Origin of the sequence: Aquibaculum arenosum (genome assembly GCF_029222965.1) — a bacterium.
Taxonomy (GTDB): domain Bacteria; phylum Pseudomonadota; class Alphaproteobacteria; order Kiloniellales; family DSM-21159; genus Aquibaculum; species Aquibaculum arenosum.
The window spans coordinates 115,344-171,100 of the sequence record NZ_JARHUD010000005.1 but is presented as its reverse complement, the minus strand read 5'-3'; the positions used below and the strand labels follow the sequence as shown (position 1 = coordinate 171,100).

The following is a 55,757-nucleotide window of genomic DNA, read 5'->3' as shown; positions in this document are numbered from 1 at the left end:
GGTCGCGATCGCGCGTGCACTGGTGCGCCAGCCCTCGGTTCTGCTGCTGGACGAGCCCTTTTCCGCGCTGGACAGTTTCACCCGATTGAAGCTCCAGGATCACCTCGTGGAACTGTGGGAACGGGAAGGCTTTACCCTTATTCTGGTCACACATGATGTCGAGGAGGCGGTGGTGCTGTCGGATCGCGTCGTGGTGCTGCGCGGTCACCCCGGGCGAATTCACCGCGAGGTGGATGTCGATCAGCCTCGGCCGCGCTCGCGCACCGCGGTCGAGGTGCAGCGACTGAAAGAAGAAATTATCGCCAGCCTCGATCTTTCCTGAGTTCCGATCTTTGAGAAGGTGCGTAATGACATGAACGCTGAAGACCTGAAGTCCCTGCAGGCTCCGTTGAAGAGCCGCTACAAGGAGGAGCCTCAGGCCGCGGTGGTGACGCTCTCGGCTGAAGGCAACATTGCGGAAGGCATCGCCTGCAAGGTCGACACCGGCCGCGCCCTCGTTGAAGCCGGTCTGCACCCCGCAACAGGTGGCAGCGGCAGCCAGGCTTGCTCCGGCGACATGCTACTGGAAGCCCTGGTGGCCTGCGCGGGTGTAACGCTGAAGGCTGTGGCTACGGCGCTGGAATTCGACCTGCGCGGCGGCAAGGTCACCGCGGAAGGCGACCTAGATTTCCGCGGCACCCTGGGTGTTGCCAAGGACGCGCCGGTGGGCTTCTCCGCCATCCGTCTGACGTTTGATCTCGACACGCCCGAGTCGGCTGAGCGCATCGCGACCCTGACCAAGCTGACCGAGCGCTATTGCGTCGTCTTTCAGACACTGAATCAACCGCCGCCGCTGTCCCTGAAGGTGGACGCCGCCACGGCACAGGCCTGAAGCACGGCAAGGGAAAGGCTTTCGTCAGCGCGCCGCGCAGGTATATCGTGAGGCATGGATCGTCTGACGAGTATTGAAGTCTTCCTGCGCGTGGCGGCCCAGGGCAGCTTTGCAGCCGCGGCCAGGGATCTCGGCATGTCCCGCGCCATGGTCAGCAAGCATGTGCAGGCCTTGGAAACCCGTCTCGGCAGTCGCCTGCTGCACCGCACAACGCGCAAGCTGAGCCTCACTGAAGCAGGGCGCTCCTACTTTGAGCAGGCAGGCACGTTGCTGGAGGCCCTGCGTGAGGCGGAAGAGACCGTCAGCGCATTGCAGTCGGCGCCGCGCGGGATTCTGCGCATCAACGCGCCGGTCAGCTTCGGGTTGCTGCATCTGGGCTCGGCGCTCGAAAGCTTCATGCGCCGCTATCCGGAAATTTCGGCCGAAATCACACTGGAGGATCGCCAGGCGGACCTGGTGAAGGAGGGCTACGATCTGGCGGTGCGCATCGGCCGGCTAACCGATTCAAGCCTGATCGCGCGGCGTATCGCCCCTTGCCGCATGCTGCTGGTGGCTGCGCCCGAGTACCTGGAGCGCCGCGGGCGACCGGCGCTGCTGTCCGATCTCGCCCAGCACGAATGCCTCAGCTACAGCTATTCCGCCAGCGGGGACGAGTGGCGCTTTGACGGGCCGGATGGGCCGGCCTCGGTGCGTATCGGCGGCCGGTTGCGCGCAAACAACGGTGACCTATTGCGCGCGGCTTGTGTGGCAGGGCAGGGCATCGCACTGGTGCCCAGTTTCATTGCCGGACCGGATGTGGTGGGCGGTCGTCTCGAGCCATTGCTGCCCGACTATCGGCCAGCCCTTCTGGGCGTGCACGCTGTCTATCCTCATGCCCGCCATCTGGCGCCAAAGGTGCGGGCCTTCATTGATTTCCTGGTGGAGTATTTCGGGCCAGAGCCGGCCTGGGACGCCGGGCTCGAGCCGCTGCAGGAAGTGGGTCGCTAATGAGCAATTTGCTGGAAGGACTGCGCGTCATCGACTTGTCGCAGTGGTTGCCTGGCCCGGCTGCCGGGCAGATGCTGGCCGATCTCGGCGCAAGCGTGGTGAAAGTGGAGCCGCCCGCCGGCGATCCCATGCGAAGGCTGGGGCCGCAGGATCCAGATGGGGTCTCGGCCTGGTATAAGCTGGTGAACGCCGGGAAGACCGTATTGCGCCTCGACCTCAAGAGCGAAGAGGGCAAGGACCGCTTTGCAGAGCTATTGGCCGCTGCGGATGTGTTGCTTGAAAGCTATCGCCCGGGGACCTTGAACAAGCTGGGGTTTGGCGCTGAGCGCCGGCAGGCGCTGCGGCCCGATCTGATCCACTGCGCGCTCTCCGGATTCGGACAGACCGGACCGCTGGCCAAGCGTGGCGGCCATGACATTAATTATCTGGCTTTAGGCGGCGGTCTGATCGCCAGCGGCACGGCCGAGCGGCCGGTCGCGGCGTTTCCGCCGGTCGCCGATCACGCCTCGGCGTTGCAAGCCGTGAGCGCCATTCTGGCCGCGCTTTTTCGCCGGACACGCAGCGGGCAGGGCGCCAGCCTGGACATCAGCCTGACCGAGACGGTCCTGGCCTGGCAGGCCATCCCCATGACCAGCGCGCTGCGCGGCGAGGCCCCGCAAAGGGAAGGCGACGTCCTGAACGGCGGCGCCGCGTTCTATCGCATCTATCGCTGCGCCGACGGTGGGTTTGTATCCCTGGGCGCCATCGAGCCCAAGTTCTGGGCCAACTTCTGTTCTGCGGTCGGTCGCGAGAGCTGGATTGTCCGACAGGGCGAGGCACCGCCGCAGAATGGCTTGATCGAAGAGGTCTCGACCCTGTTCGCGAGCCGGCCGCGCAGCCACTGGGAGACGCTGCTCAACGAGGTGGACTGCTGCTTCCAGGCGCTTCTGACCCCGGAGGAAGTGCTGGCGCACCCTCAGGTGCAGGCCAGGGGACAGGTCAACGTCAGCGGGGCAGAGGGAGGTGCGCCGCTGGTGGAGATCGGATTTGGTGGCTGGGTCAATGGCCAGCCGCCGGCGCGGCGCACGCCACTGCAGGAGGCAGCGCCCGCGGAGGTTCTGGCGCAGTGGTGGCGGGTCGAACTGCAGTAGCCCGCTAGTATGGGAGGCGTTCTAAGACGTGGGTCGAGTCCAGGGATGCGTGGACAAGATAAGGGAGCTTGCCTACTCTCCGCCGCAGTACGGAATCCACCCTTCAACTGCGTCCATCCGAGGCATCCATGCGCCGTTCCGCGTTCTTCCTGCCGACCCTGAAAGAGACTCCCAAGGAGGCGGAGATCGTCTCCCACCGCTTGATGCTGCGCGCCGGGATGGTGCGCCAGGCGTCGGCTGGCATCTATTCCTGGCTCCCGCTGGGCTTTCGCGTTCTGAAGAAGATCGAGCAGGTCGTGCGTGAGGAGCAGGATCGCATGGGCTGTCAGGAAGTGCTGATGCCCACCATCCAGTCGGCGGATCTCTGGCGCGAGTCGGGCCGCTACGACGCCTACGGGCCGGAGATGCTGCGGATCAAGGATCGGCACGAGCGCGACATGCTCTACGGGCCGACCAACGAGGAACTGATCACCAACATCTTTGCCCACTCAGTGCGCAGCTATCGCGATCTGCCGAAGCTGCTCTATCACATCCAGTGGAAGTTCCGTGATGAGGTGCGGCCGCGCTTTGGTGTCATGCGTGGCCGAGAGTTCCTCATGAAGGATGCCTATTCCTTTGACCTGGATTTCGAGGCGGCGCGGCTCTCCTACAACAAGTTCTTCGTCGCCTATCTCAGGACCTTTGCGCGCCTGGGTCTGCAGGCCATTCCCATGGAGGCTGACACCGGACCCATCGGCGGCAACCTCAGCCACGAGTTCATCATCTTGGCTGATACGGGCGAAAGCCAAGTCTTCTGCGATCGGGATTTCCTGGACGTCGACGTATTGGGCCGGGAGATCGACTACGCCGATCCGGATGAAGTGGGTTCGGTCGTCGACTACTTCACCAAGCTCTATGCCCGCACCGACGAGAAGCACGAGCAAGCCGTCTTCGAGAAGGAGGTGCCGGACGTCCGGCGCTACGAAGGGCGCGGCATCGAGGTGGGACACATTTTCTACTTCGGCAGCAAGTACTCGGAACCTCTGGGCGCGCGCGTGGCGACGCCCGAGGGCGATGAGGTTGCGGTGCACATGGGCTCCTACGGCATCGGCGTGTCACGGCTGGCCGGCGGCATCATCGAAGCGAGCCACGATGACGCGGGCATCATCTGGCCGGATGCGGTGGCGCCCTTCGACGTGGGGCTGATCAACCTCAAGCCGGGTGACAGCGACTGCGCGAGGGCGGGCGAAGACGCCTATGCCGCTTTGGCGCGCAGCGGTCTCGACGTGCTCTATGATGAGCGCGATGAGCGTGCGGGCGCCAAGTTCGCGGAGATGGACCTGATTGGACTGCCATGGCAGCTCACCATCGGCCCGCGCGGCGTCAAAGCCGGCAGCGTAGAACTGAAGCGCCGTGCCTCGGGTGAGAAGGAAGAACTGAGCCTCGAAGCTGCGATCAACAAGATTGCGGCCAACAACACAACGGTGTCCCGCGGATGATCTTTGGCGCCGTCGAGCGTCTGCTGGCACTGCGCTACCTGCGCTCGCGCCGGCAGGAAGGCTTCATCTCGGTCATCGCGGTCTTCTCGCTGCTTGGCATCGCGCTGGGGGTGGCCACTCTCATCATCGTCATGGCGGTGATGAACGGCTTTCGCATCGAGCTCATGAGCCGGATTCTCGGCGTGAACGGCCATCTGACGGCCTACTACGATTCCCAGTCCATCAGTGATTATCGCGACGTCGCTCAGCGCCTGGAAGATATTGAGGGTGTCAGGCTGGCCACGCCGCTCATCCAGTCGCAGGTCATCGTGACCTCCGGCGACCGGGCCATGGGTGCCCAAGTCCGAGGCATGGCGCCGGAAGACCTGGAGCGGCGCCAGCAGCTCGTCAGTAAAGTGGTGGGCGGGCGCGTGTCGGACTTCGGCCGTGACGGTGGGCTGCTCGCCGGCAGCCGCCTGGCCCAGCAACTGGGTGTCGGGGCAGGGGGAGACATAACCCTGCTGAGCCCGCAGGGATCGGAGACGGCCATCGGAACCGTCCCGCGGATGAAGGCCTACCCCATTGCCGGGCTCTTCGAGATCGGCATGTACGAATTCGATCTCTCGACCATCTACATGCCGCTGGATCAGGCGCAGATCTTCTTCCGCTACCCGGAAGCCGCCAACGCCATCGAGATCTTCGTGAACGATCCCCAACGTGTCTGGGAGTTGCGCGGGGTGATCGATGACGAACTCGGCCCCGGTTGGCGCACCGTCGACTGGCAGCAGGCACACTCCTCAATCGTCAATGCGCTCGCCGTCGAGCGCAATGTGATGTTCGTCATACTCTCCCTGATCATCCTCGTTGCCGCCTTCAACATCCTTTCGGGCCAGTACATGCTGGTGAAGGGCAAGGGCCGCGACATTGCCATTCTGCGGACCATGGGGGCCACGCGTGGGACGATCCTGCGCGTCTTCTTCATGAGCGGCGCCGCCGTCGGGCTCTTCGGCACCCTGCTGGGCGTGGCGCTGGGTATCGTCTTTACCGACAACATCCAGACCATCCAGGGCTGGGTAGAAGCGGTAGTCGGCACGCAGGTCTTCAATCCGGAGGTCTACTTCCTGACTCGCATGCCGGCGCAGCGCGACCCGCGGGAAGTGCTCGAGGTGGTGGCGATGGCGCTGTTTATCTCCTTCCTCGCGCCCCTGCTGCCGGCCTGGCGGGCGGCGCGCCTCGATCCGGTGGAGGCACTGCGCTATGAGTAGGGCAGAGGTGCGCCTGCGCTTGGTTGAGGTGTCCAAGGTTTACTCTCAGGGCGACCAACGCCTGGAGATACTGAAGGGCATCAATCTCAGCCTTTACAGCGGCGAGCTGGCCGCCCTGGTCGGTCCCTCGGGATCGGGGAAATCAACCCTGCTGCACATTGCCGGCCTGCTGGAAACGCCCGACAGCGGTGAGGTCGAGATTGCCGGTCAAGCCGTGGCCGGATTGCGCGATCGTGAGCGCACAGCCATCCGGCGTCGGCGCATCGGCTTCGTCTATCAGTATCATCACCTCCTGCCCGAGTTTTCTGCGCTGGAGAACCTGGTGGTGCCGCAGATGATCGCCGGGCGCAAACGCCGCGAGGCGACCAACGATGCCAAGGAACTGCTGCATCTGGTCGGCCTGGGGGAGCGCATAGAGCACCGGCCGGGTCGCCTTTCCGGGGGCGAGCAGCAGCGCGTCGCGCTGGCGCGCGCGATCATCAACCGACCCTCCCTGGTCCTGGCGGACGAACCGACGGGCAACCTCGACCCGGAAACGGCGGACGAGGTGTTCGATCTGCTGACCAAGCTGGTAAAGGGATCCGGCGTGGCCGCCCTGATCGCCACGCACAATCTCGAACTCGCCGGCCGCATGGATCGAACGCTGCAGCTGCGCGACGGACAGGTTTTCGGTTGAGCGATACCCTGGCCCGACTGAACATCTGCGCCTGACCAGGGCACAACGGCACAGTATAGTTCCGCTCTCATGTCCCTGGAGCCCACGCCCCCCTCTGCCGCTCCGCCGCCGGTGCTGATTGCCGGCGTGAGTGCGGCTGTCTGGTTGACGCCGCAGGGCGTGCTGGAATCCCTCTCGCTGTCTGAGGCGGCGCGCCGGGCGGTGGCAGAACCGGTGCTGCTGGTTCACGCTCGAGCCACGGCCCGACGGCTCAATCTTGACGGGCTGCACGCCTACGATCTGCTTGAGCTCTTTGCTTTCACGCGGCCGGCTGTTTTCTGCGCGCCCACCCCGCGCGGGCTCGCCCTGGCCCTGGGGCTGCCGCTGCCCAAGGACGAGGAGGCCCAGGCGCTTGCCCTGCGACAGGCGGCCGGCCTGCTGCTGCGTGAACTGCAGGCACGCGGACCTTCCGGAGACCCCCAGGCAGCCGGCATCGCCTTTACCATGACCCGGGCCGGCTGGCTTTGGGGGCCCTGGGTCATGCGCATGCTGGGCATTAGCAGCAGTGCAGAAGCGCCACGCATCGGCGCCGGCTTCCGCGTCTGGGAGAAGCTTGGCGAGTGGTCGGAACATGCTCCCGAACAACCAGGAGGGCACTTCCCCGTGGAGCCGACCGCCGCGCGCCAGCGCTTGGCAGAACTCCTGGGTGACGAATCGGAAGCGCGCCCGCAGCAGGCCGACTATGCCTCTTCCGCCTGTGCCGCCTTTGCGCCGCGAGAAGCAGAGGGCGAGCCGCGCTTGGTCCTCGCCGAAGCAGGCACCGGTGTGGGCAAGACGCTTGGCTATATCGCCCCGGCCAGCCTCTGGGCCGAGCGCAACGAAGCGCCGGTGTGGCTGTCGACCTACACGCGCAATCTGCAACAGCAGATCGACGGCGAACTGGATCGCCTCTTCCCTCAGGCGAGCGAGAAACGTCGCAAGGTGGTGATCCGCAAAGGCCGGGAAAACTACCTCTGCCTGCTCAACTATGCAGAACGCGTGCCTCAAGTCAGCGGGGCGCAAGCTGGCGAGGCAGCGATTCCCCTGGGCCTCGTTGCCCGCTGGGCCTTGCGCACCCGCGATGGCGACATTGCCGGAGGAGACTTCCCCGGCTGGCTGGTTGAAATCATCGGACGCGGTCGGTTGGCCGGATTGGTGGATCGACGCGGCGAGTGCATCCATTCCGCCTGCGAATTCTGGCGTAAGTGCTTCATTGAAAAGTCGATCCGCCGGGCCCGCACGGCCGAATTGGTGGTGGCCAATCATGCCCTGGTGATGGTGCAGGCCGCGCTCGGTGGGGGCGAGGAGGGCGGCATTCCGGCGCGTTATGTCTTCGACGAAGGCCACCACCTCTTCGATGCCGCCGACAATGCCTTTGCTGCACACCTCTCCGGCCAGGAAACGGCTGAGCTGCGGCGATGGCTGCTGGGAGCCGACTCGCGGCGTGGCGGGGGTGCGAGCCGTATGCGCGGGCTCCGTCGGCGCATGGAAGAGATGCTGGACAACGGGGGGCCGTTGGAGGAGTCACTCGACGGCCTGCTGCGCGCTGCCCGGTGCCTGCCCCAGGAGGGGTGGCACGGCCGTCTGGCGGAGGGTGCGGCCGATGGTGCCTGCGAGCGTTTCCTTCTCGCCGTGCGCAGCCAGGTCTTTGCGCGCGCAGAGAAGGCGGGGGAAGGCTATTCCCTGGAGTGCGAACTTCACCCGGTGGCGGAAGACCTTCTCACGGCTGCCCATGAGTTGCTGACGGACCTCCAGGCCATCCTGGACCCCGCGAAGCGCATCGCCGGTCGGCTGCAACGGCGTCTGGACGAAGAAGCCGAGACGCTGGAGGCCGATCAGCGACGGCGGATCGAGGGGCTGGTGCGCTCCCTGGAGCGGCGCCTGCTGCTGCCGGTCGAGGCTTGGTGCGCTATGCTGGAAGCCCTCGAGCAGCCGCCGTCCGAGACCTTCGTCGACTGGCTTGCCGTCGACCGGATCGAAGGCAATGAGGTCGACCTTGGCTTGCATCGCCACTGGATCGACCCGACGCTGCCTCTGGCCCGCAGCGTGCTGTCCCGCGCCCACGGGGCGCTGATCACCTCCGCCACCTTGACCGATCGCAGCGGAGAGCCCGAAGCAGACTGGCATGCGGCCGAGATGCGTGTCGGCGCGGTGCATCTGCCCAATCCCTCGGTGCGCGCCGGTGTGCCATCACCCTTCGACTATGCCTCCCAGACCCGCGTCTTCATCGTCACCGATGTGCGCAAGGACGATCTGGACCAGGTTTCGGCCGCCTTGCGCGAACTTTTTCTGGCGGCTGGAGGCGGAGGACTCGGACTCTTCACCGCGATTTCCCGCCTGCGCGCCGTCCATCGGCGCATCGCGGCGCCCCTGGAACAGGCAGGACTCTCGCTCCTGGCCCAGCACGTGGACGGCATGGATGTCTCCACCCTCGTGGAGATCTTTCGCGCCGAGCCCGACTCCTGCCTGCTGGGCACCGATGCAGTGAGGGACGGCGTAGACGTTCCCGGGCGCGCGCTGCGGCTCATTGTGTTCGATCGTGTGCCCTGGCCGCGCCCGGATCTGCGGCACAAGGCCCGGCGCAAACAATTCGACGGCCGGCGCTACGAAGATCGGCTGACCCGCCTGAAACTGCGCCAGGCCTTCGGGCGACTGGTCCGCCGGGCGGATGATCATGGGGTCTTCGTTTTGCTCGACCCCATGATGCCTTCGCGACTCTTCGGCGCCTTTCCCGAAGGGGTGACGCCGCAACGCGTCGGCCTGGCCGAAGCCATTGCCGAAAGCCGGGCCTTCCTTGCCCCCGATGCCAAGCGACAAGAGTAACCTAGGCTATAGCGGCGGGTATGTGCGTGCTGACAGCGGCAGGCTGGTAATCCTTTGCCGCAGGCTTTGCAGGAAAAGCGACTCGGCCCGGCTGTGATGCATGCGCGGGTTCGTCACAAGATAGATGTCGATGGCCGGTGGTTCCTCGTAGGGCGGCAGGCGCCAGAGCAGTCCGTCACGCACGTCCTTCTCCACCACGTGGATGGGAAGCGGGCCGATGCCCAGCCCGGCCACGATCATGCGGCGCACTTCCTCGAGGTGAGAAGAAGTTGCGACGATGCGCCCGCCAAGCCCCGCCCGTTCGCGCAGGAGAGCGACTGGCCGCAAGGCATCGGAAAGCTGGTCCGTCTTGAAGGACACAAAGGCCTCGCCCCTCAGAGCCGTAAGCGAGAGACCGCGGCGCCCGAAGAGCCGATGGCTGGGGCCGCAGAAGAAGCCGAAGTGCTCGCGAAAAAAATGCTCGTAGTTGAGCCGTGGGCTGGGATCGCTGACCAGGCAGAAGCCGAGCGCCGCGCTCTTCTGCAGGACAGCGTGCTGAACCAGGGAGGAGGTCGAAATCTCGACCGAAAAGCTCGTCTGCGGATGCGCCGCCTGGAATCCGCTCAGCACCTGATCGTAAAAGGGGCAAACCACGTGGCTCGCCGCCGCAATGGAGATCTCCCCCGCCACGGTTTCGCGGGAATCGCGCAGCATCACCGCGAGGCGCGACACGCTGCCGTATATCTCCACACACTCACCGTAGAGCAGTCGCCCTGACTCGGTCAGCTGAAACCGCCCGCGGCTGCGATTGATTAGCCGCCGTTCAAGCTGGGCCTCCAGGCGCTTCAGAGCGTTGCTCACACTCGGCTGGCGCAGCAGCAAACGGTCGGCTGCTCGGGTGATGCTGCCTTCCTGAACGATCACCATGAAAGTATGGAGGAGGTTCCAATCCAACTCCCGGCTCAGCCGTTCGGGAATGGATTCCCCTGACGTTTCCTGTCCCTGCACACCACCCTCATAGCCCAGTGCTATGTCTGGCATTCTTGCTATCTATTTGCGGAATGTCGAGGCTCAGGTCTGTAATGGCGTTGCGGCCCGTAAGAGGCCGTTAAAAGGAATGGGGAGCGCAATGGCGAGAGCCTTGGCGCAGGATGAGGGGGTTGACGCGCGGCCGTGGGTGCTTTTGGCCCCGGCACTGCTGGCGTTGTTCCTGCTGATGGTCGTGCCTATGGCCATCATCTTCGTCTTCACTTTCTACGAGTACATCGACGTAGCCGTCGACCGACCGGCCTTCCAGTTTGAGAACTGGCGCTGGTTTTTCGAGGACAGCTTCTACCACTACGCCATCTGGCAGACCCTGCGCATCTCGGCCATCACGACCCTGGTCTGTGCACTGCTGGGCTTTGTGCCAGCCTACTTCATTGCCAACACCACCTACCGCCACAAGTGGCTGCTGATGCTGCTTCTGATCCTGCCTTTCTGGGTCAGCTTCATTATCCGCCAGCTATCCTGGGTCCACGTCCTGGGCTCGCAGGGGATCGTGAACGCGGCACTGCTCTGGCTGGGCGTCATCGATGAGCCGCTGCGCCTGCTATACAACGAGGCCACTGTGGTGATGGGCCTGGTGCACTTCCTGCTGCCCTTCATGATCCTCAATATTTACGTCAGCCTCGAAGGCATTGATCGGAATCTCGTTTCCGCAGCGCGCACCCTTGGCTGCACTGAGTGGCAGGCCTTTCGTGAGGTCACCTTGCCACTCTCGCTGCCGGGATTGGCAGCCGGCTCGCTGCTCTGCTTTGTCTTGGCTGGCGGCAGTTACGTAACGCCGCTCATCCTCGGCGGACCCGACAACTTCCTCTTCGGCAACCTGATCTACGATACCATCATGATGGAGCTGAACTGGCCGATGGGGGCGACGCTGAGCGTGGTGCTGCTGGTCCTGCTCGGATCGCTGGTGGTGATCTACGGCCGTTTCATGGGCCTCAGCCGGCTCTACAAGAGCCTGAACTGAGGAGGCAGAACGATGCGCAGCTGGAGTCTCATTCGCTTCTACACCCTGCTGGTGTATCTCTTCATGTTCACGCCGATCGCCATCGTCGTGGTGCTTTCCTTCAATGATGCGCAGTTTGGCGGCTTTCCCATCCAGGGTTTCTCCCTGCGCTGGTTCGAGGCGCTGGCGAACAACGAGCCGGTGGTGCGCGCGTTTCGCACCTCGCTGTTGATGGGGATTGCGGCTGCCGTCATCGCGACAACCCTCGGCATTCTCGCGTCGCTGGCACTGATGCGCTACAACGTGCCTGGCACCAACTTCCTGAATACGCTGCTGATCGCCCCGGTGCTCGTACCGGAGACCGTGCTGGCGGTGGGCCTGCTGCTTTTCATGCGCTGGTTGGATCAGCCACGCAGCCTGGTGCTGCTGCTGGCCGGACATGTGTTGATCGCGCTCCCCTTTGTGGTGCTCGTCGTGCAGGCGCGGCTGGTGGGGATCCGCAAGGTCTATGAGGATGCCGCGCGCTCCTTGGGCGCCAATCCCGTCCAGACCTTCTTTCAGATCACCTTCCCCTTACTGATGCCGGCGGTTTTCGCCGGCCTGCTCTTCGCCTTCACCATTTCCTTCGACAACATCACCGGCACCTTGTTTTGGCGCCCGCCGGGCGTGGAGACGGTGCCGACCCAGATTTTCGGCATGCTGCGTCACTCGATCAGTCCGGAGATCAATGCGTTGGGAACGGTGATGATCGTAATAACCGTCGGACTGCCGCTGCTTGCCGGGGCGGTGGCCCGTGCTTTTGCCCGGGGTCGGCTGTGACGCTGTACCGCGGGCGATACTGATCCGGTCCAATAACAGGAGGCTGAAATGGATAGTAGAAAGCGTCTGGAAAGACTGCGTGAGCGTTACCTGAATGGCGATCTTGAGCGTCGCAGCTTCATGCGGATGCTGGGCTTGGCCGGCGTTGCCGCAGGGGTCTCCGGTGGCGTGCTCGGCGGCGTGAGCCGCCAGGCCTTCGCCGAAGGCGTGGAGATTCGCTTCGATGGCTGGGGCGGTGTCGTCTCCGAAGCGCTTCGGCAGCATGCCTTCAATCCCTTCGAGGAGGCCACCGGCAACACCGTTCTCGATCGCACCTTCGGCGGAGAGGAAGAAGTGCTCACCGGCGTGCGCGCCGGGCAGGTCGGCGACTACCACCTGGTCCACTCCTCCGGTGTGGCTTGGTACAAGCGCTGGATCGACGCCGACATGGGCGTGGACCTGAACATCGACAACATCCCCAACATGGAACTGGTGATGGACGCGCTGGTCGCCCCCTTCCGCAAGGTGTCGCCGGACTTCCTCTCGGCCGTGCCTTACGATTATGGCACCACCGGAATCGCCTACAATCGCGACCACATCTCCGACGAGGAAGCCCAGGAGATGGGCGCAAATCTACTGCTGCACCCGGACCACCAGGGCAAGATCGGCGGTTGGACCGATTGGCAGACCCGTATCTGGTATGCGGCGCTGCAGACCGACCAGGATCCCAACAACATCGAGGACATGGATGCAGTTTGGGAGAAGCTGCGTGAGCACCGTGGGGGTCTGCTAAAGTACTGGGGCTCGGGCGCGGAGCTCATGGACCTGCTGGCCAAGGAAGAAATCGTGGTCACTGAGGCCTGGTCTGGCCGCGTGGCCGCGCTGCAGCAGCAGGGCCACAACATCGGCTACATCGACCCGCCGAACAGCTATGCCTGGATGGAGTCCATGCTGGTGCTCAAGGGTTCGCCGGTTGAAGAGGCCGAGGTGCTGCTGAACTTCATGCTGGAGCCTGAAACCGCCATTGCCGTCGCGGAAGGGCAGAACTATCCGCCCTCCCTTGACCCGAACAAGGTCGAGATGACGGAGAAGGTTGAGGCACTTCCCGCCTACGACGCCAGTGGCACGCTGGATAATCTCACCTTCGCCGATCCCGAGTACTGGACGTCGAACGAGGCCGACTGGAAGCGGACCTGGGGCCGCATCGAACGCGGCGCCTGAGGAAGCAGAACTGCTCGCCCTGGACCGACAATTCCGACGGTTCAGGGCGAGCGCCTTCCCCTGTGAACAACATCGACCTGAGTTGAGGACCTGGCATGGCCGAGAGCAGCGCTGGCGCCGTCGAGTTGAAGCGCGTCATCAAGAACTTCGGCGAAGTACAAGCCGTTAAAGGTGTCGACCTGACGGTGGAAGCCGGTTCCTTTCTCACACTTCTCGGCCCGTCGGGCTGCGGCAAGACCACCATCCTGCGCATGGTGGCCGGCCTGGGGCAGCCCAGCAGCGGCGAGATATGGATCAAGGGGCGGCGCATCGATTCCGTGCCGATCCACAAGCGCAACCTGGGCCTTGTTTTCCAGAACTACGCTTTGTTTCCCCATAAGACCATTTTCGACAACATCGCCTTCGGCCTGCGGTACCGCAATGTGCCGAAGGCCGAGATTCGCGAGCGCGTTGCCCGGGCTCTGGAGATCGTGCGGTTGCCGGGCGTGGAGAAGCGCTTCCCTGCGCAGCTTTCCGGGGGCCAGCAGCAGCGCATTGCACTTGCGCGTGCGGTGGTCATCGAGCCGGACGTGCTGCTCCTCGATGAGCCGCTCAGCGCCCTGGACGCCAACCTGCGCGAGGAGATGCGCGTTGAGTTGAAGCGCATTCAGCGCGAGCTGGGCATCACCACGATATTCGTCACCCACGATCAGGCAGAGGCCCTGGCCCTGTCCGACAAGGTCGTGGTCATGAGCAACGGACTGAAGGAGCAGGAGGGGCATCCGGAGGAAATCTACAATCATCCCGCCTCGCGCTTCGTCGCCGAGTTCCTGGGCAACGCCAATCTGCTGCAGGGAACCGTTGAGGCGGAGGGCGTTCGGCTTCCGGATGGAACGCTGCTGCCGGTCGAAGAGCGAAACGGCTTTGCACCCGGAACCCCGTGTGACGTGGTCATCCGCGCGGAACGGATCCTACTGGCTGAGCAGCATAGGCCTGAAGCCGGTACGGCCGTCGTTGACGGCAGGGTGCGAGCCTTGGACTATCAGGGTGTGGCGGCACGCTATTTTGTCGACGCGCTGGGCACCAGTTTGCAGGTCATCAACCCGATCGATGAGCAGCCCCTGCGCGACGGCGCGGCCGTGCAACTGCGCATCCGCGCACGCGATTGCGTGCTGCTGTCAAAAGACTCCTGAGGAAACGAAAGGTCGCCCATGTCCACCACCGCCGAAACCGCCAAGCCTGCCGGCCGCAAGGTTATCATCACCTGCGCCGTAACGGGCTCTATCCATACGCCAACCATGACTCCGCATCTGCCCATCACGCCGGACGAGATTGCGACGGAGGCCGTGGCCGCGGCGGAGGCCGGCGCATCGATCCTGCATCTGCATGCCCGCGACCCGAAGGACGGCAAGCCGACTCCGGATCCGGCGGTCTTCATGGAGTTCCTGCCGCGCATCAAGCAGTCTACCGATGCGGTGGTGAACATCACCACCGGCGGCGGCCACGGCATGTCCCTGGAAGAGCGCCTGGCGGCGCCGCTCAAAGCCAGCCCGGAGATGTGCTCGCTCAATATGGGCTCGATGAACTTCGGGCTCTTCCCGCTGCTGGACAAGTACCCCTCCTTCCAGCACGAGTGGGAGCGCAAGCACCTGGAAAACAGCCGGGATTTCATCTTCCGGAACACTTTCAAGGACATCGAGCAGGTTCTTGCGCGCCTGGGCGAGGGCTGCGGCACCCGATTCGAGTTTGAGTGCTATGATGTCGGCCACCTCTACAACCTGGCCCACTTCCTTGACCGCAAGCTGGTGAAGCCGCCGCTTTTTGTGCAGACGATCTTCGGCATTCTGGGTGGAATCGGCCCGGACCCGGAGAACCTCATGCACATGCGCCGAATCGCCGACAAGCTCTTCGGCAATGACTATCAGTGGTCGATCCTGGCGGCGGGCCGCCATCAGATGCCGCTCTGCACCATGGGCGCGGTGATGGGTGCCAACGTGCGCGTCGGCCTCGAGGACTCGATCTACGTGGGCAAGGGCGAACTGGCGAAATCCAACGCCGATCAAGTGGCGAAGATCCGCCGCATTGTCGAAGACCTGTCCCTCGAGGTGGCCACACCGGCCGAAGCGCGTGCCCTGCTCGATCTCAAGGGCGGCGATCAGGTCGCATTCTGAGGACGTTATGAGCGAAAGCTATGACATCATCGTCGTAGGCGCCGGCATTGCCGGCGCCTCCGCCGCCGCACGCCTGGCCGCGGATGCGCGGGTCCTGCTGCTCGAGCGCGAGGAGCAACCCGGCTATCACTCCACCGGGCGTTCGGCGGCCATGTACATCGTGAACTATGGGCCGCCGGATGTGCGCGCGCTGTCCATTGCGGGGCGAGAGTTTTTCCTCGGTCCGCCCGAAGGTTTCGCGGACACGCCTCTGGTCAGCCCGCGCGGTGTGCTCATGCTCGCCCATCCGGGGCAGGAAGCCATCCTGGACAAGGAACTGGCCGCTTCGGTCGGCATGGAGGCAATCAGTCCGGAGACCGCCCGCGAACTCGTTCCCCTGCTGCGCCCGGAGGCCGTTGCGGCGGCCGGCTACGAGTCGGACGCTCAGGACATCGACGTTGCGGCCCTGCACCAGGGCTTCCTGCGCCTCTTCCGAGCGCGCGGCGGCCAGATGCAGCTCCGCGCCCCTCTGGACTCGGCCAAGCGGAAGAGTGGCGTCTGGGAAGTGACCACGCCTGCCGGCACATTCGAGGCGCCGATCCTGATCAACGCCGCCGGTGCCTGGGCCGACCTCACCGCCGAGGCAGCGGGTGTGCGGCCGCTGGGCATCCAGCCGAAGCGTCGGACCGCGCTGATCATCGATGGAGCGCCGGGAGAGCCGGGTTCGGCGCGCTGGCCGCTGATGGCTGACTGCGGAGAGACCTGGTATTGCCGCCCGGAAGCGACGCGCAAGCTCTTGGTCTCGCCGGCAGATGCAACCCCGACCGAGCCTTGCGATGCCCGGCCTGAGGAGCTGGACGTCGCGCTCGCCGTGGACCGCTTTCAGCAAGCAGTCGACCTTCCGGTGCAACGCATCGAGCACTCCTGGGCCGGGCTGCGCAGCTTTTCGCCCGATGGCTCCTTGGTCATCGGTTTCGATGCCGAAGCCGAGGGGTTCTTCTGGATGGCAGGGCAAGGCGGTTATGGCATTCAGACCTCGCCTGGCGCTTCGGCGCTCGCAGCCGCACTGGTGCGCAAAGAAAGCCTGCCGAGCTATCTGACCGCCGCTGGTGTCGATCCCCAGGCCCTATCGCCGGCTCGCTTCCGCCGTTAAGAGGCCATTGCGATGCGCATCTGGCTGTTTCTGGCGGCAATCAGCGGCTTCCTCGCAGTGGGCCTGGGCGCCTTTGCAGCCCATGGACTGCAAGGGCGCCTCGACGCCAAGGCGCTCGGTTGGATCGATACCGGTCTGCGCTACCAGATGTTTCACGCTCTGGCCTTCATAGGCGTTGCGCTCTTGAGCCGGGACGGCACGCAGTTGGCTTTGCAGATTGCCGGGTGGAGTTTTGCCGTTGGAACCCTGCTGTTCTGCGGCCTGCTCTACGCCATGGCCCTGGGCGCACCGCGCTGGCTGGGCGCCGTCGTGCCGCTAGGCGGGCTTGCCTTCCTCGGCGGCTGGGTCGCCCTGGCTTGGTTCGCGATGCGCCTGCGTTGAACCGAGGGCAGGGGGCGATCAGGCTCCGTTCCAACTCCGGAAGTGCTTGGACAGGGTGAGCCCCTGGCTGTGGTAGGAGGAGCCGATGCCGGCGCCGTATAGCTGGTCCGGCTCCGCTGCGAGGCGTTCGTACACCAGTCGGCCCACCGCCTGGCCGTGCTCCAAGACGAAGGGCACCTCGTGGGAGCGGACTTCCAATACAGCCCGGGTGCCCGCCCGTTCGGCCTTCCAGCCGAAACCAGGGTCGAAGAAGCCGGCATAGTGCACCCGGAACTCTCCGATCTGGGTGTCGTAGGGGATCATCTCCGCGGCATAGGCCGGCGGGATGCGCACCGATTCCCGTGATGCCAAAATGTAGAACTCGTCGGGATCCAGAACCAGGTCGCCACGGCGGCTGCCGGGCAGGGCCTCCCAGAAGTCGCGCGGGTCATAGTGGCCGATTCGATCCAGGTCGATGACGCCGGTGTGGCTTTTGGCGCGATAGCCCACAGGCGCACCCTCAGTCGCCTGAAGATCCACGGTGAAGACGAGGCCTCTACGGATCTGCGCGGCGGCCTCGTCGCCCAGCAACCCCACCTCCTCATGCAACTTCTCCAGTGCCCGGTCACCAACGTTTGGTGAACCTCGACGCAGGCGAAGCTGGTTCAAGCGAGCGCCTTCGCGCACCAGGATGGGGAAGGCGTTGGGCGCGATCTCGGCATAGAGCGGCCCTTGGTAGCCGGCCGGTACCATGTCGAAGGCGCCGGCCTCATCGACGATGAGGCGCGTGAAGACGTTCAGCCGGCCCGTGGAGGACTTGGGATTGGCCATGCCGGCGATCCGCCCGTTCAGCGCCAGGCGTTCCTGCAGCGGCACGATGTAGACGCACCCGGTCTCCAGCACCGCACCGCGCCGCAGGTCGATCTCGTGCATTGCCAGTTCGTCGATCCGCTCGGCCACCTTGCGGCCGGGGCCCGGAAGAAAGGATGCGCGCACGCGGTAAGCCAGGGGACCCAGGCGCAGATCCAGGCTGGCCGGCTGCACCTGTTCAGTTAGACCAGGATGTGGCGAACCAATCTCGCCGCTTTCGATTAAGGCGCGGATCGCCTGGGAGGGGAGAATCCCGGCGCCCTTCACTGCTGTTCCTTCCGCCAACGGCCTGTTCCCGATCCTAACTGCGCTGTGACAAGAAAGCGCATCGTGGTAGCAGGTGACACAAGGCGGCGCCAGCAGCGTAAACTGCACCGGTCGTGGCAGGTAACTCCAGCGAGGCAACAGTGAGCACAGTGTTATTCACCCACGAGGCCTGTTTCGGGCATGATATGGGGCGCTTCCATCCTGAAAGCCCGGCACGGCTCAAGGCCGTTCTGAGTGCGCTCGAAGGCCCGGCGTTCTCCTCCCTGCAGCGACGCGAAGCCCCCCGGGCCACTCGCGAGCAACTCGAACGTGTGCACCCAGCGGACTACGTCGAGCGACTCCTGGACCTTATTCCAAGCGACGGCGTGGTCGAACTGGACGATGACACCTCCGTATCTCCCGGATCCGGCGAGGCGGCACTGCGTGCAGCGGGGGCCGTTTGCGCTGCCGTCGATGCGGTGATCGCTGGCGAGGCCGACAACGCCTTTTGTGCTGTGCGCCCACCCGGTCACCACGCCGAACCGAGCAAGGCGATGGGCTTCTGCCTCTTTTCCAACGTCGCGATCGGCGCCCAGCAGGCGCGCGCCGTGCACAATCTGCATCGCATTGCCGTCATCGACTTCGATGTCCATCACGGTAATGGGACCCAGGCGGCCTTTTGGGACGACCCGGACCTGCTGCTGATCTCTTTGCACCAGTCACCCCTCTATCCGGGAACCGGGCTGCGAAGCGAACGCGGCTGCGCCGAGAACATCCTCAACATTCCCATGGCCCCAATGGCGAACTCAGAAGCCTTCCACAGTGCCTTCTCCCAGGAGGCGATCCCGCGGCTGGTGTCGTTTGATCCTGATCTGATCATGATCTCCGCCGGATTCGACGCGCATGAAGACGATCCCTTGGCCAGCCTGCGCTATCTAGAGGAGGATTTCGCCTGGGCCACCTCGGAGTTGCTCGCTGTCGCCAACCACGCGTGCCGGGGGCGCCTTGTGTCCTCGCTGGAGGGGGGCTACGACTTGGACGCATTGGGGCGCAGCGCCGCGGCACACGTTGGTGCGCTGCTTGCCGCCTGAGCCCTGACAGACACAGCAACAAATTCGGGAGTGCCGAGTGATGGCTGACACCCCTGCAACGGCCGCGCCCGTGGCGAAGGAAGACGTTACCAAGCTGAGCTTCGAAGAGGCTTTGGAAGAACTGAAGGATATTGTGAAGCGGCTGGAAAGTGGTGAAGGCCGCCTGGATGAGGCCATCGAGGCCTATGAACGAGGCGCGAACCTGAAGCAGCAATGTGAAAAGAAGTTGCAGGAAGCCCAGGCCAAAATCGAACGCATCGGGCTCGGGTCTGACGGTACGCCGACCACCTCGCCCTTCGAAAGCCAGTAGTGGGAAAGGCGACCGCGTATGTTGGAATGCCTGAGGCACGACGCGGCGCTGGTCGAGGCGGAGCTGGATCGGCTGTTGCCGCTGCCGGAGCGCGGGCCGAGGCGCCGCTTGCAGGAGGCCGTGCGCTACGCAGCGCTGGGTGGTGGCAAGCGCCTGCGGCCGTTTTTGCTCCTACAGTCAGCGCGGCTTTTTGAAGTCCCGGATGCCCGCGCCTTGCGGACGGCCGCAGCCCTCGAGATGCTGCACTGCTATTCGCTGGTGCATGACGACCTGCCTGCCATGGACGATTCCGACCTGCGTCGCGGGCGGCCGACGGTGCATCGCGCGTATGACGAGTCCACCGCCGTGCTGGTGGGTGACAACCTGCTGACTGAAGCCTTTGCGGTGCTGGCCGACCCCGCCACCCACCCTGACCCTGCCTTACGTTGCCGCCTGGTCGCGGGGCTTGCGAGGGCCGGTGGCTTAGGGGGAATGATCGGCGGACAGGCCATCGATCTGGCAGCCGAGCGCGCCGAACTGGAACTGCCGGGCATCGAGGAGTTGCAGGCCTTCAAGACTGGGGCTTTGATCGTGGAGGCCTGTCGCGCCGGCGCCATTCTCGGCGCAGCGGAGGAGGCGGACACGAAGGCTCTCGAACGCTATGCGCAGGCGCTGGGGCTGGCCTTCCAGATCGTGGACGATCTGTTGGATGCTGAGGGCGACGCTACCGCACTGGGCAAGCCGGTGGGCCAGGATGCTGCTGCCGGCAAGGCCACCTTTGTCGGGCATCTGGGAGTGGAGGGCGCGCGTCGCCGTGCCGAAGAGCTCGTGGACCGGGCCAAGGAGGCGCTGACGCCTTTCGGTCCACCGGCGGAAACGCTCCGCCAGACCGCAGACTTTGTTCTTACGCGACGAGCCTGAATGCTGCACAACCGAGTGCGCGTGGAAACCCGAGCCGCGTCCGCGCACTTCTTTGCATGAGCGGCCAAGAGGTGCGATTGTGCGCCCTTCGGGCCCCTGAGACACGAACCGATACGAGAGCATGAGCAAGACAGCGTTACTCGATACCGTCCGCCTGCCCCAGGATCTCCGCGCGCTGGAGGAAGGCGAGCTGCCGCGTCTGGCGGACGAATTGCGCAGCGAGTTGATCGATGCCGTGTCGGTGACGGGCGGGCATCTCGGCGCCGGCTTGGGCGTGGTCGAACTGACTGTCGCGCTCCACTACGTTTTCGACACGCCCCGCGACAAGCTTATCTGGGACGTGGGACATCAGTGCTATCCGCACAAGATTCTCACCGGCCGGCGTGATCGCATTCGCAGTCTGCGCCAGGCTGATGGTCTCTCCGGTTTCACGAGCCGTGCTGAGAGCGAATACGATCCTTTCGGCGCCGCCCACTCCTCCACCTCGATCTCGGCTGGCCTAGGCTATGCCGTGGCCCGGGATATGGCCGGCGAGGATTGGCGGGTGGTGTCCGTCATCGGCGACGGTGCCATGTCAGCCGGCATGGCGTATGAGGCGATGAACAACGCCGGGGCCAGCGGCTCGAAGCTGATTGTCGTGCTCAACGACAACGACATGTCCATCGCACCTCCGGTCGGCGCCATGAGCGGCCACCTCTCGCGCATCATCTCATCCAAGTCCTTCCACTCGGTCCGCTCTGTGGGCAAGCAGCTTTCGCGGCGTTTTCCCGGTCGGCTGAAGAGTGCGGCAGAGCGCTTCGACGAGTACGCGCGTGGCCTGATCACCGGCGGAACGCTCTTCGAGGAGCTGGGCTTCTTCTATGTCGGTCCGGTGGATGGGCACGATCTATCACAGCTTGTGCCGGTCTTGCGCAATGTCCGTGATCTGGAGCGCCAGGGACCGGTGTTGGTGCACGTCGTGACGCAGAAGGGCAAGGGTTACACCCCGGCCGAAGAGTCAGCCGACAAGTACCATGGTGTCGTGAAGTTCGACGTGGTCACCGGCAAGCAAGCCAAGCCCAAGCCCCAGGCGCCCTCCTACACCGGCGTCTTCGCGCAGGCGCTGATCGGCGAGGCGGAGCGGGACGAGAAGATTGTGGCTGTGACCGCAGCGATGCCATCGGGCACCGGCCTGGATAAGTTCGGCAGCCGCTTTCCCGAACGCTGCTTCGATGTCGGCATCGCCGAGCAGCATGCGGTGACCTTCTGTGCCGGTCTGGCCTGCGAGGGCTACAGGCCCTTTGCGACCATCTATTCCACCTTCCTGCAGCGGGCCTACGATCAGGTGGTCCATGACGTGGCGATCCAGAAGCTGCCGGTTCGCTTTGCCATCGACCGCGCCGGCTTGGTCGGTGCGGACGGTGTGACCCACCAGGGCTCCTACGACATCTCCTACCTCGCGTGCCTGCCGGGATTCGTCCTCATGGCGGCGGCCGACGAGGCTGAGCTGATGCACATGGTGGCGACCCAGGCGGCGCTGGACGAGGGGCCGTCGGCGCTGCGCTTCCCACGTGGGGAGGGCAGGGGCGTGGACCTGCCGGAGCGCGGTCAGGTCTTGGAGATCGGCAAGGGTCGGGTGCTGCGCGAAGGCACGAAAATCGCCATTCTCTCCTATGGTGCGCGCCTGGGTGAGGCACTGGAGGCCGCGGAAACTCTGGCTTCCAAGGGCCTGTCGACCACGGTTGCCGATGCCCGCTTTGCCAAACCCCTCGATCACGACCTGCTGCGCCGCCTGGCCAGCGAGCATGAAGTCCTGATCACGCTGGAAGAAGGCGCTGTGGGCGGCTTTGCTACGCAGGTGATGCAGCAGCTCGCCACGGAGGGCCTGCTGGATAGCGGGCAGTTGAAGTTGCGGCCACTGTGCCTGCCCGATCGCTTCATCGATCACGGCAAGCCGGCTGAGCAGCTGGCCTGGGCGGGACTGACGGCGGATGATATTGCCGCCACCGCTCTGCGCGCCCTGGGCTACAACGACGCCCCCGGACGCGAACGCCCCGCTACGGCGTAAGCGCCCTTTGCTCGGTCATGTCAAAGACCAGTAGCAAGAACGCATACACCAGAGCCACCTCCTCCAGCTTGTCGAAACGACCGGCGGCCCCGGCATGTCCGGCGCTCATATAGGTCTTGAGTAGGAGCTGGCGCTCGGCCGGCATGCAACTCCGCAGCTTTGCCACCCACTTCGCCGGTTCCCAATAGGTCACCCGCGGATCGGTTAGCCCGGCCGTTACCAGGATGTGTGGATAGGGGCGCTTGGCGACGTTCTGGTAGGGGCAGTAGCCGCGGATGCGCTCAAAGGCCTGCGGCGACTCCAAGGGGTTGCCCCACTCGTTCCATTCGGGCGGTGTGAGCGGCAGGGAGGCGTCGAGCATGGTGTTGAGGACGTCGACGAAGGGAACCTCTGCCACGGCGGCGTGAAACAGCTCTGGCGCCCGGTTGAGCACAGTTCCCACCAGCATGCCGCCCGCACTTCCGCCCTGGATGGCGATCCGTCCCTGCTGCGTGTAGCCCTCTGCGATCAGATGCCGGGCCGCAGCCGTGAAGTCGGAGAAGCTGTTCTCCTTGTGCTCCAGCTTGCCCGAGCGGTACCAGGCCCAGCCCTTGTCGGTGCCGCCGCGGATGTGCGCGACGGCGTGGATAAAGCCGCGGTTGACCAGACTGAGCCGGTTGGGCTGGAAGGCGGCGGGAATCGAGAGTCCGTAAGAACCGTAGCCGTACAGCAGCAGCGGCGCCGCGCCGTCCAGCGCAGTGCTGCGATGACGCAGAAGGGTGATGGGAATCTTCTCCCCGTCCTCAGCCGGTGCTTCCAGCCGCTCCACCACATAATCAGCCGGATTGTGCCCGCTGGGGACTTCCTGCTCCTTGCGCAGAACGCGTGCTCGCGTGTTCAGGTCGTAGTCCCAGGTGCGCTGAGGTGTTGTGGGAGAGGAGTAGACGAAGCGCAGGCTCGCCGTGTCGTACTCATAACCCGGAACCAGTCCCAGGGCATAGGCGGCCTCATCGAAAGCCACCTCATGGCGCGCGCCGTCGGACAAGCGCATGACGAAGAGGCAGGGGAGCGCGTGACGGCGTTCGAGCAGGATTAGGTGGTCGCGTAGAAGCAGCAGATCGAGTCGCAAGCGCCCGGCTTCGTGGGGCAGGATCTCGCTCCAGGACTCCCGCCCAGGCCGGTCCTCCGGGGCTTCCATCAGCTTGAAGTCCTCAGCGCCCTCCCGGTTGGTCAGAATCAGAAAGCAGTTGCGCGGGGCGTCATGCTCCAGGCTGTAGCGTTCTTCCGCGACCCGGGGGGCGACCAGTTGGGGTGAGGACTCCGGCAGGTCGGCATCGATCAGATGCAGTTCGCTGGTCACGTGATCGTGAGCCGAGACGACGATGAAGCGCCGAGAACTGGTTGTGGAGAGGCCGAGGAAGAATCCGGCATCCGCTTCCTGATAGATCAGGACATCATCGGCCGGTTCGCTGCCAATGCGGTGGCGCAGCACCTTGCACGGCCGGTGCTGGGCGTCGAGCACGACGTAGAAGAGGAAACGACCGTCGTTGCTCCAGGCCAGATCGCCGCTGCCATCGACCAGCACCTCGGGAAGATCCCGATCGCTTGCCAGGTCGCGAATGCGAATGCGGCAGTATTCGGAGCCGGCCTCGTCGACCGCGTAGGCGAGCAGGCGGTGATCGGGCGAGTGGGCGGCTGCGTGCAGGTCGAAGAAGGCCTTTCCCTCGGCCAGGCGATCACAGTCGAGGAGCATTTCTTCTCCAGACTCCGAATCGCGCGGTTGACGGCAAAGCAGCGGGTGCTGCCCGCCCTGCCGAAAGCGGGAATAATATTGCCAGGGCCCGTCGGGGAGGGGCACGGAGGCGTCATCATCCTTCAGGCGGCCTTTGAGTTCCTGGAACAGCTGTTGGCGCAATCCGTCCGTTGGTGCCAGAACCGCATTGGTCCAGCGGTTCTCCCCTTCAAGGTACGCGCGAATCTCCGGGTCTAGCCGCTCCGGTTCACGCATAACCTCCTGCCACGACGGATCGCGCAGCCAGGCATAGTCGTCGACCAAGGTGATCCCGTGCACCACCGAAGTCTGGCGCCGGCGCGGCGCGAGCGGAGGCTCGGTTCGAGATGAAGGCTCCGTCATGTCTCTTGTCTCCTGAACGGCCGGACTGCTGCTACATAGGGGGTGTGAGGGATTGGAGGAAATGGCCGATGGTACAGAACACGTCCCGGGGCCGTGCACTGGCCCGCCGGCTCTGGTTAAGCTGTCCGCCGGGCCTGCGCCGCACGGCCGTGGCCGGATTGAACGACCGCTTCACCGTAGCGGTTCTGGGCGTCTTCTTCGATCCCCGCGGCCGGGTTCTGCTGCTGCGCCATCTCTGGCACGCCAGGGACGGCTGGGCGCTGCCATCCGGCTTCATCGAGGCGCGCGAAACGCCGGAAGCTGGACTGCTACGTGAACTGCGGGAAGAAACCGGTCTCGAGGGCGAGGACCTACATCTGCTGGAAGCCAGGACGATCGCCGCGCGCAAGCACCTCGAACTCTTCTTCTGGGGATCGGTCGCCACCCCGGAGCCAGTTATCCTGAACTACGAGATCCGCGAGGCGGGATGGTTTGCGCCCGACGCTTTGCCGGCTGGCCTAAGCGAAGCCCATCGGGGACCGATCGCCGAGGCCCGGACACGCGTTCAGGCTGAGGTCAGTCGGTGTTGAAGCGGCCGAGATTTCCCAGGAACTGCTGCACGATGGTGATGTCCTGGCCCTCAGTTGGGGTCTCCCGCTCGACGAGTTCGACCTCCTGGCCATCCTCAAGGCCGTAGAGATTCACCTGTGACACGCGGTCCGTTTCATCGAACAGCACTTCCACGACTTGCCGTTCCGTCACCTCTGGATCGAAAAAGGCCACCTTCTCGGTGCGCTGTCCGATGTAATACCAGACCGGTCCCTGAAAGCTCGAAACCGTGGAGGGGGTGCCGAGGATGTAGAGTACATCGTCGCGCGTCGACATGCCGGGTCTCACCTCGGACACGACAGCCGGATCAAAGCGCATGCCGCGGTTGTCCACTCTAGGGCTGCAGGCTGCCAGCGATGCCGCCAGGGCAAGGCCGACAAGGCCGGCGCGCAGCAAGCCTCGTGTGGAAGCTGGACCTCTCGAAGATGTCATGGACTCTACTCCGCCGCCACCGCGGCCGCAAAATGACTGTTACGCCGCTTGATTAACCCCGGCCGCTCGGCCATTTCAAGGTTCGGCAGGACTATAAGGGCCCAGACGTCATGATGCGATCACTGTTTCAGCGCGTGTTTCCCGGCAATCCGCTAGAGGAGCCGGCGCGTGCGCTGTACGAGAGCATCGTCCATCAGGCGCGCTGCCCTCAGTTCTATTCAGTGTGCGGCGTTCCGGACTCGACCGATGGACGTTTCGAAATGCTGCTGCTGCACACCGCCCTGATAATGCGCCGGTTGCGGCAGGAGGGTGAAACGGCTGCCGGGCTGCGCCAGACGCTGTTCGACACGCTGATCTTCGATATGGACCAGTCCTTGCGGCAAAGCGGGGTGGGCGACCTCAAGGTCGGGCCGAAGCTCAAGCGGATGGGTGAAGCCTTTTATGGGCGCTCTAAGGCCTACGACGACGGCCTGGACAGTAGCGACGCGACCGACCTGCGTGAAGCGCTCGTGCGAAACGTCTATGGCACCACCGCCGCGCCTTCTGATGCTGCACTCGACGCATTGGCTTACTACATGAGGGAGTCGGACGGGCTGCTGGCTCAGCAGGATCGGGCTGCTCTTCTTAAAGGACAGCCTGGTTTCGCCGCTCCGCCAGCGCCAGAGGCTGTGTCACAACAAGCCCTCACGTCTTGACGCGGAGCATCTGGGCATCGAGGTGTGTCGAAGGCCCGGCAGGAACACAGCCGAGCCAAGATTGGGCAAGGATCATGTCAGAAACCAAAACCAACGAGTTTTCGCGACCTCTCGTACTGGCCCAGATCGGCGACCGCGAGAGCCGGCACAGGATTGCCGCCGAGGAAGAAGAGCGTTCAGCTCTGGCCAAACGTCTTGACCTTCAAGGCATTGATCGGCTGGAAGGTGAACTTGCGGTGCGGCGCGTTCGCGGAGGCGCTGCCCTGAAGGTTTCCGGGTCGCTGAACGCGGAGGTCACGCAGACCTGCATTGCAACGCTCACGCCGCTCCCCGCAGAGGTGCAAGACAACTTTTTGGAAAGTTTTGCGTTGGAGAGCAAAGGGGCAGAGGCAACCGAGATTGATCTCTCCCTAGCGGAAGAAGATGGCATCGAGCCGCTTGGCCCGGAACTCTATGCCAACGGTACCTTTGACCTTGGGGAGCTTCTGGTGCAACTTCTCGCCGAACGACTGGACCCCTATCCGCGGCATGCAGATGCGCCCCCCGCCGAGGGTGAGTGGGGCGCAGCCGCAAATGGGGAAAGCGAAGCCAGTCCCTTCGCCGAGCTTGCCCGGAAGTTGAAGCAGTAGCAGCATGCCCGTATGGCTGTCAGCGTCGGGCTTGTGACAGCGGAGTATTTTCTGTAACTAACGGCGCGCCGCCGCTGGGGTGGTCTGCGCTTATTGCGAGAGTAGAATCATGGCAGTACCTAAGAAAAAAGTTTCCAAGTCCCGGCGCGACATGCGCCGCTCCCACGACGCGCTCAAGTCTCCGTCCTATGTCGAGGACCAGGACAGCGGCGAGTTGCGGCGTCCGCATCACATCGATCTAAAATCGGGTATGTACCGGGGCCGTCAGGTTCTAGAGCCCAAGAGCGATTTCTGATCGGTCCGCTGTGATGCGACGGACGCCGCAGCACTAGGTCATGGTCGTGGGTGGTCGGCTCACTCTGGCACTGGACGCGATGGGCGGGGATCATGCCCCGTCCGCCGTTGTGCGCGGCGCCAACTTGGCCCTGCGACGCCATCCGGATACGGAGTTTCTGTTTTTCGGACGGGAAGGGGACTTGCGTCCTCTGATCGACCGGATGCGGAAACTGCGCGGTGTCTCTCAGATCGTGCACACCGAGTCCGTGGTGGCGGCCGACGAGAAGCCCTCCGTGGCTCTGCGGAGCGGGCGTAAGTCTTCCATGCGGCTTGCGATCGACGCCGTGCGCGACGGCCAAGCCAATGCTGTGGTGTCTGGTGGCAACACCGGTGCGCTGATGGCCATGGCGAAGTTCGCACTGCGCACGCTTCCGGGTGTGGATCGACCGGCAATCAGCTCCTTCTTCCCCACGTTGCGCGGGGAAACGGTGATGCTCGACCTTGGCGCCAATGTGGTCTGTGATGCGCGCAATCTGGTCCAGTTTGCGGTTATGGGAAACTGCTTCTGCCGTAGCGTGCTTGGCATCCCTGATCCCACCTACGCGCTTCTGAACGTCGGTTCGGAGGACATGAAGGGTGGAGAGACGCTGCAGGAAGCGGCTGCCATTTTGCGCAACCTCGCACTGCCAGGCAGCTTCGTCGGCTTTGTGGAGGGCGATGACATCGCCAAGGGCACGGTGGATGTCGTGGTGACCGATGGCTTTACCGGCAACGTGGCGCTGAAAACCGCCGAGGGCACGGCGACGCTGTACAGCGAGTTCCTGCAGCGCACCTTCCGGAGCTCGCTCTTGGCGGGATTGGGGTATCTTCTGGCTCGGCCGGCGATGCACAAGCTGCGCAAGCGTGTCGACCCGCGGCGCTATAATGGAGCTGTCTTTCTCGGCTTGAACGGCATAGCCGTGAAGAGCCATGGAGGAACCGACGCCCTGGGCTTCGCCCATGCCATCGGCGTGGCTGTCGATCTGGCCCGGCACGGTTTCCTGGATGCAATGCGTAAGGATCTTGAGGGGGTGGCAGACGTGCTGAGCAATCCACAGGTACAGGCGGCAGCCGTCTGATGACCCAGCGTTCCGTTATTGTGGGTTGTGGTTCCTATCTGCCCCAGCACATCCTGACCAACCAGGATCTGGCAACCCGCCTCGATACCTCCGACGAGTGGATCCGCGATCGCACGGGCATTCGCCAGCGTCACGTCGCTGCTGAAGGCGAAATGACCTCGGATCTGGCTTTGGCGGCCGCCAAAGACGCCCTGCAGTCCGCCGAAATGCCGGTAGAGGATCTGGACCTCATCGTCTGTGCCACATCGACCCCGGACGAGACCTTCCCGGCCACGGCGACACGAGTGCAGGCGCGGCTGGGCATGACCCGCGGGGCTGCCTTCGATGTGCAGGCCGTGTGCAGCGGGTTCGTCTATGCCTTGGCTGTGGCGGACAATTTCGTGCGCGCCGGTCAAGCCCGTAACGTCCTGGTCATCGGTGCGGAAACCTTCAGCCGTATTCTCGACTGGGAAGACCGGTCAACCTGCGTACTGTTCGGTGATGGGGCAGGGGCCGTGGTGCTTTCCGCCCAGCCGCATAACGGCGCTGACCGCCAGCGCGGCGTCCTCTCTACGCACATTTATTCCGACGGTCGGCATCATGATGCCCTCTACGTGGACGGCGGCCCATCTTCGACACAGACCACCGGCTTGCTGCGTATGCAGGGCCGTGAGGTGTTCCGCCATGCCGTGGTCAAGATGGCGGCAGCCATCGACACGGCACTGGAGCACAATGGCCTGACCCCGGGTGACATCGATTGGCTCGTTCCGCATCAGGCGAACATTCGAATCATCGAAGCCATGGCCAAGCGCCTTAACCTGCCGCGTGATCGCGTGGTGGCGACAGTAGATCGCCACGCCAACACCTCGGCTGCCTCCATTCCCCTGGCGCTGGCAGAAGCGAGCAGAGACGGTCGTCTACAGCAAGGTGACCTAGTGCTACTGGAAGCCATGGGCGGCGGCTTCACCTGGGGCTCGGCCGTCATTCGCTGGTAAGAACCGGCCCTCCCACCCATCAGGTACCTGCGGCCACCCTCTGCTCCCGGAAAAGTCACGGGCCTCAAGCATGATTGACCGCTATAACGCCTTGCGATAACGTTTTGAAAAGTCACACGGAGGCGGGCATGGCTGGGCGAACGATCACGCGTGCAGACTTGGGGGAAGCCGTCTACCAAGAGGTGGGGTTGTCTCGCAACGAGTCGTCGGAACTGGTTGAAATGGTTCTGGACGAGATGTCCGACGCCTTGGTGCGCGGAGAATTGGTCAAGATCTCCTCATTCGGCACATTCACATCGCGCGAGAAGGGTGAACGAATCGGGCGAAATCCGAAAACCGGTGAAGAAGTGCCCATTCTGCCCCGTCGCGTGCTGGTGTTTCGCGCCTCTCACGTGTTGAAGAATCGCATCAACAGTGGCCGCCGGGCCTGAAGGCCGGAGAGTTTATGAGCGCTCTACGCCAAGACGGAAAATCCGCCGCCGCCTTTCGCACCATCAGCGAAGTTGCGAAGGAGTTGGAGGTTGAGCAGCACGTGCTGCGCTTCTGGGAAACCAAGTTTCCGCAGGTCAAACCACTCAAGCGCGGCGGTGGCCGCCGCTACTATCGCCCGGAAGACATCGAACTGCTGCGCCGCATTCGCGACCTGCTGCGCGAAGACGGTTTCTCCATACGCGGTGTGCAGAAGCTTCTGAAGGAAAACGGGGTACAGGCCATCGTCAAGGGCGAGGAGAAGCGCCCAGTGGCGCCGCCCGATACGGATCCGGTGCAGGACGACAAACGCGCAAAACTGGGCGAGGTGCTGCGCGAGCTCAAAGAGGTCCAGGGGCTGTTGCAGGCCTCGCGGTGAAGCACCTGAACGGGAGCCAGCATTTACGATCTAATTGGTTTCTGTTTGTAGTATGTTATGGGACGCAATTAGTTTTTTGCATAAGCGATCATACACTCCGGAAAAGCAGCAGTGCGAGCGTTGTCAGACCGGGGCCGGGTCGTTATATAGAAGCCAGCCGAACGACAGTGCGTTCGGCCCCCAAGTGACGGAGCGTAGCGCAGTCTGGTAGCGCATCAGTCTGGGGGACTGGGGGTCGTGGGTTCGAATCCCGCCGCTCCGACCAACGAAGAACCCGGCAGGGCATCCCTGCCGGGTTTTTTGTCATTGCCCGTAGGCTATATCGTGGCCCGGAGCGGTCAGTCGCCGATAGGCGAGCATGCCCAGCAGCATGAAAGCGACGAAAATCACCGTTTCCATGCGCCCGAACGCGAGACCGGCAATCGCTGGTCCGGGGCAGTAGCCGACTAGGCCCCAACCCGCACCAAACAGCAAAGCACCGCCGATCAACCGACCATCAAGGTTACGGCGCTGAGGCGTGTCAAATCGATCTCCCAGGATCGGTGCTTCACGACGCCTGGCGATATAAAATCCCGGCGCGGCGAACAGCAGCGCAGCGCCCATCACCAAGCCCAGGCTGGGGTCCCAGGTGCCGGTCGCAATGCCGCCGAAGTCAAGAAAGGCGACCACCTTCTCCGGATTCACCATCTGAGAAATGGTCAGGCCGATACCGAACAGCAGGCCGGCGAGAAGCCCTACAAGCGGGAAGAGCATGTTCGTCAGCCTCCGATCACGTGGCGTGCGATAAAGACCACCGCAGCGCCGGCAGCCATGAACAGGCCCGTGGCCACCAGGGAGCGCGGTGACAAACGAGCGATGCCGCAGACGCCGTGCCCGCTTGTGCATCCGCTGCCAAGGCGTGTGCCAAAGCCCACCAACAGTCCACCCAGCACAAGGGTCGGCCAGCTGGCTTCGATGGTGATCTCGGGTGGAGCCGCGTTCAGCGCGGATCCGATGATCATCACCACGAACGGCCCAAGCAGCAGCCCGATCACGAAGGGGAGGCGCCACGGCGCCCCACTTCGCCCGGGTGTGAGGAGCGAACCAATGATGCCGCTTATGCCAGCGATGCGTCCCAAGGACAGGAGCAACAGTGACGCCGAAAGTCCTATGAAGGCTCCACCAATCAGAGCCGATACAGGGGTGAAGTTCTCCATGCCAGCTCTTCTCCTCCTTCAATGCTGTTCCGCGATCCAGCTAAGCTGCTCACAGCTTGTGTTGCAGCGCAACAATGCTCCCGTGCGCCGCCGCCAGCGCACTACAAGGATCGGTATCTAGGCGCAGGTACCCTTCCTTGACCCGGAAGCCAAATGTCGCATGCTCGCCTTTGTTGCCTGATCCAATGTACTTCAGTCTTGCGACGCCGGCTGGCCTCCAGGCTGCATCCACACTACCCAACCCAGAGAAGGGGAACAGATGACCACACTGACAAAACTGGACGAGAGCCTCTATGTCGCCGGGCAGATCGTCGACGCAGACGTGGACAGCCTGCGCGACGCGGGGATCGTGGCCATCATCAACAATCGGCCGGATGGCGAGGAGGCGGGTCAGCCCAGCGCTGACGAGGCCAGACGCTTCTTCGAGGAACAGGGCTTCAGTTACCATCATGTTCCCGTAACCATGGACACCTTGGGTCCCGAGGTGGTCGAGGATTTCCGCGCCGTGCTGAATCAAGCCAGCGGCCCGGTTGTGGCGCACTGCCGCTCAGGCATGCGCAGCACCCTGCTCTGGGCCCTTGCAGAAGCCCGCTACGGCAGCCAGAGCGCCGAAGCCATAATGGCGCAGGCTAAGTCCGCCGGCTACGATCTCACCTCTGCGCAGGGCCTACTGGAGCAGATTGCCGCAATGCCGCGGTAAAGGAGTGGGTCGCGAATGGCCGATGCAGCATTGATCTACATTACCCACGAGGATGAGGAGAAGGCGCGCGCGTTGGGGCGGGCGCTGGTGGAGGCGCGGCTGGCCGCCTGCGCCAATGTGCTGGGTCCGATGACTCCGATCTACCGGTGGCAGGGAGCGATCGAGGAGGGCAGGGAGGTTGTGCTGTTGGCCAAAACACGGGCAGACCTCGTCTCGAAAGTGACCGATTTCGTCCGAGACTGGCACGACTATGACTGCCCCTGTGTGCTCGCCTTGCCCGTGATCGGGGGGAATCAGGAGTTTCTTGACTGGATCAAGGCTGAGACGATCGCGCCAGACTGATGCATCTCATCCAATCCCAGTTTCCGGCAGCCGCAGTCTCCCGGTTAGGGCCATTGGTCAGAGGGCGTGGATGGAACCTCAAAGGCCTCAGACATGTTCCCACTTGGAGGCCGCACTGCACCGGCCTACTTTTTGGAGGACAGACTGGAATGAACAGCGACAAGCTTGCTGGAAACTGGAAACAGCTGCGCGGGAAAGCCCAGGAGAAGTGGGGAAAGCTGACCAATGACGATCTGGATGTGATCGAGGGCCAGCGTGATCAACTCGTGGGCCGGATTCAGGAGCTCTACGGGAAAACCAAGGAAGAAGCCGAGCGCGAGGTCGACGAGTTCTCCAACCAACCTTGAGCCTTGCTCGAAAGCGCCTGCCGGAGCCGCACCTAGCGGCTCTTCCGGCAGGCGCCAAAGGCTTGCAGAAAAGAGCAGGCGGCGGATGAGCCGCTTGTTCTGCCCATTTCCCTGCCGGCCACTTTGCTCTAGCCTTCCGCAATCGCAGCAAGGGGAAGGCAGAAAACCGTGGCACTACCGAAGACCCTGATGGAAATGGCTGGCGTGCCCGCACAGCCGCATGCGCTTGCGTCGAGCGCACTCATCATCATCGACGCCCAAAACCAGTATCTCAGCGGCCCGCTGGCGCTGAGCGGAATCGCGGCGGCACTGGAAGAAGGTGAGCGCCTGCTCCAGGCCGCGCGCGACGCCGGCACCCCTATCATTCACGTCAAGCACCGCGGTGCGGCCGGCGGCGCCTTCGACCCGGACACGCCGGCCTTCGAGATCGCCGATCCCGTTGCCCCACGCGACGGCGAAGCGGTCGTGGAGAAGCGCCTTCCCAACGCCTTTGCCGGGACCGATCTGGATGAACGCCTGAAGGCAGCCGGGGTAAAAACCTTGATCGTTGCGGGCTTCATGACCCACATGTGCGTCAGTTCGACCGTTCGTTCGGCGCTCGATCATGGCTACGGGACCACCGTGGTCGCCAATGCCTGTGCGACGCGCGACCTTCCTGACGGTGAGGGTGGTGTGCTGAGCGCAGATGGGTTGCACCGGGCCGAGTTGGCAGCCTTGTCGGATCGTTTCGCCATCATCGTGCCGGACACCGCTGCCCTGCTCGGCTAATCGCCGGCCTTGCCGGACGGCCAGCGCATTTTATCATCATCGCCAGCCGGAACCCACGAGGTTCCGCTGCAGTCGTTTCAGCCTCGCTTTTTTCAAGGAGGAAAGACCATGTCGACACTCGCCAAGGCTGCCGAGAATGGCGCCCCGCAACTCAACAATCCCAAACTCTTTCGCCAGCAGTGCTACATCGACGGTGCCTGGCTCGATGCCGACAGTGGCAAGGTCAAGGAGGTCACCAATCCGGCCACCGGAGAGCTTCTCGGCACCATCCCGGATATGGGTGCCGACGAGACGCGCCGCGCCATCGAGGCTGCGAACCGGGCGCTGCCGGCCTGGCGCGCCAAGACCGCCAAGGAGCGCTCGAACATCCTGCGGCGCTGGTTCGACCTGATGATGGCGCAGCAGGATGATCTCGGCCTGCTGCTGACCCTGGAACAGGGCAAGCCCCTGGCTGAAGCCAAGGGCGAGATCGCCTATGGCGCCTCCTTCATCGAATGGTTCGCCGAAGAGGCCAAGCGCATCTACGGCGACGTCATCCCGCAGCACCAGGGCGACAAGCGCATTGTCGTGGTGAAGCAGCCGGTGGGCGTTGTCGGCGCGATCACGCCTTGGAACTTCCCCAATGCCATGATCACCCGCAAGGCCGGCCCGGCGCTGGCAGCGGGCTGCACCATCGTCATCAAGCCCGCCACGCAGACGCCCTACTCAGCCCTGGCGATGGCAGAGTTGGCCGAGCAGGCCGGTATCCCGGCCGGGGTGTTCAACGTCGTCACCGGCTCTGCGAAGGGCATCGGCGGCGAGATGACCTCCAACCCCATCGTGCGCAAGATCACCTTCACCGGCTCCACCGAGGTGGGCAAGCTGCTGATGGAGCAGTCCGCCTCCACCGTGAAGAAGGTCTCCATGGAATTGGGCGGCAATGCGCCCTTCCTCGTCTTCGACGACGCCGATCTGGATGCGGCCGTGGAAGGCGCGATGATGAGCAAGTTCCGCAACACCGGGCAGACCTGCGTGTGCGCCAACCGCATTCTGGTGCAGTCGGGCGTCTACGATGCCTTCGCCGAAAAGCTGGCCGCTAAGGTGAAGGAACTGAAGGTGGGCAACGGCCTCGAGGAGGGCGTGTCCCAGGGTCCGCTGATTGACGAGGCCGCGGTGGAGAAGGTTAAGGAACACATCTCCGACGCCGTGTCCAAGGGTGCCCAGGTCGCCATTGGCGGCGCACCCGACGCCAAGGGCGGCACCTTCTTCCAGCCGACTGTTCTCACCGGCGTCACCACCGAGATGAAGGTGACAAAGGAGGAGACCTTCGGTCCCGTGGCACCGCTGTTCCGCTTCGAAACGGAAGAGCAGGGCATCGCCATGGCAAACGATACCGAGTTCGGCCTGGCCTCCTACTTCTACGCCCGCGACGTCGGTCGCATCTGGCGCGTCGGCGAGGGCCTGGAAAGCGGCATCGTCGGTATCAACACCGGCATCATCTCGACGGAAGTGGCCCCCTTTGGCGGCGTCAAGGAGTCGGGCGTCGGTCGCGAAGGCTCCAAGTACGGCATCGATGACTTCCTCGAGATCAAGTACATGTGCATGGGCCTGTAAGCACCTTGTCACCCGCCGCCCTGGTCATGCGGGGCGGCGGTTTTGCTTGTGAAGGGGGAGGGAAAGAATGACGACCACCAACCGCCGAATGGTCCTGGCCCGCCGACCGGTGCCCGCAGTCGCCGAGGACTGTTTTCGCCTGGAGGAAAGCAGCATTCCCGAACCGGGCGAAGGCCAGTTCCTGGTGCGCGTGCACTGGCTGTCGATCGATCCGGCCATGCGGGGCTGGATCGCGGACGGCCCGAACTATTCCCCGCCCGTCCCCCTTGGCGAGGTGATGCGCAGTTTCACGGTCGGGCAGGTGACCGCATCCCGCCATCCCGACTTTCCCGAAGGCACCTGGGTCAGCGGCCGCCAGGGCTGGCAAGAGTGGGCGCTGTCCGATGGCTCCGACATCGACCGAATTGCCGACCCTGCGGACGGGCCATTGTCCTACAACCTCCACCTCTGGGGCATGACCGGGCTCACGGCCTATCTCGGTTTGACCATGGTGGGCCAGCCCCAGGCCGGCGAAACCGTGGCCGTTTCGACGGCTGCCGGTTCGGTTGGCTCGATTGTGGGGCAGGTGGCACGAATTCTCGGTTGCCGCACTGTCGGCTTCACTGGTGGTCCGGCGAAGGTCGCGCAGTGTCTCGAGGAGTTCCGGTACGACGCCGCCATTGACTACAAGGCGAGTCCTGACTTGGCCGCCGACCTCGCCGCCGCGGCGCCCGACGGCATCGATGTCTACTACGACAACACCGGCGGCCCGATCTCAGATGCCGTAATGGAACGCATCAACGTGGGTGCGCGGATTGTTGTCGTCGGCACCATGGCGATTCCCTCCAGCACGCCGCCGCCGCAGGGGCCGCGCTACAACCGAGCCATCCTGGTCAAGCGCGCCCGCATGCAGGGGTTTCTGGTGCTCGATCACTTCCACCGTCTGCAGGAAGCGGTGGATCAGCTTGGCCAATGGTATCGGGAAGGTCGGATCCACGTCCGCGAGGATGTCGGCGACGGTCTGGAGAGCGCGCCGCGCCAACTCCTGCGGCTGCTCGCGGGTGAGAATGAGGGCAAGGCGCTGGTGCGCTTGGTATCATGACTGAGACCGAAGCGCAGTTCCTGCGCCGCGCCATCGCTCTTTCCCTGGACGAGACCGATGCCAATGAAGGCGGCCCCTTTGGGGCGGTCATCGTCCAGAACGGCCGGATCATCGCCGAGGGCTGGAATCGCGTTACCTCGGCCTGCGATCCCACCGCGCATGCCGAGATCGTTGCCATCCGCAAGGCCTGCGAGGCGCTCGGGAGGTTTGATCTTGAGGGCTGCGAAATCTATTCGAGCTGCGAACCCTGTCCCATGTGCCTGGCGGCCATCTATTGGGCGCGCCTGGAGCGACTGACCTACGCTGCCGATCGTCATGATGCCGCGGCCGTAGGCTTTGACGACGACTGGCTGTACCAGGAGGTTCCCAAGGCCCCGGAGGAGCGCCTGCTAACCACGCGCCGTGACCTTCAAGCCGAGGCGCAACAGGCCATGCGTCGGTGGCTGGAAAAGGAAGACCGCATCCCTTACTGATGCGCCCGCTGGAGCAGGACACCGCCCTCGCGTGATCGCCATTGCTACAGCCAGTGCAGCCTGTCCGCCGGGAGATTGATCTATGAGCAGCTACGATTTCGACCTCTTCGTCATCGGCGCCGGATCCGGCGGCGTACGCGCCAGCCGCATGGCCGCTGCCGCCGGCAAGCGCGTGGCCGTGGCGGAGGAGCGGCATCTGGGCGGCACCTGCGTCAACATCGGCTGCGTGCCTAAGAAGCTCATGGTCTATGCCAGCCACTTTCGTGAGGAATTCGAGCAGGCTGCCGGCTTCGGCTGGACGGTGGGCGACAGTGATTTCGACTGGTCCACCTTGATCGCCAACAAGAACGCTGAAATTGCCCGACTCAACGGCATCTACGAGAACCTCCTGACAAAGGCCGGCGTGGAGATCGTGGATGGCAGGGCAACGCTGGTGGATCCACACACGGTCTCGGTTGACGGGCGCAAGATCACCGCCGAATGCATTCTGGTTGCCACCGGTGGGGTGCCCTCTCGCTCCGATGAGCCGGGTCAGGAGCTGGGTCTGGTCTCCGACGACATCTTTTTCCTGGAGAAGCAGCCGGAGCGCATCCTCGTGGTGGGCGGTGGTTACATTGCCGTGGAGTTTGCCGGCATCTTTTCCGGCCTCGGCAGCAAGACCACGCTGGTCTATCGCGGCCCCTTGTTCCTGCGCGGCTTCGATGAGGACCTGCGGGAGTTTCTGGCGCGAGAGATGCCAAAGAAAGGTGTCAATCTGCGCTTCAACCTCAACGTTTCCCGCATCGAGGAGACGGAAGGCGGACGTCTGGTGCACTTCTCCGACGGCAGCAGCGAAGAGTTCGATCAAGTTCTCTACGCCATTGGGCGGGCGCCGAACACGGAAAGCCTGGGCCTCGAAGAGGCGGGCGTGGCCTTGACCGCCAGGGGAGCCGTCAAGATCGACCCCTATTTCCGCTCGAATGTGCCGTCGATCTTCGCCATCGGCGACGTGACCGACCGGCTGCAGTTGACGCCGGTCGCAATCGCCGAAGCCATGGCCATCGTGCGCACACTCTGTGAGGGCCAGTCCACGGAACTGAACTACGAGAACATTCCCTCGGCGGTGTTCAGCCAGCCGCCGCTGGCCACCGTCGGCCTGACCGAAGCCCAGGCACGCGAGCAGTATCGTGAGATCGATATCTATCGCACCGAGTTCCGGCCGATGAAGCACACGCTCTCAGGCAGCGATGAGCGCACGATCATGAAACTGGTCGTCGACCGGCACAGCCAGAAGGTGCTGGGAGCCCACATGGGTGGGATGGATGCGGCCGAGATCATTCAGGGCGTGGCCATCGCCATCAAGGCAGGAGCGACCAAGCGCGATTTCGATGCCACCGTCGGTATCCATCCAACGGCGGCCGAAGAGTTCGTCACAATGCGTACACCCGTCGCAGACTCCAAGGGCAGTTGAGGCGAATCTGCTCGACAGCGGTAATCGAACTCAACATGCTCGTCGGGTTTCGCCGGCCTCTGGCCGGTGCTGAGTAGGGGGACTGCGCTTGGCCATTGCCGGTATTGGTGTCGACGCCCTTTTCGTGCTGCTGGTTACAGCAGGCGTCTTTGTGGCCTTTGCCCGTGCATGGGCACCGCCCGACGTCATCGCGATGACGGCCGTGGCTCTGCTCCTTCTGGCGGGAGTTCTGCGCACTGAGGACCTCCTTCCCGTGTTTTCGAACAGCGGCCCGATCACGGTCGCCTGCATGTTCGTGCTGTCCGCCGCTCTCGACCGAACCGGCGTCATTGAATGGGTGGGTCTGAGGGTTTCGGCCCTGGCAGAGCATTCCCACAGCTTCGCAATCGTTGTGCTGCTTGGCGGAGTGATGCTGCTCTCCGCCTTCATGAACAACACGCCTGTGGTCGTTGTGATGACCCCGGTGGTGATCGGCTTGGCCGCCACAATCGGTGTCGCGCCGACCCGTCTGCTGATCCCGCTGTCTTACGCCGCCATCCTTGGGGGCGTCTGCACACTCATCGGTACTTCAACCAACCTTCTGGCTGACGGCGCTGCCCAGGCGCAGGGACTTGCTGCCTTCGGAATGTTCGAGATCACCGGTCTGGGGCTCATCATGGCCACCGTAGGCGGGCTGTACCTGGCGGTGTTCGGCCGCATCCTGCTGCCGGACCGACCCTCCCTGGCCGCCCTGCTTGGCGACGGGTCACAGCGGCGTTTTCTGACCGAAGGGCTGGTGTTGCAGGGGTCGAAGGCTGTTGGCAGAACACTCGCGGAAGCGGGGTTGATGCGCAATCCAGCCGGCGTGGTGATCGATATCATCCGGGACGATCGCTCGCTGCGCCATCGGATGCGTGATCTGACTGGTGTTCAGCTGGAGGCTGGAGACCGAGTGGTGCTACAAACCCATGCCCGCGAGGTGATGGGGCTGCGCGCTGCCGGGAAACTTGCTTTCCCAGGGGACGGCGAGGTGGCGTTGGAACCCGTCTCCACCCAGCAGGCGGTCGTCATGGAAGGCATCGTCGGACCAGGGTCGCGGCTGGTGGGTCGCTCAATCGTCGATCTCAACTTGCGCCGCCGCTACGGCGTCTTTGTGATTGCGGTCCACCGGCAGCACGAGAATCTCTCGCAGAGCTTTGACCGCCTGGCGTTGCGCTTCGGCGACACGCTGCTCCTGGAGGGACCGCCCGAAGGCATTCAGCGGCTGGTGGAAGACGGCTTGCTGCTGAACCTGAACGAGGTGCACACACGGCCCCTGCGAAGGCAACGCGCGCCTCTGGCCATTGCAGCCATCGCGGGGGTCATGCTGTTGGCCACACTTGGCATTATGCCCATTGCCGGGCTGGCCATCATCGCCACGGTGGCTGTTGTCGTGCTCGGTTGCGTGCGGCCGGACGAGATCTACGAAGCGATCGAATGGCGGTTGCTGCTGCTCATTTTCGGCATGCTCGGACTGAGCGTGGCCATGGAGCAGACGGGGGCAGTGCTGTTGCTGGTTGAGGGCATGCTGGCCCTGGCCGGGCCCTTCGGGCCCTTCGTGGCCCTGTCGATGATCTATCTGATGGCCTCATTGCTCACCGAGATGGTGTCGAACAACGCCATTGCGGTGTTGATGGTGCCGATCGCGGTCGGCGTGGCGCAGCAGTTCGGCGTCGACCCGCGCCCTTTCGCCGTTGCGGTCATGTTTGCGGCATCTGCCTGTTTCGCCACACCCATCGGCTATCAGACCAACACCTTCGTTTATCACGCCGGCAATTACCGCTTCAGCGACTTCGTGAAAGTCGGCCTGCCGCTGAACTTGCTGCTCTGGCTCGTTGCTTCCGCGTTGATACCCCTGTTCTGGCCCCTTTGAGGGCATACCGGAGCCAGCGGGCCCAGAGGAGGCCGCCGCAGGCTCCTATTCCCGCTGGATTCACAGGAGCGCAGTGTCTAAGACTCCTTGAGGAGCGCCGCCATCCTGCAGTTTTGGCGGCGAACGGTCAGTACTGAGGTTCGCGTTATGACACAGACATGGTCACCCCAATCCTGGCGGAGCAAGCCGATCCGGCAGGTGCCCGTCTATCCCGAACCGCAAGCCGTCGAAGCGGTCCGCGAAACCCTCAGCACTTATCCGCCCCTGGTTTTTGCCGGCGAAGCGCGCAACCTGAAACAGTCCCTGGCGGACGTGGCCGAAGGCAAGGCCTTCCTGCTGCAGGGCGGGGACTGCGCCGAGAGCTTTGCCGAATTCCATCCGAACAACATCCGTGACACCTTCCGGGTGCTGCTGCAGATGGCGGTGGTGCTGACCTTCGGCGCAGCCTGCCCGGTGGTGAAGGTTGGTCGAATGGCGGGGCAGTTTGCCAAGCCGCGCTCCTCGGACGTAGAGGTGCAGGACGGTGTGGAACTGCCGGCCTATCGCGGCGACATCGTCAATGGCATCGACTTCGCGAAATCAGCGCGCACCCCTGACCCCGAGCGTATGCTGCGCGCCTATAACCAGGCCGCGGCCACGCTCAACCTCCTGCGTGCCTTCGCTCAGGGTGGTTTTGCCGATCTGCATAAGGTGCACCAATGGAACCTGCAGTTCGTGGCGGGCAGTCCGCAGGGGCGGCGCTACGAGGAGCTCTCTCAGCGCATCGACGAAGCCATGGCCTTCATGCAGGCCTGCGGCGTGACGCCCGACACGGTGCAACAGCTGCGCGAGACCGATTTCTACACCAGCCACGAGGCCTTGCTGCTCGACTATGAGCAGCCCCTGACTCGCGTCGACAGCCTGTCGGGCGAGTGGTACGCCTGTTCTGCGCACATGCTCTGGATTGGCGACCGCACACGGCAACTCGACGGCGCCCATGTTGAGTTCCTGCGTGGCGTACAGAATCCCATCGGTCTCAAGTGCGGTCCGAGCACTGATCCTGATGAGCTCTTGCGTCTGATCGACGCCCTGAACCCGCAAAACGAAGCGGGGCGCCTGACTCTGATTTCGCGCATGGGCGCCGAGAAGGTGCAGGCCCATCTACCGGCGCTGGTGCGCAAGGTGCGCGAAGAGGGCCGCCAGGTGGTCTGGTCCTGCGATCCCATGCACGGCAACACGGTGAAATCGGGCAGCGGCTTCAAGACCCGCCCCTTCGACCGCATTCTGCAGGAAGTGCGCGGTTTCTTCGCCGTTCACCGCGCCGAGGGGAGCTACGCCGGCGGCGTGCATTTCGAGATGACGGGTCAGGACGTAACCGAATGCCTGGGCGGCGCCCAGGCCATCGACGACGCCATGCTGGGTGACCGGTACCACACCCACTGCGATCCGCGACTGAACGCCAATCAGGCTCTCGAATTGGCGTTCCTCATCGCGGAGGAACTGAAGTCCGAGCGCTTGGCTCGTGGCCAGGACGTGCCGACGGTGCGCGTGGCCGGCGAATAGACGGACGCAGATCACGGAGGCAGGGCCCATGCCCGACGAGGTGAAGGCGCAGGAAGTGGCGACAAGCGACGCCGTCTGGCCCCGGTCCGATGAGCAGATCGGCGCCTGGACCGACGTCTATTTTCGCAAGACCAAGGCGGTGGTCGGCCGCTTCGGCGACGCCCGGGTGACCTACGCACTTTTCATGCGCCGACCCGTGGTCTCGGCGCCGAGATTGGCGATCGAGTGGCTTGAGGCAATCGGACGCGAGCGCGGCGTGACCTTCGAGATCGAGCAGCGCTATCCCGAAGGCAAGTGGGTTGGTGCCGGCGAACCGATCCTCTACGTTTCCGGGCCATTCTATCACCTCGTCGATCTGGAAACGCTGCTGCTGCAGAAGCTGGGGCCGGCCTGCGTTGCTGCGCACAACGCCTTTTCCATGTGCGCCGATTTGCCGGGCGTAGCCTTCCTCGCCATGGATGCGCGCCACTGCGCGGGCACCGAGATGGCGGAGATCATGGCCTATGCCGCCTCGGTCGGCTCGGCCCGCGCGAAGCGCAAGGTGAATGCCGTTGGGTTCATCGGCAATGCCACCGACGCCACGGCCCACTATTTCGGCCAGCCCAAAGGCTTGGGCACCATGCCGCACGCCATCATCGGCTATGCGGGTTCGACGCTGCGCGCAGCCGAGATGTTCGACAGCTGCTTCCCCGATGCGCCGATGACCGTGCTGGTCGACTATTTCGCGCAGGAAGTGACCGATAGCCTGGAAACCTGTCGCGCCTTCGCCGACAGAGCGGCGGCTGGCACCCTCTCCGTGCGCCTCGACGTTGCAGGCAGCCGCTATCTGGAAGGCCTCGATCCCACCGCCTCTTATGCGGTGCTGGAGCGTCACGTGCCCGAAGCGGTGCGCGGCTATCGCACTGAGGAAGAGCTGCGCTATCTCGTTGGTCCCGGCGTGTCGGCGGCTGCCATCTGGCGGATGCGTGAAGTCCTCGATGAAGCCGGTTTTCCCAAGGTGAAGATCGTGGCGTCCAGTGGTTTCGGCCCGAAGAAGTGCCGGGTCATGTCCGAGGCAAAGGTTCCGGTGGATGTGATTGGAACGGGGAGTTTTCTCCCGATCCGTTGGACCGAAACCTATGCCACGGCGGACATCGTCGAATACGACGGCCAACCGCGCGTCAAGGTCGGCCGCGAGTTCCTTCTGCGCCGCTGATGGGCCGGGGACTGCCGGACAGCGCATGCCGGTGCTTCCGGAAGTCCCCATCTCTCCTGTTTAATTCCATCCGACTTCACCAGCGACACGGATTTCCATGACCGATCACCTTCGTATCGTCCTGGCCCAGTTCAATCCCACAGTCGGTGACGTGCCCGGCAATCTCGCCCGCCTGCGTGCATTGCGCGATGAAGCCAGGGCGCAGCAGGCCGACCTGCTGGTCGGAAGTGAGCTTTGCGTATCGGGCTATCCGCCTGAAGATCTCGTGCTCAAGCCCGCGTTCCTGGCAACGGTGCGAGCAGGAATCGAGGAGTTGGCCCTGGAAACCGCCGATGGCGGTCCCGGCCTCTTGATCGGCGCGCCCTGGTGTGAGGATCCCGAAGCCACCTGGCCTCTGCGGGGCAAGGTGTTCAACGCCGCGCTGTTGCTCGATGCAGGCCGAATCCAAGCGGTGCGCTACAAGTACAATCTGCCCAATTACGGCGTGTTCGATGAGGGACGGGTGTTCACACAAGGACCGCTACCCGGTCCTGTGAATTTTCGCGGCGTGCGGATCGGGGTGCCGGTTTGCGAGGACATTTGGTACCCGGACGTCGTCGAGTGTCTGGAAGAGTCCGGCGCGGAGCTGCTGCTGGTACCGAACGGCTCGCCCTTCGAGGAGGGCAAGCTGGAAGTCCGCCAGCAAGTGGTGCTCAATCGTATCGCCGAAAGCCGACTCCCGCTGGCCTATGTAAACCAGGTCGGCGGCCAGGATGAACTGGTCTTCGACGGCAGCTCCTTCGTGCTTGGCGGCGATTCTTCTCTCCGGGTCCTGCTTCCCGCTTTCGAGGAAAAGCTTTCCCTTACGGACTGGCGCCGAGAGGACGATGGCTGGGTCTGCCGCGAAGGGGAGCAGGCGGCTCCGGCGGAAGGCCATGAAGCGCTCTATCGCGCGCTGCAACTGGGCTTGCGCGACTATGTACGCAAGAACGGTTTTCCCGGCGTTGTGATCGGCATGTCCGGCGGTATCGATTCCGCCCTCTCGGCTGCGGTGGCCGTGGATGCCCTCGGGGCGGAGCAGGTGCACTGCGTGATGATGCCCTCGCCCTACACCAGCCAGGACAGCCTCGAGGATGCGGCAGAGGGCGCGCGGCTGCTGGGCTGCCGTCTGGATGAGATCAACATCGGCCCCGCCATGCAGGCTTTCGACACCATGCTCAAGCCGCTTTTTGAGGGCCTGCCGGTCGATGTGACTGAAGAGAACATCCAGGCTCGCGCACGTGGCATCAGCCTCATGGCACTTTCCAACAAGTTCGGCCACATGGTGCTCTCCACGGGCAACAAGTCGGAGATGAGTGTCGGCTATGCCACGCTCTACGGCGACATGTGCGGTGGCTACAATGTCCTGAAGGATGTCTACAAGCAGAGCGTCTATGCGCTCTCGCGCTGGCGCAACGCAAACAAGCCGAAGGACGCTCTTGGCCCCGAGGGCTTGGTGATCCCAGAGCGCATTATCACCAAGGCGCCCAGCGCCGAACTGCGTCCGGACCAGAAGGACGAGGACAGCCTGCCTCCCTATGCCGATCTCGATGCCATCCTGCGTGGTCTGATCGAGGAGGAAGCCAGCGTGGATGCGATCGTGGCGCGCGGTTACGATCGTGCGGAGGTGAACCGGGTATGGCGCCTGCTGGAGAATGCCGAGTACAAGCGCCGGCAGGCAGCGCCGGGCGTGAAGGTTACCTCGCGCGCCTTCGGACGGGATCGCCGCTATCCGGTGACCAATGCCTTCAAGGGCCCCGCTTGAGGAGGCCGACGGCATGAAGGTCCGCTTTGCTCCCAGCCCCACGGGGCTGTTGCACGTCGGCAACGCGCGCGTCGCCCTGCTGAACTGGCTCTGGGCCCGCAAGGAGGGCGGGCGCTTCCTGCTGCGCCTGGATGACACGGATAGCGAACGCTCCACGCAGGCCTACGCAGAGGCCATCCTCAGGGACCTGGCGTGGCTGGGTCTGAGCTGGGACGAAACGGCGCGCCAGTCGGACCGCATGGAGCGCTACGCCGATGCTGTGGAACGGCTCAAGGAGGCCGGGCGCCTCTACCCGTGCTGGGAGGCGCCCGAAGACCTGGAGCTCAAGCGCAAACTTGCCATGAAAGCGGGCCGGCCGCCGATCTACGACCGTGCGGCCCTAAGCTTGAGCGAAGACGAGAAGCAGTCGTTGCTCGACGCAGGACGCAAGCCGCACTGGCGTTTCAAGCTTGACCACAGCGCAATCGATTGGCCGGACGCCGTGCGAGGACCGCAGCATTTCGACGGCCAGCATCTATCCGACCCCGTGCTGCTGCGCGAGGATGGTCGACCGCTCTATACGCTTTCATCCGTGGTCGATGATATCGAGTTGGGCGTTACCCACGTGCTGCGCGGCGAAGATCATGTGGCCAATACGGCGGTGCAGATCCAGCTCTTCACGGCTCTGGGCGGCAGCGTGCCCGTATTCGCGCACTTGTCGCTGATTGCCGATGCAAGCGGGCAGGGGCTTTCAAAACGCCTCGGTTCGCTTTCGTTGGAATCTCTGCGAGAGCAGGGCCTTGAGCCCATGGCGCTCAACAGTTACCTGGCAAAACTTGGCACCTCGGACCCCATCGAGGCACATGCCGAGATGGAGTCCCTGGTGGCGGGGTTCGACATCAGTCGCTTCGGCCGGGCGACACCCAAGTTCGATCCCCACGAACTGGAGCCGCTTAACGCCCGCGTTCTGCAGCAGCTGCCCTATGAATCCGTCGCGGAAACCTTCAGCGAAGCCGGCTGCGCGGACTTCGGTGCCGCGCTGTGGGAGGCTGTCAGAGGTAACCTGGCGCGTCGGCAGGACGCTCTGGAATGGTACCGTGTCGTGCACGACAGCATTGTCCCAAGCATCGAAGACTCTGAGTTCTGCGCGACAGCGGCAGAGCTCTTGCCGCAAGAGCCTTGGGATCAGGGCACCTGGAAGGACTGGACCGCCGCCGTGAAGCAGGCGAGCGGCCGCAAGGGCCGCCAGCTTTTCCTTCCTTTGCGTCTGGCGCTCACCGGTCGTGAGAGCGGACCGGAACTCAAGGACCTGCTGCCTTTGATCGGTAGGGAAAAGGCACGAGAGAGATTGATGTCTGCAAGTGCGTGATTGCCAAGCAGTCACAGCTAATCGCTCGGCTACTGGCCTTCCGCCTCTTCAATGCCCTGTAGCACAGCTTCAAAAGGCAGCATCACCGAGCCGTGACGGTTGCGCAGTTCGATTGCCGGCTCCAGCAGTTCCAGCTCAGCCCAATCTCCTTCAGGCGGCGGCCCCTGGCCGGCAAGCATGGCACGAACCGCGCCCGTGACCGCGCGCGCTTCCTCGAAGCTGCGGCCGGGTAGCAATTCCGAGAGCACAGAGACGCCTACCTGCCCCAGTGAGCAGGCACGCACCGCATAACCCAAGTCAGTGATCCGGCCCTGCTCGAAGCAGAGGTCCAGCGTCACAGTCGAGCCGCAGAGAGGTGAACGGCGGAACACCGTCACATCGGGCTCGGCAAGCCTGCGATCCGCGGCCACCCGGCGTCCGTGCGCCATCAGTCGTTCACTATAGAGATCGAGCAGATCGTCATCCATGGCGTCGATTATAGGCAAAAAGGAAGCCCCCGGGGAGGGGGCTTCCAACTTCGGCAGACTAGGCGGCTTCAGTTAGAAGCCAGACACGATTGCTCCCTGAAAACGCTCTTCGACGAAGGCGCGCACGGGGTCGCTGTGATAGGCAGCCAGGAAGCGCTCTAGCCATTCCGCTTCGATATCCTCGCCCCGCACGGCGATGATGTTCATGTAAGGGCTGTCCGGGCCCTCACGCAGGATGGCGTCCTCATTGGGGTCCAGGCCGGCTTCCACCGCATAGTTGGTGTTCACCGAGGCCACATCGACGTCCTCGAGGGAACGCGGCAGCTGCGCGGCGTCCAGTTCGATGAACTCGAAATTCTTCGGGTTCTCGGTGATATCGAGGATTGAGGGGGTCAGGCCCGTGTCCTCGCCAAGGGTCAGGAGGCCGGCTGACTGGAGCAGGAGCAGAGAACGGCCGCCATTGGTCGGGTCGTTCTGAATGGCAATGCTGGCACCCTCCGGGACCTCATCAAAGCTGTCGTAGTTGTTGGAATAGAAGCCCATGGGGAAGACGACGGTTGGCGCGGCATTGACCAAATCGAAGCCGCGGTCACGCACCTGGTTATCGAGGTAGGGCGCATGCTGGAAGGAGTTGAGGTGCAGCTCGCCATCTGCCAGCGCTGTATTGGGCACGACATAGTCGGAGAATTCCAGGATCTCGATGGTGAGGTCCTGCTCCTCGGCCGCCACTTCCGCGACCACCTCCATGATTTCGGCATGGGGTCCGGGGGTGACACCGACGCGCAGCGTCTCCGCCTGTGCCGTGCCGGCGAGACCGACGGCACCGGCCACTGCGGCGGCAAGTGCAAGATGGTTCAATGACTTAACCATTTGATATTTCCTTTCTTTAAGGGATCAGGCGTCGCGCAGGCGCTTGTTCACGCGGCGGGCAAGACGATCGCCCACTGTTTGAACGGCCTGGACGAGAACGATGAGAACGAGAACCACCAGAGCCATGATTTCCGGCATAAAGCGCTGGTAGCCATAGCGAATGCCAAGGTCGCCAAGGCCGCCGCCACCGACGGCGCCAACCATGGCCGAGTAGCCGATCAGGCTGACGATCGCGAGGGTGAGGCCGGCCACGATGCCGGGCATCGCCTCAGGTACCAAAACCTTCCGGATGATCTGGAGCGGCGTAGCACCCATGGCTTTGGCTGCCTCCACCAAGCCCTGGTCGACCTCCCGAATTGCCGTTTCGACTATGCGCGCGATGAAGGGCACGGCAGCCAAGGTCAGCGGCACAATCGCAGCCGTGGTGCCGATCGAAGTTCCAGCCACCATGCGTGTGAAGGGGATGATCGCCACCACGAGGATGATGAATGGGGTCGAACGCGTGGCGTTTACGATCAGGCCCGCAACCCGGTTGAAGGAAACGCACTGCAGCAGCTCGCCCCGACCACTGGTCGCGAGCAGCACGCCGAGCGGAAGGCCAAAGAGGGTGCCCAGCAGACTGGCAATGGCCGTCATCTGCAGGGTCTGAAGGGTGGCCTCAACCAGCAGCGCGGAGACTTGCGGGGAGATACCCAAGAGGCTCAACAACGACATTTTCACTCTCCAGAAAACGAATGGCCGCGGCGAGCGCATCGCCGGCAACGGGCAGGGCAACAATCAGGGTGCCGAAGGAGGCATGACGCACGACATCGACCTGACCATGGAGGATTGAGACCTCGATGCCCTGAGCCTTGGTGAGGCGGGAGATGACGGGAGATTCTGCGTGCGGACCCGAGAAACGCAGGCGCAGGAGCGTGTCTCCGCCTATCGGGTGCTGCGACAAGCGGGCGCGCAGGTGCGGCGGTACGTCATCTCCGGTGGCGGCGGACAGCAGACTGCGGGTGATCGGAGCCCGCGGCCGGGTGAAGACGGACTCGACTGAGGCCAGTTCCACGACCGCGCCGGCATCCAGCACGGCGACCCGGTGACAGATCTGCTTGATCACCTGCATCTCGTGCGTGATCAGTACGATGGTAATGCCCAGCTTCTCATTGATATCGCCAAGAAGGGCGAGGATCGAGCGGGTGGTTTCGGGGTCAAGGGCCGAGGTCGCTTCGTCGCAGAGCAGCACCTTCGGCTCGGTGGCAAGCGCGCGGGCAATGCCCACACGCTGCTTCTGGCCTCCGGACAGCTCCGCGGGATAGCGGCCCGACTTGTCGGCCAGCCCGACCAGTTCGAGCAGCGGCTGGACCTTCGACTTGATCTCCGCGCGCGACAGTCCCGCAAGCTCGAGCGGGAGCGCCACATTGTCAAAGACTGTGCGCGAGGAGAGTAGATTGAAGTGCTGGAAGATCATGCCGATCTGGCGCCGCGCCGCGCGGAGGCGGCTGGCATCCAGAGCGGTCAGGTCGACACCGTCAACCTCAACACGCCCACTGCTCGGGCGCTCCAAAAGATTGATCAATCGGATGAGTGTGGATTTGCCCGCACCGGAACGGCCGATTACGCCGAAAATTTCTCCCCGGTCAATCGTCAAGTCGGTTTCGGACAAGGCAGTGACCGCCGCGCTATCCTTTCGGGCAGGATAGCGCTTCGACACCGCCTCAAGGCGAATCATCGAAGACATGGAAAACCTCATGCTCCCGCCGGCCGACACTCAGGGTGCGGCACGGAGTTCAGACATAGAAAAACAACGCCAGGCGCAGCTAGAGGCGCAGCGTATCAGGAACTCAAGGGGAGGGGGGACATCGGTGCATCGCGGTGCTCCTTGCGCTCGTAACGAGGGCGGGACCACGAAAACCTTCGTGGCGCTTTAGCTGTTGATGACGCGGTGCAAGCTGCCCTTCAAATCGCCGCGGGCCGGTAACGCCGGCCAGTCGTTTGTGCGTTGCGAGATAGATAACATTCTTGCGCCCAGCGTCAAGCGTCCTTCGAGCCAGCGTGCATCAGCTATGCAGTTGCGCGGAAGCTAGGCTTTGGGACCTGGCTTGCCCGGCGCGACGTCATCGGCCCGAACCAAACCCTCGGCCAGATGGCTCAAAGCCGCTTCATCGAGTGTTTCCGCTTGCAGCAGCGCCTCGGCACCGCGCTCCAGAAGGGCGCGGTTGCGCTCCAGAACAGAAAGGGTGCGCCCGAACACGCGATCAATGATTCCGCGCACTGCTTCGTCGATCTGGCGCGCCGTGGCCTCGCTGTAGCTGCGATCCAGCAGACCTCCCGGCTGACCGCCCGGTTGGCCGAGATAGCTGCTGCGCTCCCGATCATAAGCGACGTGGCCCAAACTCTGCTCCATGCCGTAGCGGGTCACCATCGAGCGAGCAATGTCGGTCGCCTTGGCCAGATCGTCTGCTGCGCCCGTGGAGAGGTGACCGAAAATCAGCCTTTCCGCTGCCCGCCCGCCCAGCAGAACCGCAATCTTGTTCTCCAACTCTTCCCGGGTCATCAGGTAGCGCTCATCGGTGGGGCGCTGGATGGTGTAGCCCAGTGACCCGATACCGCGCGGGATGATGGAGACCTTGTGCACCTTGTCGCTGCCGGGCAGGGCCAGCGCGACGAGGACGTGGCCCATTTCGTGGTAGGCGACCACCTTGCGTTCCAGAGGGTTGAGCAGTCGGTTGCGTTTTTCGAGCCCTGCAACGATCCGCTCGATGGCCCCGGTGAAGTCGGCGAGGGTAACGGCTTCCGCCCTACGGCGCGTGGCCAGCAAGGCTGCTTCATTGACCAGATTGGCGAGATCGGCGCCGGTGAAGCCTGTCGTCAGGCCGGCAATTGCCTCTTCATCCACATCCTCTGCCAAGCGGATCTTGCGCATATGCACCCGCAGGATCTGGGCGCGGCCGGTCTTGTCGGGCCGATCGACCAAAACCTGCCGGTCGAAGCGCCCGGCCCGCAGCAGGGCCGGGTCGAGAATTTCAGGACGATTCGTGGCCGAGAGGAGCACAACCCCTTCGCGTGGATCAAAACCGTCGAGCTCGGAAAGCAGCTGATTTAGCGTCTGTTCGCGTTCGTCATGACCGCCGCCAGGATTGAAGGCTCCACGTGCGCGGCCCAGGGCGTCCAATTCGTCGATGAAGATAATGGCCGGCGCGTGCTTGCGCGCCTGCTCAAAGAGGTCGCGCACACGGGCCGCGCCGACGCCGACGAACATCTCCACGAACTCGGAGCCGTTGATGGAGAAGAAGGGCACCGCCGCTTCTCCCGCAACAGCACGGGCCAGCAGCGTCTTTCCAGTGCCTGGAGGCCCCACCAGGAGGATGCCTTTGGGAATGCGTGCGCCTAGATGTCCGTAACGCTCGGGGTTCTGCAGGAACTCGACGATCTCTTGAAGCTCGGCCTTCGCTTCATCCACGCCGGCGACATCGTCGAAGCTCACCTTTACGCCGGTCTCCATGTAGACCTTGGCCTTGCTGCGGCCCACAGACATGAAGCCGCCCATGCCCCCGCCCTGACGCTGTAGAATGCCGCGAAACAGCAGCAGCCAGATGCCGAAGAAGACGAGAATGGGCAATAGCCAGGAAAAGATTGAGGCCAAGACCGAGGGACCGGGTGCGCCGCGAAAAACAACACCCTCGTCCCTGAGCTGCTCGGCGATGGCAGGATCAACGCGGCGCGTGGTGAAACGCTCTTGTCCGTCCAAGGGGGGATTGATTGTTCCGGTAATTCGATCCTCGGCCACCTCGATATCCTGCAGGCGCCCCTCTTCAAGCAGGACCTCAAATTCGCTGTATGGCATGTCGCGCACGGTGCCGCTTTCAACCAGCAGGCTCTGAAGCAGCATCACCGAGAGCAGGATGAGCATCAGATGCCAGAGCTTGAAAGGCGGCTCGCTTCCCTGCTGTTCTCCGCTCTTCCGTCCTGCATCCTTCTTGTCGGTCACCGTGCTTCTACCTCAATCCAAGGTTTGATTTGCGCGCCGTTCGAGTCTTGCCGATGCCCCAACGTCTCCCGCGACGCTGGCAGGGACCTTGATCCCGGTCAAAATCGGCGCAGCAGAGGTCATGCGCCGACCCCAGGCTAGCGCAACTTGACGCAGGGGGCGCCAGCTTTTCCAATCGCGCAGGATTCTGAAGGAGGAGAGCACCACAATGAACATGGCAGAGCTGCTGCGGCGCAGCGTCGGGGCAGGCGCCAAGCGTCCGGCAGTGGCGTATGGCAACCAGGTTCTGCAGGACTACCAATCGCTCGCGGCGCGCGCCTCAGCGCTGGCCGCCGGCCTGCGGCAGCGCTTCGCGCTCGAGCCTGGTGACCGCGTGGCGCTCGCCATGAAGAACTGTCCCGAGTACCTGGAAGTGCTCTACGGGCTCTGGTGGGGCGGTTTTGCCGCCGTGCCCATGAACGCGAAGCTGCATCCCCGCGAGTTCGCCTACATGCTGGAACACTGCGGTGCGCGGCTGTGCTTCACCACGAGTGATCTTTCGGCAGCGGTCGGCGGTGTCACCGCAGGGCTGCCGGAAATGCTGGAGGTCATCGAGGCCGGCAGCAGTGATTACGAGGCTTTGTTCTCAACCGGCGAGACCACGCAGCCCCATCCCTCCGGTCGCGACGATCTGGCCTGGCTGTTCTACACCAGCGGCACCACCGGGCGGCCGAAGGGGGCCATGCTGAGCCACGGCAATCTGCTGGCCATGACGGCCTGTTATTTGGCCGACGTGGACGCCATTGCGCCGCAGGACACGATCCTGCACGCAGCGCCCATGTCGCACGGTTCGGGCCTCTATCTGGTGCCCCACGTGGCCGCGGGCGCCTGCAATCTCGTGCCCGAGAGCGGGGGCTTCGATGCCGAGGAGGTGCTGGACCTCCTGCAGCACCATCACGGTGTCACGGCCTTCTTCGCGCCGACGATGATCCGGCGACTCGTCGAACACCCGGCAACGGCAGCCGCTGACCTGTCCAACCTCAAGACCATCGTCTACGGCGGCGCGCCCATGTACGTGGCGGACGTGGAGCGCGCGCTGGGTGTGCTGGGCAACCGCCTGGCGCAGATCTACGGACAGGGCGAAAGCCCGATGTGTATCACGGCCCTGCCAAAGCATCTCTATGCCGACAGGACACATCCCCGCTGGCGCGAGCGCATCGCCTCGGCCGGCCAGGCGCAGCTTCTCATGGAGGTGGCGGTGGTCGGGGAGGGGGACCGGCCGCTGCCGCCGGGCGAAAGCGGCGAAGTCATTGTGCGCGGCCCGGCCGTGATGCAGGGCTACTGGGCCGATGCGGAGGCCACGGCAGCAACGCTGGCCGGCGGATGGCTGCACACCGGGGATCTGGGCGCCCTGGACGAGGATGGTTTCCTGACGCTCATGGACCGCTCCAAGGATGTGATCATCTCCGGCGGCAGCAATATCTACCCGCGCGAGGTGGAGGAGGTGCTGCTGCGCCACCCGGGCGTTGCCGAATGCTCGGTGATCGGCGCTCCGGATGCGGACTGGGGCGAGATCACGGTCGCCTTCGTGGTTATGCGCGGGGGCGCGGAGCCGGATCCCCAGGCCCTGGACCGCCTTTGCCTGGAGGAGATCGCCCGCTTCAAGCGTCCGAAGCACTACCGCTTCATCGACGCCCTACCCAAGAGCAACTATGGTAAGATCCTCAAGACCGAGCTGCGCAAGCTGATGGAGTCTCAGACGGCTTCCTGAGCAACGCCCGGCGGGATCCCCCGGCGCGCCAGCGGCGTTGGGCAGAGGTGTTGGGGGGGCGAGGTGCAATCGGTATCGGAAGGCCGAGGAGATGGTGAGCCTGCCGTTCCAGGATCGCGGTGACGCCGGCCGCCAATTGGCTGCCGTACTCGCAGCACAAGCTCCAGACGATCCCATGGTTTTGGCATTGCCGCGCGGTGGCGTGGCTGTCGCGCTGGAGATTGCGCTGGCGCTAAAGGCACCGCTGGACCTGTTGCTGGTGCGGAAGATCGGCGTGCCTTGGCAACCGGAATTGGCGGCAGGCGCGCTGGTGGACGCCGACCCACCGGCCGTGGTCATGAACGAGGACGTCGTGGCCGCGACGGGCATGAGTCAGGACGACATCGACGCGGCGGTGGAAAGAGAAACACAAGAAATCAAGCGCCGCCGAACGCTCTATCGGCAAGACCGGCTACCACCCGACCTGAAGAACCGGAGCGCAATTGTGGTGGACGACGGCTTGGCCACCGGTGCCACTGCACGCGCAGCTCTCAGGGCACTGCGGGGCAAGGGGCTGCAGCGCCTGATCGTCGCCGTGCCGGTGGCGCCGGCGGAGACGCTCCAGCGCCTGAGAGCCGAGGCGGACGAGGTGATTTGCCTGGCCACGCCAAGCCCCTTCAACGCCATCGGGCTGTATTATCGCGATTTCCACCAGCTTTCCGACCAGGAGGTCAACGACGCGCTCGCCCGCGCGCGTTCAGCCTGACTGGGAGCTGCGACCCGCCTTTCGGGACTCACTTCACCTTGCCAAGCGGCCGTGGCCTTGCCACCTTCTGCCAACCGACAGCAGATCGTGGGAGGTCCCTATGCCGCAGCCGATTCAGCTCTACACTTGGCCTACGCCCAATGGGCACAAGGTGCATATTCTCCTCGAAGAGCTGGAGCTGCCCTACAAGGTCCATCCCATCGACATCGGCAGCGGCGACCAGTTCGACCCGGCGTTCCTCAAGATCAGCCCGAACAACAAAATGCCAGCCATTGTCGATCCCGAAGGTCCGGACGGCGAGCCAATCTCGCTGTTCGAGTCCGGCGCGATCCTGCTCTACCTCGCCCAGAAGTATGGCCGCTTCCTGCCTGAAGAACCGGCCGCACGCTATACGGCCCTGCAGTGGCTGATGTGGCAGATGGGCGGGCTGGGTCCCATGCTGGGTCAGGCGCACCACTTCCTGCAGTATGCGCCGGAGCCGATCCCCTACGGGCAGCAGCGCTACAGCAAGGAGGCCCAGCGTCTCTACGGCGTGCTGGACAAGCGGCTGGCGGAAGTCCCCTACCTCGCCGGCGAGGAGTACAGCATCGCTGATATTGCCGCCTGGCCCTGGACCCGCACGCCGGAGCGGCAGGGGGTTGAGCGCGAATCCTATCCGCACTTCTGCGACTGGTTTGATCGCATCGCGGCGCGCCCAGCCGTCCAGCGAGGCGTTGAGGTGCTTGCTGACAGGCGGAAACCGGAAATGAGCGCGAAGGACAAGGAGTTTCTCTTCGGTGCAGCCCAGTATGAGCGGAGAGCCTGATCCATGGCCAAGCCCTTCCCCCTGGAGCAGCAGCACCCGGAAACCCTGGCAGCGCAGGCGGGCGGCTATCTCGACCCCGCGACCGGCGCCCCCATTCCGCCGATCCAGCCCGCCACCACCTTCGCGCGCGGCGCCGATCACGGGCCGCCGCCGCTGACCGATTACATTCGCACACACAGCCCCAGTTGGACCTCCACGGAGGAACTGCTGGCGCGCCTTGAGGGCGGCGCCGAGGCGTTGCTGTTCTCCTCCGGCATGGCCGCCGTGCACGCGGCGGTGATGGGGCTGCGGCCCGGCGATCACATCGTCCTGCAGGAGGCGCTCTACTACGGCGTACGGGGCTGGATCCGACGTTTTTGTGAAGAGTGGGGCCTGGGCCTCACGCTGGTCGATGCCACCGACCTGGCGGAGCTCGAAGCGGCAATGCGCCCGGGCGAAACAAAGCTCGTGTGGATCGAAACACCAAGCAACCCGCTCTGGCGCGTGGTCGATATCTCGGCGGTCGCTGGGCTGGCGCATGCTGCGGGCGCGCGCCTGGCTGTGGACAACACCGTTGCCACACCGGTTCTGACTCGTCCGCTGGCGCTGGGTGCCGATCTGGTGATGCACTCGGCAACCAAATATTTGAACGGGCATGGCGACGTGCTGGCGGGGGCGCTGGTAACCGCCCGTCACGACGAGCATTGGACGCGCATCCGGGAGCACCGCGACCAGACCGGTGCCGTCCTGGGCCCCTTCGAGGCCTGGCTGTTGTTGCGCGGGATGCGTACGCTGCCACTGCGCGTGCGCCGCCAGTGCGAGACGGCCGGATTGCTGGCCCAGCGCCTCAACGGTCATCCCGGCCTGGAAGCGGTGCTCTATCCGGGTTTGTCGGACCATCCCGGCCACGCCATCGCCGACCGACAAATGACCGGCGGCTTCGGCGGCATGCTCAGCCTGCTGGTGAAGGGCGGCGCCGAGGAGGCCATCGAAGTGGTCAAGGCCTGCCGCCTGGTGCTGCCGGCGACCTCCCTGGGCGGGGTGGAGAGCCTGATCGAGCACCGCGCCACGGTGGAAGGCCCCGACAGCCCGGTGCCGAAGAATCTGCTGCGCCTGTCGATCGGGTTGGAGCATTCGGAAGACCTGGCAGCGGATCTGGAGCAGGCGCTTCAGACCGCGGTCCTCGATCGCCATAGCGGCCCCTGACCCTCACACATCATCCGAAGAGTTCACGTTGCCCAAAGGCAAGGAAGGGAGACTCATGACCATTGACCTTTACACCTGGAGCACACCCAACGGTTACAAGGTTTCCATTGCGCTCGAGGAACTGGGGCTGCCCTACAACGTGCATCCCATCAACATCACTCAGGATGAGCAGCTTGCGCCGGACTTCCTGAAGATCAGTCCGAACAACAAGATCCCCGCCATCGTCGATCCGGACGGCCCCGAGGGAAAGCCACTGG

Annotated in this window: 56 protein-coding genes and 1 tRNA gene (2 of these 57 cut by a window edge); 46 read left to right on the top strand and 11 right to left on the bottom strand. The window is 64.0% G+C overall.

Features of this window, described 5'->3' with window-relative positions; translation table 11 throughout:
- From P2G67_RS09745 to P2G67_RS09710, 8 genes are all read left to right on the top strand, one after another.
- Positions 1–322, top strand: partial view of an ABC transporter ATP-binding protein gene (locus tag P2G67_RS09745; protein WP_275822496.1) — the 3' portion only. The gene continues 416 nt to the left of window position 1, outside the view; 322 of the gene's 738 nt are visible here — the last part of the coding sequence; its start codon lies beyond the left edge, outside the window; it ends in the stop codon at positions 320–322.
- A 30-nt stretch (positions 323–352) separates the two neighbouring features.
- Entirely contained in the window at positions 353–871 is a 519-nt protein-coding gene (locus tag P2G67_RS09740; RefSeq protein WP_275822494.1) for an OsmC family protein, read from the top strand.
- Positions 872–925: 54 nt separating this feature from the next.
- Positions 926–1,858 carry a LysR family transcriptional regulator gene (locus tag P2G67_RS09735; protein ID WP_275822492.1) on the top strand — a complete coding sequence of 311 codons (933 nt, stop codon included), beginning with the start codon at positions 926–928 and terminating at the stop codon, positions 1,856–1,858.
- Positions 1,858–2,988, top strand: coding sequence for a CaiB/BaiF CoA transferase family protein (locus P2G67_RS09730; RefSeq protein ID WP_275822490.1), 1,131 nt, complete (start codon positions 1,858–1,860; stop codon positions 2,986–2,988). The genes P2G67_RS09735 and P2G67_RS09730 overlap by 1 nt, the downstream gene beginning before the upstream one ends.
- A 128-nt stretch (positions 2,989–3,116) precedes the next feature.
- Positions 3,117–4,466 carry a proline--tRNA ligase gene (gene proS / locus P2G67_RS09725; protein ID WP_275822488.1) on the top strand — a complete coding sequence of 450 codons (1,350 nt, stop codon included), beginning with the start codon at positions 3,117–3,119 and terminating at the stop codon, positions 4,464–4,466.
- Entirely contained in the window at positions 4,463–5,710 is a 1,248-nt protein-coding gene (locus P2G67_RS09720; protein ID WP_275822486.1) for a lipoprotein-releasing ABC transporter permease subunit, read from the top strand. The genes proS and P2G67_RS09720 overlap by 4 nt, the downstream gene beginning before the upstream one ends.
- Complete coding sequence (locus P2G67_RS09715) at positions 5,703–6,386, top strand: ABC transporter ATP-binding protein (RefSeq protein ID WP_275822484.1); 684 nt, start codon at positions 5,703–5,705, stop codon at positions 6,384–6,386. Before P2G67_RS09720 ends, P2G67_RS09715 begins: the two co-directional genes overlap by 8 nt.
- A gap of 69 nt (positions 6,387–6,455) precedes the next feature.
- Positions 6,456–9,227: an ATP-dependent DNA helicase gene (locus tag P2G67_RS09710; RefSeq protein ID WP_275822482.1), complete on the top strand. Its 2,772-nt coding sequence runs from the start codon at positions 6,456–6,458 to the stop codon at positions 9,225–9,227.
- A 6-nt stretch (positions 9,228–9,233) separates the two neighbouring features.
- On the opposite strand, the gene P2G67_RS09705 is transcribed toward P2G67_RS09710, so the two are convergent.
- Complete coding sequence (locus P2G67_RS09705; RefSeq protein WP_275822479.1) at positions 9,234–10,247, bottom strand: LysR family transcriptional regulator; 1,014 nt, start codon at positions 10,245–10,247, stop codon at positions 9,234–9,236.
- A gap of 88 nt (positions 10,248–10,335) precedes the next feature.
- Between P2G67_RS09705 and P2G67_RS09700 the strand changes: the two genes are divergently transcribed.
- The 7 genes from P2G67_RS09700 (at position 10,336) to P2G67_RS09670 (ending at position 16,878) form a co-directional block, all read left to right on the top strand.
- Positions 10,336–11,217, top strand: coding sequence for an ABC transporter permease (locus P2G67_RS09700; RefSeq protein WP_275822477.1), 882 nt, complete (start codon positions 10,336–10,338; stop codon positions 11,215–11,217).
- Between the two features lie 12 nt (positions 11,218–11,229).
- Positions 11,230–12,015 carry an ABC transporter permease gene (locus P2G67_RS09695; RefSeq protein ID WP_275822475.1) on the top strand — a complete coding sequence of 262 codons (786 nt, stop codon included), beginning with the start codon at positions 11,230–11,232 and terminating at the stop codon, positions 12,013–12,015.
- A gap of 48 nt (positions 12,016–12,063) precedes the next feature.
- Positions 12,064–13,215, top strand: a complete 1,152-nt coding sequence (locus tag P2G67_RS09690) for an extracellular solute-binding protein (RefSeq protein WP_275822473.1) — start codon at positions 12,064–12,066, stop codon at positions 13,213–13,215.
- 95 nt (positions 13,216–13,310) lie between these two features.
- Entirely contained in the window at positions 13,311–14,387 is a 1,077-nt protein-coding gene (locus P2G67_RS09685; RefSeq protein WP_275822471.1) for an ABC transporter ATP-binding protein, read from the top strand.
- An 18-nt stretch (positions 14,388–14,405) separates the two neighbouring features.
- Positions 14,406–15,365 carry a 3,5-dioxohexanoate:acetyl-CoA acetone transferase gene (gene kce / locus P2G67_RS09680; protein WP_275822469.1) on the top strand — a complete coding sequence of 320 codons (960 nt, stop codon included), beginning with the start codon at positions 14,406–14,408 and terminating at the stop codon, positions 15,363–15,365.
- A gap of 7 nt (positions 15,366–15,372) precedes the next feature.
- Positions 15,373–16,497: an NAD(P)/FAD-dependent oxidoreductase gene (locus P2G67_RS09675; RefSeq protein ID WP_275822467.1), complete on the top strand. Its 1,125-nt coding sequence runs from the start codon at positions 15,373–15,375 to the stop codon at positions 16,495–16,497.
- A 12-nt stretch (positions 16,498–16,509) separates the two neighbouring features.
- Positions 16,510–16,878 carry a DUF423 domain-containing protein gene (locus tag P2G67_RS09670; RefSeq protein WP_275822465.1) on the top strand — a complete coding sequence of 123 codons (369 nt, stop codon included), beginning with the start codon at positions 16,510–16,512 and terminating at the stop codon, positions 16,876–16,878.
- A gap of 18 nt (positions 16,879–16,896) precedes the next feature.
- On the opposite strand, the gene P2G67_RS09665 is transcribed toward P2G67_RS09670, so the two are convergent.
- Entirely contained in the window at positions 16,897–18,012 is a 1,116-nt protein-coding gene (locus tag P2G67_RS09665) for a 2'-deoxycytidine 5'-triphosphate deaminase (protein WP_275822463.1), read from the bottom strand.
- A gap of 122 nt (positions 18,013–18,134) precedes the next feature.
- Here P2G67_RS09665 and P2G67_RS09660 point away from each other — a divergent pair, with 122 nt between their 5' ends.
- The 4 genes from P2G67_RS09660 (at position 18,135) to dxs (ending at position 22,321) form a co-directional block, all read left to right on the top strand.
- Positions 18,135–19,064, top strand: coding sequence for a histone deacetylase family protein (locus P2G67_RS09660; RefSeq protein WP_275822461.1), 930 nt, complete (start codon positions 18,135–18,137; stop codon positions 19,062–19,064).
- 40 nt (positions 19,065–19,104) lie between these two features.
- Complete coding sequence (locus P2G67_RS09655; RefSeq protein ID WP_275822459.1) at positions 19,105–19,374, top strand: exodeoxyribonuclease VII small subunit; 270 nt, start codon at positions 19,105–19,107, stop codon at positions 19,372–19,374.
- 18 nt (positions 19,375–19,392) lie between these two features.
- A complete protein-coding gene (locus P2G67_RS09650; protein ID WP_275822457.1) occupies positions 19,393–20,274 on the top strand; it encodes a polyprenyl synthetase family protein in 882 nt (293 codons plus the stop codon).
- A gap of 121 nt (positions 20,275–20,395) precedes the next feature.
- On the top strand, positions 20,396–22,321 hold the full coding sequence (gene dxs / locus P2G67_RS09645; protein ID WP_275822455.1) for a 1-deoxy-D-xylulose-5-phosphate synthase: 1,926 nt from the start codon (positions 20,396–20,398) through the stop codon (positions 22,319–22,321).
- On the opposite strand, the gene P2G67_RS09640 is transcribed toward dxs, so the two are convergent.
- Positions 22,311–24,434 carry a S9 family peptidase gene (locus P2G67_RS09640; RefSeq protein WP_275822453.1) on the bottom strand — a complete coding sequence of 708 codons (2,124 nt, stop codon included), beginning with the start codon at positions 24,432–24,434 and terminating at the stop codon, positions 22,311–22,313. The genes dxs and P2G67_RS09640 overlap by 11 nt on opposite strands.
- 68 nt (positions 24,435–24,502) lie before the next feature.
- On the opposite strand from P2G67_RS09640, the gene P2G67_RS09635 reads away from it, so the two are divergent.
- A complete protein-coding gene (locus P2G67_RS09635) occupies positions 24,503–25,003 on the top strand; it encodes an NUDIX hydrolase (protein ID WP_275822451.1) in 501 nt (166 codons plus the stop codon).
- Here the strand turns inward: P2G67_RS09635 and P2G67_RS09630 are convergent.
- On the bottom strand, positions 24,990–25,454 hold the full coding sequence (locus P2G67_RS09630; RefSeq protein WP_275822449.1) for an outer membrane protein assembly factor BamE: 465 nt from the start codon (positions 25,452–25,454) through the stop codon (positions 24,990–24,992). The two genes, P2G67_RS09635 and P2G67_RS09630, sit on opposite strands and share 14 nt — an antisense overlap.
- A gap of 110 nt (positions 25,455–25,564) precedes the next feature.
- On the opposite strand from P2G67_RS09630, the gene P2G67_RS09625 reads away from it, so the two are divergent.
- From P2G67_RS09625 to P2G67_RS09590, 8 genes are all read left to right on the top strand, one after another.
- A complete protein-coding gene (locus P2G67_RS09625; protein WP_275822447.1) occupies positions 25,565–26,149 on the top strand; it encodes a ubiquinol-cytochrome C chaperone family protein in 585 nt (194 codons plus the stop codon).
- Positions 26,146–26,778 carry a DUF177 domain-containing protein gene (locus tag P2G67_RS09620; protein WP_275822445.1) on the top strand — a complete coding sequence of 211 codons (633 nt, stop codon included), beginning with the start codon at positions 26,146–26,148 and terminating at the stop codon, positions 26,776–26,778. The genes P2G67_RS09625 and P2G67_RS09620 overlap by 4 nt, the downstream gene beginning before the upstream one ends.
- A gap of 109 nt (positions 26,779–26,887) precedes the next feature.
- Positions 26,888–27,073, top strand: coding sequence for a 50S ribosomal protein L32 (gene rpmF, locus P2G67_RS09615; protein WP_275822442.1), 186 nt, complete (start codon positions 26,888–26,890; stop codon positions 27,071–27,073).
- Positions 27,074–27,119: 46 nt separating this feature from the next.
- Positions 27,120–28,172 carry a phosphate acyltransferase PlsX gene (gene plsX / locus P2G67_RS09610; RefSeq protein WP_322099686.1) on the top strand — a complete coding sequence of 351 codons (1,053 nt, stop codon included), beginning with the start codon at positions 27,120–27,122 and terminating at the stop codon, positions 28,170–28,172.
- Positions 28,172–29,146 carry a beta-ketoacyl-ACP synthase III gene (locus P2G67_RS09605; protein WP_322099679.1) on the top strand — a complete coding sequence of 325 codons (975 nt, stop codon included), beginning with the start codon at positions 28,172–28,174 and terminating at the stop codon, positions 29,144–29,146. Before plsX ends, P2G67_RS09605 begins: the two co-directional genes overlap by 1 nt.
- A gap of 128 nt (positions 29,147–29,274) precedes the next feature.
- Positions 29,275–29,577, top strand: coding sequence for an integration host factor subunit alpha (locus tag P2G67_RS09600; protein ID WP_275822438.1), 303 nt, complete (start codon positions 29,275–29,277; stop codon positions 29,575–29,577).
- A 14-nt stretch (positions 29,578–29,591) separates the two neighbouring features.
- Positions 29,592–29,993 (top strand): MerR family transcriptional regulator, encoded by a 402-nt coding sequence (locus P2G67_RS09595; protein WP_275822436.1) that lies wholly within the window; start codon positions 29,592–29,594, stop codon positions 29,991–29,993.
- 188 nt (positions 29,994–30,181) lie between these two features.
- Positions 30,182–30,258: transfer RNA gene (locus tag P2G67_RS09590), tRNA-Pro, on the top strand.
- 38 nt (positions 30,259–30,296) lie between these two features.
- Here the strand turns inward: P2G67_RS09590 and P2G67_RS09585 are convergent.
- A complete protein-coding gene (locus tag P2G67_RS09585; RefSeq protein ID WP_275822434.1) occupies positions 30,297–30,746 on the bottom strand; it encodes a DUF6691 family protein in 450 nt (149 codons plus the stop codon).
- Positions 30,747–30,751: 5 nt separating this feature from the next.
- Entirely contained in the window at positions 30,752–31,189 is a 438-nt protein-coding gene (locus P2G67_RS09580) for a YeeE/YedE family protein (protein WP_275822432.1), read from the bottom strand.
- 259 nt (positions 31,190–31,448) lie between these two features.
- Here P2G67_RS09580 and P2G67_RS09575 point away from each other — a divergent pair, with 259 nt between their 5' ends.
- The 13 genes from P2G67_RS09575 (at position 31,449) to gltX (ending at position 45,702) form a co-directional block, all read left to right on the top strand.
- A complete protein-coding gene (locus P2G67_RS09575) occupies positions 31,449–31,889 on the top strand; it encodes a protein tyrosine phosphatase family protein (RefSeq protein ID WP_275822430.1) in 441 nt (146 codons plus the stop codon).
- A gap of 15 nt (positions 31,890–31,904) precedes the next feature.
- Positions 31,905–32,231 carry a divalent-cation tolerance protein CutA gene (cutA, locus tag P2G67_RS09570; protein ID WP_275822428.1) on the top strand — a complete coding sequence of 109 codons (327 nt, stop codon included), beginning with the start codon at positions 31,905–31,907 and terminating at the stop codon, positions 32,229–32,231.
- 149 nt (positions 32,232–32,380) lie between these two features.
- Positions 32,381–32,578, top strand: coding sequence for a CsbD family protein (locus tag P2G67_RS09565; protein WP_275822426.1), 198 nt, complete (start codon positions 32,381–32,383; stop codon positions 32,576–32,578).
- A 168-nt stretch (positions 32,579–32,746) separates the two neighbouring features.
- Entirely contained in the window at positions 32,747–33,346 is a 600-nt protein-coding gene (locus P2G67_RS09560) for a cysteine hydrolase family protein (RefSeq protein ID WP_275822424.1), read from the top strand.
- Between the two features lie 108 nt (positions 33,347–33,454).
- Positions 33,455–34,939, top strand: a complete 1,485-nt coding sequence (gene gabD / locus P2G67_RS09555) for an NADP-dependent succinate-semialdehyde dehydrogenase (protein WP_275822422.1) — start codon at positions 33,455–33,457, stop codon at positions 34,937–34,939.
- A gap of 67 nt (positions 34,940–35,006) precedes the next feature.
- Positions 35,007–36,020, top strand: coding sequence for an NADP-dependent oxidoreductase (locus P2G67_RS09550; protein ID WP_275822420.1), 1,014 nt, complete (start codon positions 35,007–35,009; stop codon positions 36,018–36,020).
- Positions 36,017–36,493 (top strand): nucleoside deaminase, encoded by a 477-nt coding sequence (locus P2G67_RS09545; RefSeq protein WP_275822418.1) that lies wholly within the window; start codon positions 36,017–36,019, stop codon positions 36,491–36,493. Before P2G67_RS09550 ends, P2G67_RS09545 begins: the two co-directional genes overlap by 4 nt.
- Positions 36,494–36,575: 82 nt before the next feature.
- Positions 36,576–37,943: a glutathione-disulfide reductase gene (gor, locus tag P2G67_RS09540; RefSeq protein ID WP_275822416.1), complete on the top strand. Its 1,368-nt coding sequence runs from the start codon at positions 36,576–36,578 to the stop codon at positions 37,941–37,943.
- Positions 37,944–38,031: 88 nt separating this feature from the next.
- Positions 38,032–39,834: an SLC13 family permease gene (locus P2G67_RS09535; RefSeq protein ID WP_275822414.1), complete on the top strand. Its 1,803-nt coding sequence runs from the start codon at positions 38,032–38,034 to the stop codon at positions 39,832–39,834.
- A 147-nt stretch (positions 39,835–39,981) separates the two neighbouring features.
- Positions 39,982–41,376: a class II 3-deoxy-7-phosphoheptulonate synthase gene (locus tag P2G67_RS09530; protein ID WP_275822412.1), complete on the top strand. Its 1,395-nt coding sequence runs from the start codon at positions 39,982–39,984 to the stop codon at positions 41,374–41,376.
- Between the two features lie 28 nt (positions 41,377–41,404).
- Entirely contained in the window at positions 41,405–42,571 is a 1,167-nt protein-coding gene (locus P2G67_RS09525; protein WP_275822410.1) for a beta/alpha barrel domain-containing protein, read from the top strand.
- A 97-nt stretch (positions 42,572–42,668) separates the two neighbouring features.
- Positions 42,669–44,354 carry an NAD+ synthase gene (locus P2G67_RS09520; RefSeq protein WP_275822408.1) on the top strand — a complete coding sequence of 562 codons (1,686 nt, stop codon included), beginning with the start codon at positions 42,669–42,671 and terminating at the stop codon, positions 44,352–44,354.
- 13 nt (positions 44,355–44,367) lie between these two features.
- The gene (gltX, locus tag P2G67_RS09515; protein ID WP_275822406.1) at positions 44,368–45,702 is read left to right on the top strand and encodes a glutamate--tRNA ligase; all 1,335 of its coding nucleotides are present in this window, start codon (positions 44,368–44,370) and stop codon (positions 45,700–45,702) included.
- 29 nt (positions 45,703–45,731) lie between these two features.
- On the opposite strand, the gene P2G67_RS09510 is transcribed toward gltX, so the two are convergent.
- The 5 genes from P2G67_RS09510 to ftsH all read right to left on the bottom strand — a co-directional run bounded on the left by P2G67_RS09510 (position 45,732) and on the right by ftsH (position 51,015).
- Positions 45,732–46,169, bottom strand: a complete 438-nt coding sequence (locus tag P2G67_RS09510; protein WP_275822404.1) for an iron-sulfur cluster assembly scaffold protein — start codon at positions 46,167–46,169, stop codon at positions 45,732–45,734.
- Between the two features lie 72 nt (positions 46,170–46,241).
- Positions 46,242–47,039, bottom strand: a complete 798-nt coding sequence (locus P2G67_RS09505; protein ID WP_322099678.1) for a MetQ/NlpA family ABC transporter substrate-binding protein — start codon at positions 47,037–47,039, stop codon at positions 46,242–46,244.
- Positions 47,040–47,063: 24 nt separating this feature from the next.
- Positions 47,064–47,753, bottom strand: coding sequence for a methionine ABC transporter permease (locus tag P2G67_RS09500; RefSeq protein WP_322099677.1), 690 nt, complete (start codon positions 47,751–47,753; stop codon positions 47,064–47,066).
- Positions 47,698–48,756 carry a methionine ABC transporter ATP-binding protein gene (locus P2G67_RS09495; RefSeq protein WP_322099685.1) on the bottom strand — a complete coding sequence of 353 codons (1,059 nt, stop codon included), beginning with the start codon at positions 48,754–48,756 and terminating at the stop codon, positions 47,698–47,700. The genes P2G67_RS09500 and P2G67_RS09495 overlap by 56 nt, the downstream gene beginning before the upstream one ends.
- Positions 48,757–49,107: 351 nt before the next feature.
- Positions 49,108–51,015 carry an ATP-dependent zinc metalloprotease FtsH gene (ftsH, locus tag P2G67_RS09490; protein WP_437124252.1) on the bottom strand — a complete coding sequence of 636 codons (1,908 nt, stop codon included), beginning with the start codon at positions 51,013–51,015 and terminating at the stop codon, positions 49,108–49,110.
- A 208-nt stretch (positions 51,016–51,223) separates the two neighbouring features.
- On the opposite strand from ftsH, the gene P2G67_RS09485 reads away from it, so the two are divergent.
- The 5 genes from P2G67_RS09485 to P2G67_RS09465 form a co-directional block, all read left to right on the top strand.
- On the top strand, positions 51,224–52,765 hold the full coding sequence (locus tag P2G67_RS09485) for an AMP-binding protein (RefSeq protein WP_275822399.1): 1,542 nt from the start codon (positions 51,224–51,226) through the stop codon (positions 52,763–52,765).
- Positions 52,766–52,859: 94 nt separating this feature from the next.
- A complete protein-coding gene (locus tag P2G67_RS09480) occupies positions 52,860–53,510 on the top strand; it encodes a phosphoribosyltransferase (RefSeq protein ID WP_322099676.1) in 651 nt (216 codons plus the stop codon).
- Positions 53,511–53,610: 100 nt separating this feature from the next.
- On the top strand, positions 53,611–54,315 hold the full coding sequence (locus tag P2G67_RS09475; protein WP_275822397.1) for a glutathione S-transferase N-terminal domain-containing protein: 705 nt from the start codon (positions 53,611–53,613) through the stop codon (positions 54,313–54,315).
- Positions 54,316–54,318: 3 nt separating this feature from the next.
- Positions 54,319–55,500, top strand: a complete 1,182-nt coding sequence (locus tag P2G67_RS09470) for a trans-sulfuration enzyme family protein (protein WP_275822396.1) — start codon at positions 54,319–54,321, stop codon at positions 55,498–55,500.
- 55 nt (positions 55,501–55,555) lie between these two features.
- Positions 55,556–55,757: the beginning of a glutathione S-transferase family protein gene (locus P2G67_RS09465; protein WP_275822394.1), read on the top strand. The gene runs 422 nt beyond the window's last position; only the first 202 of its 624 coding nucleotides appear in the window; the start codon lies at positions 55,556–55,558; the stop codon falls past the right edge of the window.

Bases quoted from the DNA above. Each gene is read 5' to 3' on its own strand.
- P2G67_RS09715 (WP_275822484.1), top strand. From the start codon at position 5,703: ATGAGTAGGGCAGAGGTGCGCCTGCGCTTGGTTGAGGTGTCCAAGGTT.
- P2G67_RS09675 (WP_275822467.1), top strand. From the start codon at position 15,373: ATGAGCGAAAGCTATGACATCATCGTCGTAGGCGCCGGCATTGCCGGC.
- proS (WP_275822488.1), top strand. From the start codon at position 3,117: ATGCGCCGTTCCGCGTTCTTCCTGCCGACCCTGAAAGAGACTCCCAAG.
- P2G67_RS09580 (WP_275822432.1), bottom strand. From the start codon at position 31,189: ATGGAGAACTTCACCCCTGTATCGGCTCTGATTGGTGGAGCCTTCATA.
- gabD (WP_275822422.1), top strand. From the start codon at position 33,455: ATGTCGACACTCGCCAAGGCTGCCGAGAATGGCGCCCCGCAACTCAAC.
- P2G67_RS09700 (WP_275822477.1), top strand. From the start codon at position 10,336: ATGGCGAGAGCCTTGGCGCAGGATGAGGGGGTTGACGCGCGGCCGTGG.
- P2G67_RS09635 (WP_275822451.1), top strand. From the start codon at position 24,503: ATGGTACAGAACACGTCCCGGGGCCGTGCACTGGCCCGCCGGCTCTGG.
- P2G67_RS09695 (WP_275822475.1), top strand. From the start codon at position 11,230: ATGCGCAGCTGGAGTCTCATTCGCTTCTACACCCTGCTGGTGTATCTC.
- P2G67_RS09670 (WP_275822465.1), top strand. From the start codon at position 16,510: ATGCGCATCTGGCTGTTTCTGGCGGCAATCAGCGGCTTCCTCGCAGTG.
- P2G67_RS09520 (WP_275822408.1), top strand. From the start codon at position 42,669: ATGACCGATCACCTTCGTATCGTCCTGGCCCAGTTCAATCCCACAGTC.
- P2G67_RS09545 (WP_275822418.1), top strand. From the start codon at position 36,017: ATGACTGAGACCGAAGCGCAGTTCCTGCGCCGCGCCATCGCTCTTTCC.
- P2G67_RS09495 (WP_322099685.1), bottom strand. From the start codon at position 48,756: ATGATTCGCCTTGAGGCGGTGTCGAAGCGCTATCCTGCCCGAAAGGAT.
- cutA (WP_275822428.1), top strand. From the start codon at position 31,905: ATGGCCGATGCAGCATTGATCTACATTACCCACGAGGATGAGGAGAAG.
- P2G67_RS09655 (WP_275822459.1), top strand. From the start codon at position 19,105: ATGGCTGACACCCCTGCAACGGCCGCGCCCGTGGCGAAGGAAGACGTT.
- rpmF (WP_275822442.1), top strand. From the start codon at position 26,888: ATGGCAGTACCTAAGAAAAAAGTTTCCAAGTCCCGGCGCGACATGCGC.
- P2G67_RS09735 (WP_275822492.1), top strand. From the start codon at position 926: ATGGATCGTCTGACGAGTATTGAAGTCTTCCTGCGCGTGGCGGCCCAG.
- P2G67_RS09740 (WP_275822494.1), top strand. From the start codon at position 353: ATGAACGCTGAAGACCTGAAGTCCCTGCAGGCTCCGTTGAAGAGCCGC.
- P2G67_RS09720 (WP_275822486.1), top strand. From the start codon at position 4,463: ATGATCTTTGGCGCCGTCGAGCGTCTGCTGGCACTGCGCTACCTGCGC.
- P2G67_RS09550 (WP_275822420.1), top strand. From the start codon at position 35,007: ATGACGACCACCAACCGCCGAATGGTCCTGGCCCGCCGACCGGTGCCC.
- P2G67_RS09510 (WP_275822404.1), bottom strand. From the start codon at position 46,169: ATGGATGACGATCTGCTCGATCTCTATAGTGAACGACTGATGGCGCAC.
- gltX (WP_275822406.1), top strand. From the start codon at position 44,368: ATGAAGGTCCGCTTTGCTCCCAGCCCCACGGGGCTGTTGCACGTCGGC.
- P2G67_RS09730 (WP_275822490.1), top strand. From the start codon at position 1,858: ATGAGCAATTTGCTGGAAGGACTGCGCGTCATCGACTTGTCGCAGTGG.
- dxs (WP_275822455.1), top strand. From the start codon at position 20,396: ATGAGCAAGACAGCGTTACTCGATACCGTCCGCCTGCCCCAGGATCTC.
- P2G67_RS09585 (WP_275822434.1), bottom strand. From the start codon at position 30,746: ATGCTCTTCCCGCTTGTAGGGCTTCTCGCCGGCCTGCTGTTCGGTATC.
- kce (WP_275822469.1), top strand. From the start codon at position 14,406: ATGTCCACCACCGCCGAAACCGCCAAGCCTGCCGGCCGCAAGGTTATC.
- P2G67_RS09630 (WP_275822449.1), bottom strand. From the start codon at position 25,454: ATGACATCTTCGAGAGGTCCAGCTTCCACACGAGGCTTGCTGCGCGCC.
- P2G67_RS09475 (WP_275822397.1), top strand. From the start codon at position 53,611: ATGCCGCAGCCGATTCAGCTCTACACTTGGCCTACGCCCAATGGGCAC.
- P2G67_RS09685 (WP_275822471.1), top strand. From the start codon at position 13,311: ATGGCCGAGAGCAGCGCTGGCGCCGTCGAGTTGAAGCGCGTCATCAAG.
- P2G67_RS09600 (WP_275822438.1), top strand. From the start codon at position 29,275: ATGGCTGGGCGAACGATCACGCGTGCAGACTTGGGGGAAGCCGTCTAC.
- gor (WP_275822416.1), top strand. From the start codon at position 36,576: ATGAGCAGCTACGATTTCGACCTCTTCGTCATCGGCGCCGGATCCGGC.
- P2G67_RS09500 (WP_322099677.1), bottom strand. From the start codon at position 47,753: ATGTCGTTGTTGAGCCTCTTGGGTATCTCCCCGCAAGTCTCCGCGCTG.
- P2G67_RS09470 (WP_275822396.1), top strand. From the start codon at position 54,319: ATGGCCAAGCCCTTCCCCCTGGAGCAGCAGCACCCGGAAACCCTGGCA.
- P2G67_RS09690 (WP_275822473.1), top strand. From the start codon at position 12,064: ATGGATAGTAGAAAGCGTCTGGAAAGACTGCGTGAGCGTTACCTGAAT.
- P2G67_RS09625 (WP_275822447.1), top strand. From the start codon at position 25,565: ATGATGCGATCACTGTTTCAGCGCGTGTTTCCCGGCAATCCGCTAGAG.
- P2G67_RS09710 (WP_275822482.1), top strand. From the start codon at position 6,456: ATGTCCCTGGAGCCCACGCCCCCCTCTGCCGCTCCGCCGCCGGTGCTG.
- P2G67_RS09525 (WP_275822410.1), top strand. From the start codon at position 41,405: ATGCCCGACGAGGTGAAGGCGCAGGAAGTGGCGACAAGCGACGCCGTC.
- P2G67_RS09530 (WP_275822412.1), top strand. From the start codon at position 39,982: ATGACACAGACATGGTCACCCCAATCCTGGCGGAGCAAGCCGATCCGG.
- P2G67_RS09640 (WP_275822453.1), bottom strand. From the start codon at position 24,434: ATGACGGAGCCTTCATCTCGAACCGAGCCTCCGCTCGCGCCGCGCCGG.
- P2G67_RS09485 (WP_275822399.1), top strand. From the start codon at position 51,224: ATGAACATGGCAGAGCTGCTGCGGCGCAGCGTCGGGGCAGGCGCCAAG.
- P2G67_RS09650 (WP_275822457.1), top strand. From the start codon at position 19,393: ATGTTGGAATGCCTGAGGCACGACGCGGCGCTGGTCGAGGCGGAGCTG.
- P2G67_RS09705 (WP_275822479.1), bottom strand. From the start codon at position 10,247: ATGCCAGACATAGCACTGGGCTATGAGGGTGGTGTGCAGGGACAGGAA.
- P2G67_RS09505 (WP_322099678.1), bottom strand. From the start codon at position 47,039: ATGGTTAAGTCATTGAACCATCTTGCACTTGCCGCCGCAGTGGCCGGT.
- P2G67_RS09605 (WP_322099679.1), top strand. From the start codon at position 28,172: ATGACCCAGCGTTCCGTTATTGTGGGTTGTGGTTCCTATCTGCCCCAG.
- P2G67_RS09565 (WP_275822426.1), top strand. From the start codon at position 32,381: ATGAACAGCGACAAGCTTGCTGGAAACTGGAAACAGCTGCGCGGGAAA.
- P2G67_RS09595 (WP_275822436.1), top strand. From the start codon at position 29,592: ATGAGCGCTCTACGCCAAGACGGAAAATCCGCCGCCGCCTTTCGCACC.
- P2G67_RS09575 (WP_275822430.1), top strand. From the start codon at position 31,449: ATGACCACACTGACAAAACTGGACGAGAGCCTCTATGTCGCCGGGCAG.